50 protein-coding genes, 2 pseudogenes and 2 riboswitches (1 of these 54 running past the window's edge) are annotated in these 57,671 nt (G+C 65.4%); of the genes and pseudogenes, 35 read left to right on the top strand and 17 right to left on the bottom strand.

Annotation, left to right across the window (positions count from 1 at the left end; all coding sequences use genetic code 11):
• From J7355_RS15175 to J7355_RS15085, 19 genes are all read left to right on the top strand, one after another.
• Positions 1-428: the 3' end of a JDVT-CTERM domain-containing protein gene (locus J7355_RS15175; RefSeq protein ID WP_209064169.1), read on the top strand. Its footprint begins 859 nt before the window's first position; the window shows 428 of its 1,287 coding nt (coding positions 860-1,287); its start codon lies beyond the left edge, outside the window; it ends in the stop codon at positions 426-428.
• A 4-nt stretch (positions 429-432) separates the two neighbouring features.
• Positions 433-876: a JDVT-CTERM system glutamic-type intramembrane protease gene (mrtJ, locus tag J7355_RS15170; protein ID WP_209064166.1), complete on the top strand. Its 444-nt coding sequence runs from the start codon at positions 433-435 to the stop codon at positions 874-876.
• A gap of 43 nt (positions 877-919) precedes the next feature.
• A complete protein-coding gene (locus J7355_RS15165) occupies positions 920-1,465 on the top strand; it encodes a UPF0149 family protein (protein ID WP_209064163.1) in 546 nt (181 codons plus the stop codon).
• Between the two features lie 84 nt (positions 1,466-1,549).
• Positions 1,550-2,902, top strand: coding sequence for a Xaa-Pro aminopeptidase (gene pepP, locus J7355_RS15160; RefSeq protein ID WP_209064160.1), 1,353 nt, complete (start codon positions 1,550-1,552; stop codon positions 2,900-2,902).
• On the top strand, positions 2,899-4,143 hold the full coding sequence (ubiH, locus tag J7355_RS15155) for a 2-octaprenyl-6-methoxyphenyl hydroxylase (protein WP_209064158.1): 1,245 nt from the start codon (positions 2,899-2,901) through the stop codon (positions 4,141-4,143). The genes pepP and ubiH overlap by 4 nt, the downstream gene beginning before the upstream one ends.
• Entirely contained in the window at positions 4,140-5,345 is a 1,206-nt protein-coding gene (locus J7355_RS15150) for a UbiH/UbiF/VisC/COQ6 family ubiquinone biosynthesis hydroxylase (protein ID WP_209064156.1), read from the top strand. The genes ubiH and J7355_RS15150 overlap by 4 nt, the downstream gene beginning before the upstream one ends.
• Before the next feature lie 242 nt (positions 5,346-5,587).
• Positions 5,588-5,677, top strand: a riboswitch (glycine riboswitch).
• A gap of 19 nt (positions 5,678-5,696) precedes the next feature.
• Positions 5,697-5,779: riboswitch (glycine riboswitch) on the top strand.
• A 56-nt stretch (positions 5,780-5,835) separates the two neighbouring features.
• Complete coding sequence (gene gcvT, locus J7355_RS15145; protein WP_209064154.1) at positions 5,836-6,945, top strand: glycine cleavage system aminomethyltransferase GcvT; 1,110 nt, start codon at positions 5,836-5,838, stop codon at positions 6,943-6,945.
• Positions 6,946-7,017: 72 nt separating this feature from the next.
• Positions 7,018-7,413 (top strand): glycine cleavage system protein GcvH, encoded by a 396-nt coding sequence (gcvH, locus tag J7355_RS15140; protein ID WP_209064152.1) that lies wholly within the window; start codon positions 7,018-7,020, stop codon positions 7,411-7,413.
• Between the two features lie 68 nt (positions 7,414-7,481).
• Positions 7,482-8,861: an aminomethyl-transferring glycine dehydrogenase subunit GcvPA gene (gcvPA, locus tag J7355_RS15135; RefSeq protein WP_209064150.1), complete on the top strand. Its 1,380-nt coding sequence runs from the start codon at positions 7,482-7,484 to the stop codon at positions 8,859-8,861.
• Positions 8,862-8,905: 44 nt separating this feature from the next.
• Positions 8,906-9,412 carry a thiol peroxidase gene (gene tpx / locus J7355_RS15130; RefSeq protein WP_209064149.1) on the top strand — a complete coding sequence of 169 codons (507 nt, stop codon included), beginning with the start codon at positions 8,906-8,908 and terminating at the stop codon, positions 9,410-9,412.
• Between the two features lie 52 nt (positions 9,413-9,464).
• On the top strand, positions 9,465-10,949 hold the full coding sequence (gcvPB, locus tag J7355_RS15125; protein WP_209064147.1) for an aminomethyl-transferring glycine dehydrogenase subunit GcvPB: 1,485 nt from the start codon (positions 9,465-9,467) through the stop codon (positions 10,947-10,949).
• Between the two features lie 113 nt (positions 10,950-11,062).
• Positions 11,063-11,998, top strand: coding sequence for a carbohydrate kinase family protein (locus J7355_RS15120; RefSeq protein WP_209064145.1), 936 nt, complete (start codon positions 11,063-11,065; stop codon positions 11,996-11,998).
• Between the two features lie 43 nt (positions 11,999-12,041).
• Positions 12,042-12,572: a GNAT family N-acetyltransferase gene (locus J7355_RS15115; RefSeq protein ID WP_247740027.1), complete on the top strand. Its 531-nt coding sequence runs from the start codon at positions 12,042-12,044 to the stop codon at positions 12,570-12,572.
• Between the two features lie 57 nt (positions 12,573-12,629).
• Complete coding sequence (gene lgt / locus J7355_RS15110) at positions 12,630-13,421, top strand: prolipoprotein diacylglyceryl transferase (protein ID WP_209064141.1); 792 nt, start codon at positions 12,630-12,632, stop codon at positions 13,419-13,421.
• The gene (locus tag J7355_RS15105) at positions 13,418-14,239 is read left to right on the top strand and encodes a thymidylate synthase (protein ID WP_209064139.1); all 822 of its coding nucleotides are present in this window, start codon (positions 13,418-13,420) and stop codon (positions 14,237-14,239) included. Before lgt ends, J7355_RS15105 begins: the two co-directional genes overlap by 4 nt.
• Positions 14,240-14,511: 272 nt before the next feature.
• Positions 14,512-16,233, top strand: a complete 1,722-nt coding sequence (locus J7355_RS15100; RefSeq protein WP_209064137.1) for a GGDEF domain-containing response regulator — start codon at positions 14,512-14,514, stop codon at positions 16,231-16,233.
• Positions 16,234-16,286: 53 nt separating this feature from the next.
• The gene (locus tag J7355_RS15095; RefSeq protein WP_209064135.1) at positions 16,287-17,813 is read left to right on the top strand and encodes an ATP-binding protein; all 1,527 of its coding nucleotides are present in this window, start codon (positions 16,287-16,289) and stop codon (positions 17,811-17,813) included.
• A 41-nt stretch (positions 17,814-17,854) separates the two neighbouring features.
• A complete protein-coding gene (locus J7355_RS15090) occupies positions 17,855-18,382 on the top strand; it encodes a dihydrofolate reductase (RefSeq protein WP_247740025.1) in 528 nt (175 codons plus the stop codon).
• A gap of 40 nt (positions 18,383-18,422) precedes the next feature.
• Entirely contained in the window at positions 18,423-18,692 is a 270-nt protein-coding gene (locus J7355_RS15085; RefSeq protein ID WP_209064133.1) for an acyl-CoA-binding protein, read from the top strand.
• Here the strand turns inward: J7355_RS15085 and J7355_RS15080 are convergent.
• Positions 18,669-19,217, bottom strand: a complete 549-nt coding sequence (locus J7355_RS15080) for a hypothetical protein (RefSeq protein ID WP_209064131.1) — start codon at positions 19,215-19,217, stop codon at positions 18,669-18,671. The two genes, J7355_RS15085 and J7355_RS15080, sit on opposite strands and share 24 nt — an antisense overlap.
• A gap of 80 nt (positions 19,218-19,297) precedes the next feature.
• On the opposite strand from J7355_RS15080, the gene J7355_RS15075 reads away from it, so the two are divergent.
• From J7355_RS15075 to J7355_RS15060, 4 genes are all read left to right on the top strand, one after another.
• Positions 19,298-19,945, top strand: coding sequence for an HAD-IA family hydrolase (locus tag J7355_RS15075; RefSeq protein WP_209064129.1), 648 nt, complete (start codon positions 19,298-19,300; stop codon positions 19,943-19,945).
• On the top strand, positions 19,942-20,814 hold the full coding sequence (locus tag J7355_RS15070) for an NAD-dependent protein deacetylase (protein ID WP_247740024.1): 873 nt from the start codon (positions 19,942-19,944) through the stop codon (positions 20,812-20,814). The genes J7355_RS15075 and J7355_RS15070 overlap by 4 nt, the downstream gene beginning before the upstream one ends.
• 211 nt (positions 20,815-21,025) lie before the next feature.
• Positions 21,026-21,964 carry an ROK family protein gene (locus J7355_RS15065; protein ID WP_209064127.1) on the top strand — a complete coding sequence of 313 codons (939 nt, stop codon included), beginning with the start codon at positions 21,026-21,028 and terminating at the stop codon, positions 21,962-21,964.
• A gap of 227 nt (positions 21,965-22,191) precedes the next feature.
• Positions 22,192-23,418, top strand: coding sequence for a carboxylate--amine ligase (locus J7355_RS15060; protein ID WP_209064125.1), 1,227 nt, complete (start codon positions 22,192-22,194; stop codon positions 23,416-23,418).
• Between the two features lie 87 nt (positions 23,419-23,505).
• Here the strand turns inward: J7355_RS15060 and J7355_RS15055 are convergent, their stop codons facing one another.
• From J7355_RS15055 to J7355_RS15045, 3 genes are all read right to left on the bottom strand, one after another.
• The gene (locus J7355_RS15055; protein WP_209064123.1) at positions 23,506-25,494 is read right to left on the bottom strand and encodes a hypothetical protein; all 1,989 of its coding nucleotides are present in this window, start codon (positions 25,492-25,494) and stop codon (positions 23,506-23,508) included.
• 309 nt (positions 25,495-25,803) lie between these two features.
• Complete coding sequence (locus J7355_RS15050) at positions 25,804-26,289, bottom strand: hypothetical protein (RefSeq protein ID WP_209064121.1); 486 nt, start codon at positions 26,287-26,289, stop codon at positions 25,804-25,806.
• The gene (locus J7355_RS15045; protein WP_209064120.1) at positions 26,286-26,645 is read right to left on the bottom strand and encodes a hypothetical protein; all 360 of its coding nucleotides are present in this window, start codon (positions 26,643-26,645) and stop codon (positions 26,286-26,288) included. Before J7355_RS15045 ends, J7355_RS15050 begins: the two co-directional genes overlap by 4 nt.
• Before the next feature lie 110 nt (positions 26,646-26,755).
• On the opposite strand from J7355_RS15045, the gene maiA reads away from it, so the two are divergent.
• Positions 26,756-27,409 (top strand): maleylacetoacetate isomerase, encoded by a 654-nt coding sequence (gene maiA, locus J7355_RS15040; RefSeq protein ID WP_209064118.1) that lies wholly within the window; start codon positions 26,756-26,758, stop codon positions 27,407-27,409.
• Positions 27,410-27,902: 493 nt separating this feature from the next.
• Positions 27,903-32,693, top strand: a complete 4,791-nt coding sequence (locus J7355_RS15035) for an NAD-glutamate dehydrogenase (RefSeq protein WP_209064116.1) — start codon at positions 27,903-27,905, stop codon at positions 32,691-32,693.
• Between the two features lie 31 nt (positions 32,694-32,724).
• Here J7355_RS15035 and J7355_RS15030 read toward each other — a convergent pair whose 3' ends face one another.
• Positions 32,725-33,717 carry an AraC family transcriptional regulator gene (locus J7355_RS15030; RefSeq protein ID WP_209064114.1) on the bottom strand — a complete coding sequence of 331 codons (993 nt, stop codon included), beginning with the start codon at positions 33,715-33,717 and terminating at the stop codon, positions 32,725-32,727.
• Positions 33,718-33,841: 124 nt separating this feature from the next.
• Between J7355_RS15030 and J7355_RS15025 the strand changes: the two genes are divergently transcribed.
• From J7355_RS15025 to J7355_RS15015, 3 genes are all read left to right on the top strand, one after another.
• Positions 33,842-35,431, top strand: coding sequence for an FAD-binding oxidoreductase (locus J7355_RS15025; RefSeq protein WP_209064112.1), 1,590 nt, complete (start codon positions 33,842-33,844; stop codon positions 35,429-35,431).
• A 171-nt stretch (positions 35,432-35,602) separates the two neighbouring features.
• Positions 35,603-37,141, top strand: coding sequence for a glycerol-3-phosphate dehydrogenase/oxidase (locus tag J7355_RS15020; protein ID WP_209064111.1), 1,539 nt, complete (start codon positions 35,603-35,605; stop codon positions 37,139-37,141).
• On the top strand, positions 37,138-38,712 hold the full coding sequence (locus J7355_RS15015) for an FGGY-family carbohydrate kinase (RefSeq protein ID WP_209064109.1): 1,575 nt from the start codon (positions 37,138-37,140) through the stop codon (positions 38,710-38,712). Before J7355_RS15020 ends, J7355_RS15015 begins: the two co-directional genes overlap by 4 nt.
• On the opposite strand, the gene J7355_RS15010 is transcribed toward J7355_RS15015, so the two are convergent.
• Genes J7355_RS15010 through J7355_RS14990 form a run of 5 tightly spaced genes read right to left on the bottom strand, consistent with a single transcriptional unit; the run spans position 38,681 to position 44,718 of the window.
• Complete coding sequence (locus tag J7355_RS15010; protein WP_209064107.1) at positions 38,681-40,198, bottom strand: hypothetical protein; 1,518 nt, start codon at positions 40,196-40,198, stop codon at positions 38,681-38,683. The genes J7355_RS15015 and J7355_RS15010 overlap by 32 nt on opposite strands.
• On the bottom strand, positions 40,195-40,932 hold the full coding sequence (locus J7355_RS15005; protein WP_209064105.1) for an SDR family oxidoreductase: 738 nt from the start codon (positions 40,930-40,932) through the stop codon (positions 40,195-40,197). Before J7355_RS15005 ends, J7355_RS15010 begins: the two co-directional genes overlap by 4 nt.
• Positions 40,929-42,248: an FAD-binding oxidoreductase gene (locus tag J7355_RS15000; RefSeq protein ID WP_209064103.1), complete on the bottom strand. Its 1,320-nt coding sequence runs from the start codon at positions 42,246-42,248 to the stop codon at positions 40,929-40,931. Before J7355_RS15000 ends, J7355_RS15005 begins: the two co-directional genes overlap by 4 nt.
• Positions 42,249-42,280: 32 nt before the next feature.
• Positions 42,281-43,747, bottom strand: coding sequence for a UbiA family prenyltransferase (locus J7355_RS14995; protein ID WP_209064101.1), 1,467 nt, complete (start codon positions 43,745-43,747; stop codon positions 42,281-42,283).
• Positions 43,744-44,718 (bottom strand): lysylphosphatidylglycerol synthase transmembrane domain-containing protein, encoded by a 975-nt coding sequence (locus tag J7355_RS14990; RefSeq protein ID WP_209064099.1) that lies wholly within the window; start codon positions 44,716-44,718, stop codon positions 43,744-43,746. Before J7355_RS14990 ends, J7355_RS14995 begins: the two co-directional genes overlap by 4 nt.
• Positions 44,719-45,178: 460 nt before the next feature.
• Here J7355_RS14990 and J7355_RS14985 point away from each other — a divergent pair, with 460 nt between their 5' ends.
• The 7 genes and pseudogenes from J7355_RS14985 to J7355_RS14955 all read left to right on the top strand — a co-directional run bounded on the left by J7355_RS14985 (position 45,179) and on the right by J7355_RS14955 (position 52,078).
• Positions 45,179-46,927: an acyl-CoA dehydrogenase gene (locus tag J7355_RS14985; protein WP_209064097.1), complete on the top strand. Its 1,749-nt coding sequence runs from the start codon at positions 45,179-45,181 to the stop codon at positions 46,925-46,927.
• 107 nt (positions 46,928-47,034) lie between these two features.
• Positions 47,035-48,389: pseudogene (locus tag J7355_RS14970) on the top strand (MipA/OmpV family protein).
• Positions 48,355-48,936, top strand: coding sequence for a hypothetical protein (locus tag J7355_RS18075; RefSeq protein ID WP_348523044.1), 582 nt, complete (start codon positions 48,355-48,357; stop codon positions 48,934-48,936). The pseudogene J7355_RS14970 and the gene J7355_RS18075 overlap by 35 nt, the downstream one beginning before the upstream one ends.
• Positions 48,828-49,445, top strand: coding sequence for an efflux RND transporter permease subunit (locus J7355_RS14965; RefSeq protein ID WP_348523045.1), 618 nt, complete (start codon positions 48,828-48,830; stop codon positions 49,443-49,445). Before J7355_RS18075 ends, J7355_RS14965 begins: the two co-directional genes overlap by 109 nt.
• Positions 49,418-49,552: a hypothetical protein gene (locus J7355_RS17925; protein WP_280637631.1), complete on the top strand. Its 135-nt coding sequence runs from the start codon at positions 49,418-49,420 to the stop codon at positions 49,550-49,552. The genes J7355_RS14965 and J7355_RS17925 overlap by 28 nt, the downstream gene beginning before the upstream one ends.
• A 38-nt stretch (positions 49,553-49,590) precedes the next feature.
• A complete protein-coding gene (locus J7355_RS14960) occupies positions 49,591-49,887 on the top strand; it encodes an STAS/SEC14 domain-containing protein (RefSeq protein ID WP_209064089.1) in 297 nt (98 codons plus the stop codon).
• Between the two features lie 325 nt (positions 49,888-50,212).
• Entirely contained in the window at positions 50,213-52,078 is a 1,866-nt protein-coding gene (locus J7355_RS14955) for a CocE/NonD family hydrolase (protein WP_209064088.1), read from the top strand.
• Between the two features lie 124 nt (positions 52,079-52,202).
• Here J7355_RS14955 and J7355_RS14950 read toward each other — a convergent pair whose 3' ends face one another.
• The 7 genes and pseudogenes from J7355_RS14950 to J7355_RS17780 form a co-directional block, all read right to left on the bottom strand.
• Positions 52,203-53,003 (bottom strand): SDR family NAD(P)-dependent oxidoreductase, encoded by an 801-nt coding sequence (locus J7355_RS14950; protein WP_209064085.1) that lies wholly within the window; start codon positions 53,001-53,003, stop codon positions 52,203-52,205.
• Positions 53,004-53,014: 11 nt separating this feature from the next.
• Positions 53,015-53,773: an SDR family NAD(P)-dependent oxidoreductase gene (locus J7355_RS14945; RefSeq protein ID WP_209064083.1), complete on the bottom strand. Its 759-nt coding sequence runs from the start codon at positions 53,771-53,773 to the stop codon at positions 53,015-53,017.
• 52 nt (positions 53,774-53,825) lie between these two features.
• Complete coding sequence (locus tag J7355_RS14940; protein ID WP_209064081.1) at positions 53,826-54,617, bottom strand: enoyl-CoA hydratase-related protein; 792 nt, start codon at positions 54,615-54,617, stop codon at positions 53,826-53,828.
• Positions 54,618-54,630: 13 nt separating this feature from the next.
• Complete coding sequence (locus J7355_RS14935; protein WP_209064080.1) at positions 54,631-55,509, bottom strand: haloalkane dehalogenase; 879 nt, start codon at positions 55,507-55,509, stop codon at positions 54,631-54,633.
• 1 nt (position 55,510) lies between these two features.
• Positions 55,511-56,119, bottom strand: coding sequence for a TetR/AcrR family transcriptional regulator (locus J7355_RS14930; protein ID WP_209064078.1), 609 nt, complete (start codon positions 56,117-56,119; stop codon positions 55,511-55,513).
• A gap of 440 nt (positions 56,120-56,559) precedes the next feature.
• Positions 56,560-57,210 carry an IS1595 family transposase gene (locus J7355_RS14925; protein ID WP_209064076.1) on the bottom strand — a complete coding sequence of 217 codons (651 nt, stop codon included), beginning with the start codon at positions 57,208-57,210 and terminating at the stop codon, positions 56,560-56,562.
• A 168-nt stretch (positions 57,211-57,378) separates the two neighbouring features.
• Positions 57,379-57,543, bottom strand: a pseudogene (locus J7355_RS17780) (IS1595 family transposase); the annotation flags it as partial.
• Between the last annotated feature and the right edge of the window lie 128 nt (positions 57,544-57,671).

The raw sequence follows: 57,671 nt of genomic DNA, 5'->3' as shown, positions 1-57,671 counted from the left end.
ACCAGGGTCGCGTGCGTCTGTACACGCCCCGCACGCTCAGCCGCGCGAGTTCGATCGCGCACTGGGATACATCATTGCGCCCAGATCAGCTAATGGAGCCAATCGCTATCGTCGATGCGTCGCTTTCTGGGGGGATCGGCCTATCGTCATGCGTGCTGCAGGACTTGGGATGGGTGTTGGCTACTGACGTTGAATGCCCGGACGACAGCAGCGACGCGATTCTCGGCGGCGCGACCGAAGACGATGTCACCGTCGAAGAACCCATGGAGATGACCGCTGCCGGCGGCGAGAGTGCGTCGCGCAATGACGACGACGATGGCGGAGGCGGCGGTTGCACCCTGGCCGATAGCGCCCGTTTCGACCCGCTCTGGATGCTCCTGCTCGTCGGGGCCGCGGGCGCGGCGCTGCGCAGGCGCCGTACGGCCTGAGGCCGTGCCGGTAGCGCCGCCCTGGCGCGACCGCGGCTATGGCTTGGCGCTGGCCGCGGCCCTGCCGGCGGTCGCGCTGCTGGCGGCTTGCACGCCGCTTTCGCTGACCCTGCGGTGGCCGGGTACGCCGGCTCTCTTGATGGCCGTGGGCGTGCTGCCGCTGCTCGAGGAAATCGTATTCCGTCTCGGCGTGCACGACGCGCTGGCGACGCGCCTGCCCGGACGTGTCGGCGCGCTGACCCGTGCCAATCTGCTCACGGCCGCCTGTTTCGCGCTTGCACACCTGTTGCAGCATCCGCCGGGGTGGGCGCTGGCCACGTTCGTGCCGGCGCTCGTGTACGGCGCCTTGTGGGAGCGCCATCGTCGCCTGTTCGTGCCGGTGAGCGTGCACGCCTTCTACAACCTCGCGTATCTGTGTCTGCTCGGCGCGCCGCCGGGCGTGTCTTGAGTGCGTGCTTTGCTACCATGCGGCATTGCAATAGAGAAGCGCGATGAGTCAGGACAACATCTTCGAAGCCCTTCAGGTGGGGCTCACACAGGCGAAATCTGTACAGACGCCGGGCGAGGTGCACGGCATCCTCACTGGCATGCTGTGTATCGACAACGAAATCAGCGGCGCGCGTGCGGTCGAGGACGTGCAGTCCGACACGCTCGACAGCGCGCTCGATGCGCTGCGCGAGATGACGCTGGAAGGGTTGTTCGATCCGGATCTGGGCTTCAAGCCGCTGCTGCCGGATGACGAAGTCGAGCTGGCGCAGCGCGTACGCGCGCTCGGGCGCTGGTGCGACGGCTTTCTGTATGGCCTGAGCAACAGCGGTCAGTTCGAGCTCGATCGTCTCTCGCCGGAGATTCGCGAGGTGGTCAGCGACCTTACCGAGCTGTCCCGGGTCGGCCTGAGCGACGACGAGGCGCAGTCCGAAACCGCCGAGGCGGATTACGCCGAGCTGGTCGAATATGTCCGCGTGGGCGTTCAGATGATCTTTCTCGAACTCCAGCCCAAGCGCGAAGGCCCGACGAGCCGCGAGTCGCTGCACTAGTCTGGCGGTCGGCGTCGTTTTGCGCGTATCCGCCATTTGCACCCGGGCTCTTTCGGCGAGTGCCCTTGTCTTAGGAAGGATTGAATGAGGGATCAGTCGCATCTGCGTCATCAGGATCGTCAGACCGATCACGCCGCCCGGCGGCGTCGTCTCGCCCAGGTCGTCGGCGAGAACGGGGTCGCGCTGATCGCGGCCACGCCGGAGCGCAACCGCAACAACGACGTCGACTATCCCTACCGGCCGAACAGCGACTTTCGCTATCTGACCGGTTTCACCGAGCCCGAGGCGATCGCCGTGATCGCGCCGGGCTTCGAGGCCGGCGATTATCTGCTGTTCTGTCGCGAGCGCGATGTGGAACAGGAGATATGGGTCGGTCGCCGTGCCGGCCCCGAAGGCGCGATGGCCTGGTACGGGGCCGACAGTGCCTACGATATCGACGACTTCGACGACTGGCTCGCCAAGCTGCTCGACGGCCGGCAGCGGCTTTACATCACCCTGGGCACACACAAGGAATTCGAGCACGACGTGCTGCGCCGCATGGAAAAGCTGCGCAGCCAGGGCCGCCGGGCCACGCCGCCCAATGAAATCGTGTCGCTCGACCGCATCCTTCACGAGATGCGTCTGCGCAAGTCCGCGGCCGAAGTGGATCTCATGCGCGAAGCCGCGGCGACCTCGGCGCGCGCCCATGCCGCCGCGATGCGTGCAGTGCGGCCGGGCATGCACGAGTACCAGCTCGCGGCGGTGCTGCACTACGAATTCGAGATGGACGGCATGAGCTGGGCCTATCCCAGCATTGTCGGCGCGGGCGAGAACGCGTGCGTGCTCCATTACATCGAGAACGCCGCGCCGATGAAGGACGGCGATCTGGTGCTCATCGATGCCGGCGCCGAGTACCGCGGCTACGCCGGCGACATCACCCGGACCTTCCCGGTCAACGGCCGGTTCACCACCGCGCAGCGCGAACTCTACGACGTGGTGCTGGCCGCCAACCGTGCCGCCATCGATGCCGCTCGGCCCGGCGAGCCGGTCAATGCGGTGCACCAGGCGGCGCTGCACGTGCTCGTCGAGGGGCTAGTGCGGCTCGGGCTGCTGGAGGGCGATGTCGAGGACGTTATCGAGACCGAGCGATATCGCAGCTTCTTCATGCACGGCACCAGCCACTGGATCGGCATGGATGTGCACGACGTCGGCGATTACAAGAGCGGCGACGAATGGCGGCTGCTCGAGCCGGGCATGGCGCTGACCGTGGAGCCGGGCCTGTATGTGCAGGCCGGCAGCGAAACCGCGCCGCGGCGCTTCTGGAGTACCGGCATCCGTGTCGAGGACGACATCGTGATTACGGACGACGGCTGCGACGTGCTGACCTCGGACGTACCCAAGGATGCCGACGAAATAGAGGCGTTGATGGCACAGGGTCAGTCCGGAGGCGGCGCGTGAGTCGCGACTACGACATCGCCGTGGTCGGCGGCGGGCTGGCCGGCGCGAGCCTGGCCTGTGCGCTGGCCGATACCGGGCTGTCGATTGCGCTGGTCGAGGCGGTGCCGTTCGATACGCCGGCCGATGCCAACATGCAGGCGCGCACGACCGCGCTGGCCTGGGGCACACGCGCGCTGTTCGAGCAGCTCGGGCTGTGGGGCGACATGGCGCGCGACGCCGCGCCGATAAAGCGCCTGCACGTGTCCCAGCAAGGTCGGTTCGGCACCGTGCGCGTGAACGCGGCCGACTATGATCTGCCCGCGCTTGGTTACGTACTGCCCAATCTCACCATGATCGAGGCGTTGCGCGCGCGGCTTGCCGCAATGCCGCAGGTCGACGTCGTCGCACCGGCGCGCTTCGAGTCGCTCGTGCGCGACGAGACGAACGGCCACATCGAGATCCGCTGCACGCGCGAGACCGGGGCGAGCGAGACATTGCGAACCCGCCTGCTGGTCGGCGCCGACGGCGCGCGCTCGTCGGTGCGCGGTGCGCTCGGCATCGGGGCGCGCACGGATGATTACCACCAGCGCGCGATCATCACCATCGTCGAACCGGAACGCGCCCACGGCGGTTGTGCCTATGAACGCTTCACCCCGGATGGGCCGATCGCGCTGCTGCCGCGTACGCGCGCAAGCTGTGCCGCGGTCTGGACGCTGCCCAGCGAATGCGCCGAGCAACTGTGTGCCGCCAGCGACGACGATTTCATCGCCGAAATGCAGGCGGTCTTCGGCGAGCGGCTCGGCGCGCTCGCGCTGGCGGGCCCGCGCGGCAGCTATCCGCTGGCGCGCGTGCTGTGTGAGCGTGCCGCGGTCGAGCGCGCGGTGTTGATCGGCAACGCCGGACACGCGCTGCATCCGGCCGCAGCGCAGGGGTTCAACCTGGCGATTCGCGATGCGCTGGTGCTCGCGGCCATGCTGCGCGAACGTCTGGCGACCGATTCCGAATTCGACCCGGGCAGCGCCGATCTGCTCAACGGCTGGGCCGAGGCGCGCCGGCCGGATCAGCATCGCGTTGCCAACTTCACCGACGCCATCGTGCGTTTGTTTTCCAACCGCATTCCCGGGCTCGATCACGCACGCGGCGCGGGCCTGTTCGGGCTGTCGCTGTTGCCGGCGCTGCGTGACGACATGGCCCGGCGCAGCATGGGCCTTGCCGTGGCGCCGGCCGGCCCATCATCGAACGCGCACGAGGGGTCGACATGAGCACACGCACACCCCGTTACGATGTCGCCATTGTGGGCGGCGGCATGGTGGGCGCCGTGCTGGCCGTGGCCCTGAGCCGGGCCGATTTCTCCGTCGCGCTGGTCGAGGCGAAACGCCCGAAGCGTTTCGACACGAACGACGACTACGACCTGCGCCTGTCCGCGATCGCACCGGGACCCCGGCGCGTGCTCGACAACCTCGGGCTCTGGGATGCGGTCGAGCGGCGTCGTTGCTGTGCGTTCACGGGGATGAAGGTCTGGGATGCCGGCAGCGCGGCCGAGCTGTTTCTGGAACATACGGCGGTGGGCCTGCCCGAGCTGGGGCATATCGTCGAGAACGATCTCGTCGTCGACAGCGCCTGGCAGGCGCTGACCGAAGTCGATATCTACTGTCCGGCGATGCTGGAAAGCCTGGCCGTCGAGGCCGATGCCGCACGGCTGCAGCTTGACGACGGCAGCACGGTGAGCGCCGCGCTGGTGGTGGGCGCAGAAGGCGCGAATTCGCCGGTGCGCGCGGCGGCCGGTATCGAGACCACCGGCTGGGCCTACGGTCAGCGTTGCACGGTCGGCGCGGTCACGCCCGAGCGTCATCATCGGCATATCGCCTGGCAGCGCTTCACCGAAACCGGGCCCGTGGCGTTCCTGCCGCTGTCCGATGGGCGCTGCTCACTGGCCTGGCACGCCGACGACGCGCTCGCCGCCGAGCTGGCCGAACTGGATCACGACGCGTTCTGCGCGCGCCTGACCGAGGCCAGCGCCGGCGTGCTCGGGCGTATCGAGCGCATGGACACGCGCGCGGCGTTTGCGCTCAAGCTGTTGCACGCTCGAGAGTATTGCCGCCCGCGCGTTGCGCTGGCCGGCGATGCGGCGCACGTGCTGCACCCGATGGCCGGGCAGGGGGTGAATCTCGGGCTGCTCGATGTGGCCGAACTGGTGGCTGCGCTCGAGGCCGGGCGGGCAGCGAACCGGGATGCCGGCGACATGACCTACCTGCGCCGCTACCAGCGCGCGCGCATGGCCGAGAACCTGATGATGATGGGGGCCACCGATGCGCTCAAGCGCGTCTACGGCAGCGCCAATCCGCTGCTGCGCAGTCTGCGTCAGCAGGCGATCGGCATCGCTTCGAATCTCGCACCGATACGCCAGATCATGATCCACCATGCGGTCGGCCTGGCCGCCGACGGACCGCGATTGTTGCGATAGGTTTTTACTCGCTGCGTGGGCGATCGGCCGATCGCGGCGCGTCGGAAACCGCCAGGAAGCCGGCCTGACGCTAAGGCGCCAAGACAGGCTGCGCCTTGGCGAGTCGTTACCTCCCATTGTTGGCGTCTTCGCGCCTTGGCGTGAGACACGCGCCGTGTGTTCAAGATCGGCCGGCCGGCTGTCGTCACGCCCGTCTTGCTTGGACTGTGTCGGTCGCGCCGGTATAGTTGGTGACACGGTCATTGAACCGCGTGGGAGAGAACGGGCTGCGGCCCGTCACCGAAGGCGCACACCGCCCGGAAACGCTCAGGTACCCGAACCACGCGGCCGCTGGCGTCATGACGCGCCGGCCTGATCGACTCTGGAGAGCAGTCGTGGCGACCACGACTCACCGAAGGGGCAAATCTCTCAGGTGCCAGGACAGAGGGGCGGCAGGACGAAGTCTCGACTTTGCTCGTGTCCGTTTCACGCTGTTCAACCTGGGAATCCGATGGCCAAACGCACCCCGCTTTACGACGCCCACGTCGCGGATGACGCCAAGCTGGTGGATTTCGCCGGCTGGGACATGCCGATCGACTACGGTTCGCAGATCGCCGAGCACAAGGCGGTGCGCGAAAGCGCCGGCATGTTCGATGTGTCGCACATGGCGGTGGTGGACATCACCGGCAGCGAATCGCGCGCCTTTCTGCGTCGGCTGCTCGCCAACGATGTCGCCAAGATCGACGAGGACGGACGGGCGCTCTACACCTGCATGCTCAACACCCGCGGCGGCGTGATCGACGACCTGATCGTCTATCACCTTGCGGGCGAGCACTACCGCATCGTCGTCAACGCGGCGACCACCGAAAAGGATCTTGCCTGGCTCGACAGCCAGGCCCGTGATTTCCAGGTCGATATCCAGCACCGGCAGGATCTCGCGATTATCGCGGTACAGGGCCCGCGCGGGCGCGATCTGGCCGCCTCGGTACTGGACGAGGACTTTGCAGCGGCGGCCATGCAGCTCAAGCCGTTTCGCTGCGCCAGCGACGGTGATCGTTCGGTCGGCCGTACGGGCTACACCGGCGAGGACGGCTTCGAGCTGGTGCTGCCGGCCGACGAGGCGGTCAGCGCCTGGAAAAAGCTGCGCGATACCGGCGTAGCACCCGTGGGCCTCGGCGCGCGCGACACGCTGCGCCTGGAAGCCGGGCTCAATCTCTATGGCCAGGACATGGACGAGGACCGTACGCCGCTGGAATCGGGGCTGGCGTGGACGGTGGCTTTCAAACCGGCCGAGCGCGAGTTCGTGGGCCGCGACGCGCTCGAACACATGCGCGAGCAGGGCGTCGGCGAGAAGCTTGTCGGCCTCGTGCTCGAAGGCCGGGGCGTGATGCGCAGCCACAGCGCGGTGCGCGCCGCCGACAGCAGCGTCGAGGAAAAGCAGGCCGAGGGCGAAGTGACCAGCGGCAGTTATGCGCCGACTCTGTCGCGCTCGATCGCGCTCGCGCGCGTGCCGGCGGACTGGCAGGCGCGCGTCGAAGTCTGCCTGCGGGGCAAATGGCAGCCGGCACGCATCGTGGCCTATCCCTTCGTGCGCAACGGCAAGAGCCGTATCGACGACTGAGGCGCTTTCTGAGTAGCCTCGACCCACCATCCGTTCATGCGCATTGCGCGTATCAGCTGCAAGGGGAGCCCCATGAGTGAAATTCCGAAGGATCTGTCGTACACCAAGACCCACGAATGGATCGACTACGACGGCGACGGCACGTGCACGGTCGGCATCACCGACTATGCCCAGTCGTCGCTCGGCGATCTGGTGTTCGTCGAACTGCCGGAAACCGGCACCAAGGTCGGCGCGGGTGATGCCGTGGCCGTGGTGGAGTCGGTGAAGGCCGCTTCCGACATCTATGCGCCGCTCGACGGCGAGATTGCCGAGATCAACGAGCAGCTCGAGGACTCGCCGGAACTGGTCAACGAAGACCCGTTCGGCGAGGGCTGGCTGTTCAAGATCAACGTCTCCGACCCGGACGCGGTCGAGAACCTGCTCGATGCCGACACTTATGAAGGCATCGTCGAGGACGAGGAAGACTAGCGCGCCAGCGCGCCGTCGGCGCAGCGATGCCGGCGGCGCCGACGGCGCTCGACGACCAGCGAGGACCCATGCCTTTCATTCCGCATACCGAAGACGATATCCGGTCGATGCTTGACGCCATTGGCGTGGACGCCATCGACGATCTGTTCGACGAGATCGACGACAGCCTGCGCGACGTCAGCCTCGACTCGATTCCGACCCGGGCCAGCGAACAGGCGGTGTCGCGGTTGATGGGCGAGCGCGCCGCGGCCGACGCCGGCGGGCTGTGCTTCATCGGCGCCGGTGCCTATGAGCACCATATTCCGGCCGCGGTATGGGAGCTGACCACCCGAGGCGAGTTCTACAGCGCCTACACGCCGTATCAGCCCGAGGCCAGTCAGGGCACGCTGCAGGTCGTCTATGAATACCAGACGATGATGACCGGGCTCACCGGCATGGATGTGGCCAATGCCTCGCTCTACGACGGCGCCTCGGCGCTGGCCGAAGCGGTGCTCATGGCCGTGCGCGCCAATCGCAAGTCCAAGGCCTCGCGGATTCTCATGCCGGCGAGCGTGCATCCGTTCTATCGCCAGGTGGCGCACAATATCTGCGCGAATCAGGGCATCACCTTCGAGGCGATCGATTTCGATAGCCGCCAAGGCACGGTCGATGTCGATGCGCTCGAGCGCTGGGCCGGCGAGGACGTCACCGCGCTGGTGATCCCGCAGCCCAATTTCTTCGGCGCCCTCGAAGACGTCGACGCGCTCACCGACTGGGCGCACACCAACGGCGCGCTCGCCATTGGCGTGGTCAACCCGCTGTCGCTGGCCGTACTCAAGGAGCCGGGGCGCTGGGGCGCTGGCGAGGGTGCGGACATCGTGGTTGGCGAAGGCCAGCCGCTGGGCGCGCCGCTGGCCTCGGGCGGGCCGTATTTCGGCATCCTGTGTTGCCGCAAGAAGCATGTGCGCCAGATGCCGGGCCGCGTGGTCGGCCGCACGCAGGACATCGACGGCCGCGATGGCTATGTGCTGACGCTGCAACCGCGCGAACAGCATATCCGTCGCTCCAAGGCGACCTCGAACATCTGCACCAATCAGGGGCTGCTGGTCACGGCAGCGACCATCCACATGAGCCTGCTCGGCGCGCAGGGGGTGGAGAATGTCGCGGCGACGTCGATCGCCAACACGCGGCGCCTGGTGAGCAAGCTCACGGCCATCGATGGCGTGGAGCGCGTGTTCGATGCGCCTTGCTTTCACGAAACCGCGTTGCGCCTGCCGGGCGACGCATCGGCCGTACTCGAAGCGCTGGCCGACCGCGGCGTGTTCGGCGGTCTCGCCTTGGCGGATTTCTATCCCGGGCTCGAGAACACCGTGCTGGTATGCGCCACCGAGACCAAGACCGAGGCCGATCTCGACGTCTATGCCGATGCGTTGCAGGCGGTGCTCGTCGAGCAGGCACAGGCTGCCTGAACAGACCGCGGCCGCGATTTTTCCAGACACAAGCAAGGACCGACATGACGCAACAGATCACGCTCAAGGGCAATCCCGCACAGGTGACCGGGCAGCTGCCGGCCGCCGGCGACCGCCTGGTCGACTTCAACCTGACCGGCACCAATCTGCGTGACATGAGCCTCGAGTCGTTCTCGGGCAAGCGCAAGATCTTCAATATCTTTCCGAGCATGGACACGCCGACCTGCGCGCTGTCGGTCAAGCGCTTCAACGCCGAGGCGCATGCGCTGGACAACGTCGCACTGCTGCAGATCTCGGCCGACCTGCCGTTCGCGCATGCGCGCTTCTGCACGGCCGAGGGCCTGGAGAACGGCACCACGCTGTCGATGATGCGCGACAAACGCTTCGCCGAGGATTACGGCGTGCTCATTGCCGACGGCCCCATGGCCGGACTGTGCGCGCGGGCCGTGATCGTGGCCGATGAGAACGACACCGTTCTCCACAGTGAACTGGTCGCCGAGATCGGCGACGAGCCGAACTACGACGATGCGCTCGCCGCGCTCAAGGTCTGAACTCAAACCGCAAGCAAGCAGCCCGGTGTGAAAGCGCGGGGCTGAATACGCCATGACCGAAAAGCTGATCTTCGAACACAGCCGCCCGGGCCGTCTTGCACTCGCGCAGGCCCCGGCCGAGGCGCCCGCCATCGACGACATTCCGGCCGCATTGCGGCGCGAGTCGGGCGTGGGGCTGCCGGAAGCCTCCGAGATGGACGTGGTGCGCCATTACACACGGCTGTCGCAGCTCAACTTCTCGATCGACACCCATTTCTATCCGCTCGGTTCGTGCACGATGAAGCACAACCCGCGGGCCTGTAACACCTTGGCCTCGCTGCCCGGTTTTCTGAACCGGCATCCGCTGGCGCCGGCCAGCCACGGGCAGGGCATGCTCGCCTGCCTGTACGAGCTGCAGGAAATGCTGACCACCGTGACCGGCATGGACGCGGTCTCGCTCACGCCGATGGCGGGTGCGCAGGGCGAGTTCACCGGCGTGGCGATGATCAAGGCCTATCACGAGTCGCGTGGCGACACGGCACGCGACGAGATTCTGGTGCCGGATGCCGCGCACGGCACGAACCCGGCCACGGCGGTGATGTGTGGCTGCAAGGTGGTCGAGATTCCGACCGATTCGGACGGCGACGTGGATATCGCGGCCCTGCGCGAGGCGGTCTCCGAGCGCACCGCCGGCATCATGCTCACCAACCCGTCAACGCTGGGCGTGTTCGAGCAGGACATCCTCGAGATCGCCGAAATCGTGCACGGCGCGGGCGGGCTGCTGTATTACGACGGCGCCAATCTCAACGCCATTCTCGGCAAGGTTCGCCCGGGTGACATGGGCTTCGACGTCATCCACATGAACCTGCACAAGACCTTCTCGACGCCCCATGGCGGCGGCGGGCCGGGTTCTGGCGCGGTCGGCGTGGGCAAGCGCCTGCGTGATTTCATGCCCATTCCGGTCGTCGGCAAGGACGGCGAGGGCGATGCCGCGACCTATCGCTGGCTTACCGAGAAAGACGTGCCGCATACCATCGGCCGGCTCTCGGCATTCATGGGCAACGCGGGTGTGCTGCTGCGCGCCTATGTCTATGCACGGCTTCTGGGGCGCGAGGGCATGACCCGCGTGGCCGAATTCGCCACGCTCAATTCGAACTACCTGATGACGCGCCTGCGTGAACGGGGTTTCGATCTGGCCTTCGCGGACCGGCGTGCCAGCCATGAGTTCATCGTCACGCTCAAGCGTCAGAAACAGCAGCTCGACGTCACCGCGACCGATTTCGCCAAGCGTCTGCTCGACTACGGCTTCCACGCGCCGACGATCTACTTCCCGCTGCTGGTGCCGGAATGCTTTCTCATCGAGCCGACCGAAAGCGAGTCGAAGGAAACGCTCGATGCCTTCGTCGCGGCCATGGTCGCGATCTGGGACGAGGCCAAGGCCGATGCCACGACCCTGAAAGACGCGCCGGTCAAACTGCCGGTACGCCGGCTGGATGAAGTCGCGGCGGCCAAGAACCTCGATCTCAAGCACGAGTCGGCCACGGCCGCCGACGCCTGATCGCCTGTTGCGATCAGCCGGCCGCGCTGTCCGGCTGTGGCATGATGCGCGGCTGATCTTGCAGCGCCGCGCGCTCCGGCGCGCGCTGAGTTTCTCAAGAGAAAGGACAATCTATGTCAGCTTTGATCTGCGGATCCTTCGCCTACGACACGATCATGGTCTACACGGGCCACTTCAAGAACGAGATCCTGCCGGATCGCGTGCACATGCTGAACGTGTCGTTTCTGGTGCCCGAGATGCGCCGCGAGTTCGGCGGCTGCGCCGGCAACATCGCCTACAGCCTGAAACTGCTGGGCGGCGAAGGCGCGCCGATGGGCACCGTGGGCAGCGATTTCGACGACTATGCTGACTGGATGGACAAGCACGGCATCAGCCGCGAATATCTTAAGCAGGTCGATACTGCCTATACCGCGCAGGCCTATATCACCACCGATCTGGACGACAACCAGATCACCGCCTTTCATCCGGGCGCGATGGGCCATGCCCACGAGCAGACCGTACCTACCGATGGCAGCGTGACGCTGGGCATCGTCTCGCCGGACGGCAAGGACGGCATGGTCCAGCACGCCGCACAGTTCGCCGAGGCCGGCATCGATTTCATCTTCGATCCGGGTCAGGGCCTGCCGATGTTCAACGGCGAGGAGCTCAAGCGCTTCATCGACCAGGCTGCCTATGTGACCGTCAACGACTACGAGTCGCAGCTGATGCTCGATCGCACCGGCCTGTCGCTCGAGGAAATGGCCGGCCAGCTCAAGGCTCTGATCGTGACCAAGGGCGGCGAAGGCTCGGTGATCTATGCCGGCGGCGAGCGCATCGACATTCCGGCCGGTTCGCCGACCGCGCTGGCCGACCCGACCGGCTGCGGCGATGCCTTCCGTGCCGGCCTGATCTACGGCCTGCAGCAGGGCATGGACTGGGAAACCACGGGCCGCGTGGCTTCGCTGATGGGCACGATCAAGATCGAGCGTCCGGGCACCCAGAACCATCGCTTTTCGATGGAAGACTTCGCTGCGCGCTACAAGCAGGAGTTCGAGCGGGACCTGTTCTAAGCGCGCGCTCCTTCGTACCGGACCGGCGTCGGCCGTGATCAGCATGCCGTACACGCTGGCCACGCCGCGGCTCGTTTTGCGCGAGCCGCGGCCGGCCGACGCCGAGGCCGTGTTCGAATTCGCGAGCGATCCGGTCGTGTCGCGCTACATGACCTGGGCGCGGCATCTGGATATCGAGGACAGCCACGAATTTCTGGAAGACGTCGCCACCGGCTGGGCTTCCGGCGAGGAATTCTGCTGGATGATCGAACACGAGGCCCGTGGCGCGATCGGCACCGTCGCATGCGTGTTCAGCGAGCAGGGCGCCGAAATCGGCTATGTGCTCGCCCGTTCGGCCTGGGGGCAGGGCTTCGGTTTCGAAGCCGCGCGTGCGGTTTTCGACATCGCTCGCGGCCTGGACGAGCTCTACCGGATCTGGGCCACCTGCGACCCGGACAACCAGGCCTCCATGCGGATTCTCGAGGCGCTGGGCATGCGCTGCGAGGGCCGACTGCGGCGCTGGTCGGAGCGCCCGAACCACGAAGACTACGACGGCGCACCGCGTGACGTGTTCATGTATGCGTGGACGCGCTGATCTTCCGGGCACCGCCGACCACTTGATGTCATTGCCTTCCTGCTAGAATCCGTCGCCATGTTCGTGCATCCCGATATCGACCCCGTCGCCATTGCCATAGGCCCGCTCGCCGTGCACTGGTACGGGCTGATGTATCTGCTGAGTTTTCTCGTGGGCTGGGGCCTGGGGATCGTGCGCACCAAGCAGGCGCATATCCACTGGCAACGCGAGGAGGTCGGCGATTTCCTCTTCTATGTCGTGCTCGGCGTGGTGATTGGCGGGCGCGTCGGCTACATGCTGTTCTATCAGCCGGGCATGCTCATCGATAACCCGCTGCAGCTGTTCTATATCTGGCAGGGCGGCATGTCGTTTCATGGCGGCATGCTGGGTGTGTTCGCCGCGGCGGGCTGGTTCGCGCGCAGTACGCAGCGCGCGTTCTTCGACATCACCGATTTCGTCGCGCCGATCGTGCCGGTGGGTCTGTTCTTCGGCCGCATCGCGAACTTCATCAACGGCGAGCTCATCGGCCGCGTGACCGATGTGCCCTGGGCGATGGTCTATCCACGCATCGACATGGCGCCACGCCATCCATCGGAACTCTATGAGGCCGCTCTCGAGGGCCTGGTGCTGTTCGCGCTGCTCTGGTGGTTCGCGGCGAAGCCACGGCCGCGCATGGCGGTATCCGGGCTGTTTCTGCTTGGCTATGGCTGTCTGCGTTTCTTCGCCGAGTTCTTCCGCCAGCCGGATGCCTTCCTCGGCTTCGTGGCCTTCGACTGGATGACCATGGGACAGGTGCTCTGCACGCCGATGATCCTCGGCGGTATTCTGCTGCTGGTGCTGGCCTATCGCCGCGACACGGTGACGTCATGAGCGCGCCCGAAGTCACGCCGCTCGAGCAGCCCTATCTCGATCTGATGCGCGAGGTGCGCGATCAGGGCACCCGCAAGGCCGATCGGACCGGCACCGGCACGGTGTCCGTGTTCGGCCGGCAGATGCGCTTCGACCTGTCGCGCGGGTTTCCGGCGCTTACCACCAAGAAACTGCATCTGCGCTCGATCATTCACGAGCTGCTGTGGTTTATCGCTGGTGACACCAACATCGGCTATCTCAAGGACAACAAGGTGCGGATCTGGGACGAGTGGGCCGACGAGAACGGCGATCTCGGCCCGGTCTATGGTTATCAGTGGCGCAGCTGGCCCGCGCCCAACGGCGACTCGGTGGATCAGCTGGCGCGGGTGGTCGACTCGATCAAGCACAGCCCGGACTCGCGCCGCCATGTCGTGACCGCCTGGAACCCGGCCCAGGTCGACGACATGGCGCTGCCGCCGTGCCATCTGCTGTTCCAGTTCTACGTGGCCGACGGCAGGCTGTCGTGTCAGCTCTACCAGCGCAGCGCGGATATCTTCCTCGGCGTACCGTTTAATATCGCGTCGTACGCGCTGCTCACGCACATGGTCGCGCAGGTCTGCAATCTCGAGGTGGGCGACTTCGTGCACACGCTCGGGGACGCGCATCTCTACCTGAATCATCTCGAACAGGCCGACACGCAGCTCGCGCGGGCGCCGCTGGCGGCCCCGCAGCTATGGTTGAACCCGGCGGTCGACGACCTGTTCGCGTTTCGCTTCGACGATATTCGTCTCGAGGGCTATCGCAGCCACGCCCGTATCAGCGCGCCGGTCGCTGTCTGAAGCAGGGCGGTGGATCGCGTCGCGAGGCTTCGTCTTTAGTCGGAAACGAGCGCTTTTTCGCGCAGCGAATCGCGCGCGAGGCCCGATGAAGACCGCGCCGACAGGCACGCCTGCCAGATCAGAAACATAGATAGCGACGGTTCGCACAAGGTTTGCGGCAATCGGCCGATAGATGCCGGACAAACGCTACGCGATCGCGGCTCAGCAGCCAGTCACGGCGGCATATTCTGCGCTAGACTTGCCTGAACCTCGGCTGACTGGGCACGGGAGATATGGCGCCACCCCGAACGGTACGTGTACTTATCGTGGACAACGATCCGGAGGATCGTTCGCTGCTCGCGGATCTTCTGCGTTCCGGTCCGCGTTGTCGTTACGACCTCACCATGGCCGGTTCCTATGCGGACGGGTTGGCAGCGCTGCGGCGTGGTGAGTTCGATATCTGCCTGCTGGATTACGAACTCGACGGCCATACCGGTCTGGAGTTGATCCGCAGCCCGGCCGCGGTCGCTCTCGGTGCGCCGATCGTGGTTCTGACCGCCCACGACGACTACGACATCGACCTGGCGGTGATGGAAGCCGGCGCGGCCGAGTTTCTGCCCAAGGGCGAACTCAGCGCCACGCTGCTCGAACGCACGATCCGCTATTCCATCCAGCACTACGAAAGCCAGCGCAAGTTCACCTACCTCGCGCGCCACGACCAGGTGACGGGCCTGTTCAACCGAACCGTGCTGCTCGAGCGGCTGCAATACATGCTCGAACGGCCCCGGCGTGAGCGCCATCCCTTCGCCGTGCTTTATTTCGACCTCGATGGCTTCAAGTCGATCAACGACAGTCTCGGTCATGGCGTGGGCGACGAGGCGCTGTCCACGTCGGCCAGCCGGCTCAAGGAACAGTGTGGCGGTCATCCGTTGCTGGCCCGCCTCGGTGGCGACGAGTTCGTTGCCGTGGTGGATACCGACGACAAGGACGTGGTGCGCGAGCTGGTGGACGGCGTGCTCGAGTCGTTTCGCAAGCCGATCGTGATCGATGAGCACAAGATCTTCGTGACCATCTCGATCGGTGTCGCGACGTATCCCGAAAACGGCACGGCCGCGAACACCCTAATCAACAATGCCGACGCCGCCATGTATCTCGCCAAGCAGGGCGGGCGCGATACCGCACACTGGTTCGACCGCGAGCACGACGGACGGCCGGAATCGCGTATCGGTCTCGAGAACGAGCTGCGCGCCGCCATCGAGGCGAACGAGCTGCATCTGGTCTATCAGCCGCAGTTTGATCTGGACAGCGGCCGTGTCGTCGGGCTCGAGGCGCTGGCGCGCTGGAATCATCCGCGGCTGGGGCCGATCCCGCCCGAGGAATTCGTGCCGCTCGCCGAAGCCCGGGGTTGTATTAGGGCGCTGACGCGCTGGGCGCTGACCCATGCGTGCCAGCAGTATCTGAGCTGGCGTGACGCCGGTGTGCTCGACGACGACGTGGTGCTTGCGGTCAATGTGTCCTCGCAGCACGCCCGCGACGAGGATTTCCTGCCCATGGTGCGCGAGCTCATCGAGCGGCTGGCTATGCCCGCGCGCCTGCTCGAACTGGAATTCACAGAAAACGCACTCATGCTGGGCCCGGACGACACCAATCCACTGGTCGAGCAACTCAAGGATCTGGGCGTGCAGGTGGTGATCGACGATTTTGGCAAGGGCTATTCGTCGCTGAGCTACCTCACGCGCCTGCCCGTGGACTCGCTGAAGATCGATTTGAGCTTTCTTCAGGGCGTCACCGACAATAATCGCGATCGCGCCATGGCGCGGGCGATCATCGCCCTCGGTGCGAGCCTCGGTCTGCGGGTGGTCGCGGAAGGCGTCGAAACCAACGACCAGCGGCAATTTCTGGTCGATAACAAGTGCGCGTTCGGGCAGGGCTTTTTCTATGCGCCCGGTCTGCCCGTCGCGGACTGCACACGTCTGCTCCAGGACAGCGCGCCGATGAGCGCGCTCTTTCACTAGGCGCGGTCGCTCATTCTTTCAGCGGGTAGGGGACAAGCAGCAGCGTGAGCACCATGTTCCGCGAAGAACCGGAAACGCGCGCCCAGTCCCTGGGCGCGGCCGCCCTCGGCCTGCTGCTCGAGCAGATGCCGGATGCCGCCCTGTGCCTGCTTGATACGGCCGGTGTGATCGAAGAATGGCATCCGAGCGCGGAAGCGTTGCTCGGCCATATTGCGTCCCAGGTTCAGGGCCAGCGGCTGGAAACGTTGCTGCCGGAGGAGCGCCGCTTCGAAGCCGAGCTGCCGCGTGCCCTGTTCGAGGCCAGCGCCCAGGGGCGCGGACGTATGGAAGGCGCGCTGATGACCCGCACCGGTCAGCGCCGTGTCTGCGTCATGGATCTGTCGCCGCGTCTCGACGGCGAGGACGACATCGCCGGCTTCATCGTGCTCGTTCGTGCCACCGGCCCGCGCCGCGCGGTCGACACCGTGGCGGCCAACGAGAACCTTGCGGCGGCCCATCGACTTAATCTGACCCGCGCCACCGACGACCCGGCGTGGGTGGGTATCGATCTCACCGGCCGGGTCAGCGGCATGGGCGAGGGCGCGGCCAGCTGGCTCGGCTGCGACGTGGAGGACACCCTCGGCCGGGCGATCGAGGTTTGTATCCAGCTGCGCGACGCGGCGAGCTGGCCGATCGCGCTGCATCGTTCGGTGCGCTCGCGGCGGCCGATCAGCGTGAACGTCGCGCCCATCGACGGCGGTGAGGCGCCGTTGCGTACGGCGCGGTTGCTGCCGTTACGCACGCCGGAAGGCCGCCTCAACGGGTTCACGCTGCTTGTGGAGTCGGCCGATGTGGCCAGCGCGCCGATCGAACCGCCGGCCACCTCCAGTCAGCGCACGCCGCTGGACCGCGCGAGCGACCGGGCGGGCGTGCTGGCAGCTGCCCACGACCTGCGCGAGCCGCTGCGCAAGATGCAGCACAATGCCCGCCAGCTGCAGGCCGCCGAGGCGCCGCGTTTGACCGACCAGGGCCGGCGCCAACTGGAAAGCCTGCAGGCGGCAGCCGATCGCATGCAGGGCATGATCGGCGGCATGCTGCGCCTGGCGCGTATCGATACCGGCAGCGTGGAAGTCGAGCCGCTCGAACTGGATACGCTCATCGACGATGTGCGCGCCGATCTCGCCGTGCTCATCGAAGAACATGGCGCCACTTTCGATATCTCGACGCTCGGGCGCCTGACCGGCGACGCCGCCCAGTTGCGGGCGCTGTTCCAGAACCTGATCGACAACAGCATTCGCTATCGCCGCGCCGGTACGCCGCCGCGCATTCGTATCGCAGCAGAATCGAGCGACGACGCACCAGCCGGCGTGCGGATCAGCTATGCGGACAATGCGCGCGGCCTGGGATCGCCCGAGCTGGCATTCCAGCCGTTTCGAAAAAACGGCTCGCCGGATCACGGTACCGGCATCGGCTTGTCGCTGTGTCGTCGTATCTGCCGCCGTCATGGCGGTGATCTCACCGTGGCCGAAACCGGCCAGACCGGCACGACATTCACGATCGAACTCAACGATATCGAGGACGAGGCCGCGCTCGACGCCTGAGTCGTCGCGTGGGCGCATGCGACCTCGACAAGGAGTCCCGCTTGCCAACCGAATCGCCAACGAACGCTACGGGCGTTGCCCTGACGTTGATCGCTGCGATGGATCAAAACGGCGTGATCGGCGCCGATGGCGGCATGCCATGGCATATCCCGGGCGATTTGCGCTGGTTCAAGCAGCAGACCCTGAACAAGCCGATTCTGATGGGCCGACGCACCTTCGAGTCGATCGGCCGCGCGCTGCCCAAGCGGCGCAATCTCGTGCTGACTCGCGACGCGGCGTTTGTCGCCGACGGGGTCCAGCGCGTCGGCGGTATCGACACCGCAATCGGCATCGCGGCACGGGATGGTGCCGCGGAGCTGATGGTGATCGGCGGCGCGCAGGTCTATGCGCTCGCCCTCGAACGCGCGAGCCGGCTGCAGCTCACGCGTATCGAAAGCGCCTACGAGGGCGACACGTGGTTCCCCGAAATCGACTGGTCGGCCTGGGAACTGGTCGACGAGACAGCGGTTGCCGCCAGCGGTGATACGCCGGCGCATCGGTTCATGACATGGCAGCGGCGGCGCGCTTAGACTGGGCGTTCACCATCACTGCATTTTCCAGGAGACGGATATGGCAGAAGACCTTCAGGCCCGCTTCGAACAGGCGCAGAAAGATGTGGAAACGCTGTCGTCGCGCCCGAGCAACGACGATCTGCTCGCCCTATACGCCCATTTCAAGCAGGCCACCGTTGGCGATGTCGAGGGCAAGCGGCCCGGCATGACCGATTTCAAGGGTCGTGCGAAGTACGATGCCTGGGCCAAGCTCAAGGGCACCAGTGCCGACGACGCGATGGAAGGCTACATCAACAAGGTCAATTCACTGCTCGACGCCGACAGCTGACGCCGGCTGCAGCGACAGCACGTCGCCGACCACGGACCGGGCCTCGGCCAGCGTCATGTAGCGGCCGAGCCCGGCTTCCTGCAACACCGTGCAGGTGAAGGCCCGGATGTCGTCGGCGCCGGACAGCGACATTTCGCTCTCGTACGCGCGGTAACGCCGCTCGAATCCCGTATTGGCGAGCGCGCCTATCGATGCGATTCGTATCTCGCGCGCCGCGGTTCGGTCGAGCCGTCGCCGGGCGCTGGTGACGATGAACACACCCGGCGCGATATGCTGGGCCGTCGGCTTGGGGCCATGCACCTTGAGTTCGCAATAGCCACGCGATTCGTCGATGGTCGCAAGGCGTTGCGGCTTGCTGTCCTGCAGATAGACACTCCAGCGTCGCTCGGGCACCACGAGCGCGGTATGCAGCCGAACAGTGCTGCCGACGCCCAGCATCGGCTGGCCGGCCTCGCGTATGCCGGCGCAACCGGTGCACAGACCCAATACGATGCCGAATGCGGCCGCCTGCAGGATTCGGTTCATTGATCACACCGTCGTATCGTCCGTACCGGGCATGAATCGTGACGCATCGGTGTCACGCCGACGCACGTAAACTGTCGCGCATGAACCATCCCGTCTCCTGGCTAGTATTCGATCTCGGCGGCGTGCTCGTCGACGTGGCGCCCGCGGAGGTCACGCTGGCCGCGCTGGCACGCCGCAGTGAAACGTCCGAAGCCCTACTCGAGCCGCTGTTGCGCGAGCGCTTCGTCGAGACCCCGTACTCGCTGGCCGAGCGTTTCCAGATCGGCACGCTCGACGAAGCCGGTTTCCATGCCGCCTTGAACGACAGTCTCGACCGTCCGCTCGACTACAGCGTCCTGATCGCGGAAATCGAAGCCATGCTGCTTGGCGAGAAACGGGACACCGTCGCATTGCTGGCTCGCCTGGCCGCGGCCCATCGTATTGCCTGCTACAGCAACACCAACGCGACGCACTGGCGATACATGCTGCGACAGTTCGGTTTCTTTGCGTATATCGAGCGTGCATTCGCCTCCCAGGAGCTGGGTGTCGCCAAGCCGGACCCGCGTGGTTTCGCCCATATCGCGGCCGCGCTGGATGTTGCGCCCGCCGGCTGCCTGCTGATCGACGACCGTCAAATCAATGTCGACGGTGCGCGCACCGCCGGCTGGCAGGCAATACAGTTCACCGATGTCGCCACGCTCGAGCGCGACCTCGCCACGCGCGGCATCAACGTGGGAGCATCGGCTTGAGTCTGTCGGACGCCGTTCACTCCGATGCCGGTGTCGCTGCGCCGCGGGCCGATCATGTCGACCGGCTCAGGGAATTTCTCGATGCGCATCGGCAGCTGTTCGTGCTCACCGGCGCCGGCATCAGCACGCTGTCCGGCATACCGGATTACCGCGACCGGGACGGCGGCTGGAAAGGCGCCACGCCGATCCAGCATCAGGCGTTCGTCAGCCAGCAGGCCAAGCGCAAACGCTACTGGGCACGCAGCATGGCAGGCTGGCCGGCGGTGGCGCGGGCACGCCCGAACGCCGCCCATCACGCGCTCCACCGCCTCGGCAAGGCCGGCGCCACCTCGCTGCTCGTCACCCAGAACGTGGATGGCCTGCACCAGGCGGCGGGCAGTCGAGCGGTCGTGGACTTGCATGGACGCCTCGATCGGGTGATCTGTCTGGACTGCAACACGCGGCTTTCGCGTCACCGGGTCCAGGAGATGCTCGTCGCCGCGAATGCGGGGTGGCTGCACGACAGCGATGCGATTCGACCGGACGGCGACATCGAGCTCGGCGACGTGGATTACGCGGCGTTCGTGGTGCCCGACTGCCCGGTCTGTCGCGGCATTCTCAAGCCGGACGTGGTCTTTTTTGGTGGCGCCGTGCCGCGACGCACGGTCAACCGTGCCTGGAACGGGCTGGCACGCTCGGACGCCGTGCTCGTGGTCGGGTCGTCCCTGATGGTCTGGTCGGGGTTTCGTTTCGTGCGTGAAGCGGCGCGCAACGGGCTGCCGATCATGGCGATCAATCGCGGCCGCACGCGCGCGGACGACCTGATCACCCACAAACTGGATGATGACTGCGGCGCGCTGCTGGACGCGGCAATCGCGCCCACGCCCTGATGGTTGAGAAATCGCCGGAGCGCCGGGGTTAGACCTCCGACGCGGCGCCGTCCACCCGGCCGAAGGGAACGGCGCCCACGACCAGCCGTGTCGCGATAATATAGCCGAGAAATCGGAGTTTCTTGCGAATCATGAGTCTGCCCTCGAATGTCCGCGTTGTCTTTGCTGTCGTTCCCGGAATACTGGCGCCGCGCCATGACAGGAGCGTGACATGAGCGGCGTATCCAACCCGGATCGCGGCCTGCGTATCGGTGTGGATCTCGGCGGCACCAAGATCGCCGGCATCGTGCTCGACGGCGACGCCGCGGTATGCGCCGAACGTCGGATCGACACGCCGAACGGCGGCTATCGCGAGACCGTGGAAGCCATCGTGGATCTGGTCCATGCGCTGGAACAGGACGTGGACCAGGCCGGTCTCCCGCTGGGCGTGGGCACGCCGGGCAGTGTGCTGGCCTCGACCGGGCGCCTGCGCAACGCCAACTCGCAATGTCTGAACGGCAAGCCGTTGGGCGCCGACCTGGCGTCTGCATTGTCGCGCGACGTGCGGCTGGCCAACGACGCCGACTGCCTGGCGCTGTCGGAAGCCCGCGACGGCGCCGGTGCCGGCCACGGCAACGTCTTTGGCGTGATTCTGGGAACCGGGGTCGGGGGTGGTGTCGTGATCGACCGGCAACTGATCACTGGACGCAACGGCTTGGCCGGGGAATGGGGGCATACCTGCCTGCCGTGGCAGACGTCGGCCGAGGCGCGCCAGCCACCGCGGTGCTGGTGTGGTCTGGATAGCTGTCTGGAAGCGTGGCTTTCCGGGCCGGGCATGACGGCCGACCACGTGCGTCGCGGCGGCTACAACCTGCCTGCGCACGAGATCGTGCAGCGTGCAGAAGCCGGTGAGCGGTTGGCCGGGGCGACGCTCAAGGTATGGCTGCAGCGCGTCGCGCGCTCGATGGCCATGGTCGTCAACATCGTCGACCCGGACGTCATCGTGGTGGGCGGTGGCCTGTCCCAGATTCGCTGGCTTTATAGCGAAGTACCCAAGATCTGGGCACAGCATGCCTTTGCCGAGTCGATCGACACGCCGCTGTTGCCGGCGGCCCACGGCGATGCGTCCGGCGTGCGCGGCGCAGCGCGGCTCTGGCCGTTGTCCGAATAGCGGTTCGGGCGGCCGCGCCGGTGGCAATTTTCAACAATCGTTAGCCGGCCGCCATTCCGCCGCGAACGCCCGTGAGGAGCGGCTGTCCAACGGTATTGCACGCATCTCGGCCGCGGCGTACAAGAGGTGGTCGCTGTATGGATCCCAGTCGTCGATCATGGACGCGCTGACCATCAGCCGCACGGCGTTTGTGCTACGGTCTAAGAGAATCCGACTTTGAGGCAAATATGACAGAAAAGAATCCGGAAAAGGGTTATGTCGCACTGCTGGGCTGGTCGCTCGGTGCGATCGAGGCTGCCGATCGTTTTGATCGGCGCTATGTGGTCGTCGCCCCGGATTGGGCTGAAGACTACTGCAAGCAGCATGATATCCCTTACATTCCATGGAATTTCGAGCGTCTGAACGACCGCTCCATGGAAATTGCGGAAAAGCTCAAGGAAGAGGGTGTTGACGTTGCCATTCCGCTGTTCGAGGAGACGGTGGAATGGGCCGGTGCTATCAACTCCGTGCTCATGGACAACCCGCGCCTGCACGGCCAGGCGGTGCTCTTCCGTGACAAGGCGCTGATGAAGCGTCGCGCGCAGCTCGGCGGCATCCGTGTGGGTATTTTCGAAGAAGCCCACGAGATGGACGATGTCTATCGCTTCTTCAAGCGCGTGAACCAGACGCTGCTCAAGCTCGACGGCGACCCCCAGGATCCGATCCACCTGAAGGCGTTCGACAAGGCCGGTTGCCTGGGCCACCGGATGATCCGCACGGTCGAGGAGATCGATGCGATTCCGGAAAGCGAATACCCGCTGCTCATGGAAAGCCACCTCGACGGCTGGGAATTCGCGGTGGAAGCCTGGATCTGGGACGGCAAGATCCAGTTCCTGAACATCTCCGAGTACGTGACGCTCGGCTACTCCGTGTTCGTGCCGGCCACGCCGGAGCTCGAGAGCTGGCGTAATGCGATTACCGAACAGATCGAGAAGCTCATCAAAACCTTCGACATCAAGTTCGGTCAGATTCATCCCGAGTACTTCGTGACCTCCGACGGCACCATGTACTTCGGTGAAGTCGCCTACCGTCCGCCGGGTTTCAAAGCCTTCGAGCTGATCGAGCGTGCCTATGGCTTCAACGCCTATCAGGCCACGATTCTGGTCATGGATCCGAAGACCACGCAGGAGGAGATCGACAACTTCTTCCCCGAGCCGGTCAAGGATGCCAAGGGCTATGCGGGCTGCTTCGGCGTCTATCCGCGTCGACGCGTGGTCAGCAAGCTCGAGATCCCCAAGGAAACCGAAGAGCATCCGTACTTCGATTTCCACGAGCTCACTGCCCCGCTGCAGGACACCGTCACCAAGCGTACGGCGTTCGGCACCCACTGGGGTCTGGTGTTTTTCTTTGGCGACAATCCGCACCAGCTGCGTGATCTGCTCAGGCACCAGGAAGAGCTCGACTTCTACGTCTAGACAGGACGTACAAGCCGAAACGAAAAAGGCCGCGCCGGCTTTCCCGGCGCGGCCTTTTTAATGCCTGTCGTTGTCGCGTAAGGGGTATCAGCCGTCGTTCCAGGGCAGCTGCGCAGCCCAGCTTTCCGCAATCAACGCGCGTATACGCGCTACGGCCTCGTCCGGCACGATGCTGGCGTCGCCGATCTCGCGGCTCTTGTAGTGAAAGACATAGACGCGGGCGATGAACTGTTCGAATGGCAGCGACGACTCGCCTTCGAGTTCACCGTGGCTGTGGGTCGAGGTGATGATGTCCTGACCCCAGTTCTGACCCTTGTCGCGGTTCGGGTTGAAGAAGTAGACACGCCATTCGCCGGCCGGGTCATAGGCAACGCGCTGGATGGAGATTGCGTGCCAGCCGACAAGCGCACCGCTGTAGTCGGTGGTCGCGATTCCGCAGGGCTGGGCGTAGACCAGGTCGCGCCCCCCGTTGTAGAGCGGGTGATACGACGCATAGAACGCGCGGATGAAATCGTCGCAGCGGTGGACGCCGCCGGTGGCTGTATCCAGTAGCTCGCCGAAGCCGCGGTGTACCCACCAGCCGTGCAGTTCCGGGTTGACCCATCGATGGCCGTCGCCGGATCGGCCGATCGTTTGCCGGCTCATTTCCATGTAGATGCGGTCGAGATGCGGGGTGAGCAGCAGCGAAACGGGGTCGAGCTCGGTATGCAGCGTCGTTGCCAGCCCGAACGACAGTTCGCTTGAGCGGATCGTCTGGCCCTCGAAGTGCATGGTCAGCTCGTTTTCGCGGGCCGCGAAAGCGATCAGCTCCAGCAGATAACCGACATCGTTCTGTGCCCACAGGCTGATCGCGCGTGCGGCCTGGCAGGTGGGGTTGTGGCCCTGATCGACGCCGCGTGGCTGGCCGAGCACCGACAGCGTGCCCGCCAGAAGCAGCACGTTCGCGTCGGGCGGGTCCTGCCATTCGCTGGCGTTGCGCAGCTGTTCGCCCACGCTCGGATGTATTGCCAGCACCATCAGCCGGCGCAGGCCCGGCAGTACCGGGCGTATGAAGGTCATGCCCTGTTCGAGCAGCTTCGACAGCCCGTAGATGGAACGCGCGGTCTCGCGCCAGATCGCAAAGCGGATGAGATCGGAGATTAGCGTCTGATGGGCGCCGAGGCTCACCTTGCCCACCGCGTTGAGCGCTAGAGCCGGGCCGACCAGCTCTGGGGCGTTGTCGACCAGATGGCGCAACAGATCCGCATGGTGCGGCGACACCAGGCCGGTGCGCGCCATCGCCTGGCCGAAATTGTGGGCTTCCTCGGCAAGCGCGTTGATATCCAGCTGGGTGAGCGCGGCGGCGTAGTCGTCGCGCGTACCGGCACGCGACAGGGGTGTCGGGCCGTTGAGCGCGTTCATCCACTCGCGTGCGCGCGCGACGGACGGGTCGTCGTCGGGCAGCTCGTGCGTCGCGCGATCGGCGGCGCGCAACAGCGCTTCGACACGCTGGACCATGATCGGGCGCTGCAGCAGCACGCGTTCGGCTTCCTGAATAAGGGCGTCGAGAATGGCGGCCGTACCCAGGTGTTCGAGAATGAAATCGAACAGGTTCTTGACCCGTTCTGCGGCGGCCGGGTCGGCCTCGCGGGTTTCCTCGGTCGCCACCGGAAACAGCAGATCGAGATTGCTCGCCAGTATCTGCTGCAGAAAGCGGCGGGCGTCGTTCGGCGGCATGCCGGTGTGATCGCTGTGGCCTTCGGCGATCGCGAGCATGCGCAACTCGCTCAGGCATTCGAGCGTTGCGTTGATGCCGCCGCCGCGCAGGGTGCCACTGACCAGCGCCGGCACCAGCATCTCCGGCTTTTCCCAGTCACCGCCGGCGAATACGCCGCCGGCATCGAAACGCGGCGCGTAGGCATACAGATGGCGAATGCCTTCCGGGCTGCGCAGCAGCTTTTGTGCGCGGGCCATGAGCTGTTGCTGCTGCATGGCCTTGCCGAAGGTGCGCGCGGCCTCGAGTCGTTCGAGTACTTGTTCGAAATCTTCGGCGAGGCGCGCCGGATCGCTCAGGCCGCTGCTTGTGACTTGGGCCATGAATCGCCCTCCAGTGATCTGGATGGCCGGCACGGCCATCGTGTTCGGAACCCGATGCCGGTCACGTTCACGGTATGCGAGCTTGCTCGAGCCGCGCGCCGTGGGGCGATGAATCGCCGTGATCCACCCGGCATCCTGTTCAAATGAAAGAATGGACGTTAACACAAGGCCAAGGCGCCTCATGACGCGCATACAGCGTGTTATCGGCGCCCGCAGCGCAACTCTGCAGGCCCGTCGGTCCGTACTCGACCCACGGGCGTTTTGACTGGATGTGTCGCGTGGAGCGGGTCGCCGGCCCGAATCAAACGTTCAGGCCGCGCGCCGGTCCGCCCAGCGCAGCCACCGGCGTACCAGCCGGATGCTCAGCCAGAGGGTGACCAGAATCCAGCCCGCGGTTGCGATGAACAGCGCCAGCATGAGCGTGCCGATGCCCAGTTCCGGCCAGGCGGCGGCCAGGGTCTCGACCGGATGCGGCGCGTACGCCAGCGTGTTGAGCACGGTAAGCGCGCTGTTGTAGAGCGTGGGCAGTGCCGCCAGCGGCGCGAACAGCACGAGCAGCAGGGCCAGCACCGAGATCGCATGGTGCCGGCCGAGCCAGCGATGGTGCGACGCGACCAGCGGTGTCTGCGCCGCCGCGGCCCACCAGTGCACGAGCGCGACCACGGCCATCACCGGAATGAGCAGAATGCCCACCCCGAGCCAGAGTGCGGCGGCGATCGTGCCCGCGCCGATATAACCGAAGGTGACGCCGAAGTTGCTCGTCTCTACGGCCGGCGATGATTCCTGCACGCTCACGATGTGGGCCCGGGCAGGGCGCGGTGCTCGGCGAAGGCGAGTACACCGCGGATGAAGCGATACAGGCCCCATAGCCAGAGAATCACGTAGCCGATGAAGCCGATCATCACGGTGGTGAGCACCAGGCAGACCAGCGACCAGAGCACCGTGAACCAGAAGGTGCGCATCAGCCAGCGGTGGTGGCTGTAGGCCACGGGGTCGCGACAGTCGCGCAGCTTGACGTGGTTGATGATCACGCCGGCCACGGCGGTGATGATCGAAAAGAAGCCCAGGCCGTAGAGAACATAGGTCACGAGCAGGACATTGCGCTCGATCTCGCTGCGGGTGACGGGCGTGGAATCGATTTCCTGGCTCATGCGAAACAAGGGTCGGTAGAAGGGGGACGCGGGCACGCTTTCGAGGTTTTCGGCGGCCCGCATTTGCTAGAATCGGGGCATCACAAGACGTTCACAAGCCGGGTTGCGGCATGCTTCAACTATTCACGCATCATCGCAGTGTGTCCGCGCATCGCGTGCGTATCGCTCTCAACTACAAGGGTGTGTCGTACAAGTCCATCTTCACGGATATGGACCATACCCGCGGCGATCGGCTGAGCTATCTCAACGTCAATCCGCAGGGCCTCATTCCCGCGCTCTGGGCCGAGGACGATCTGGTCATATCCCAGTCATCGGCCATTCTAGAATACCTGGAGGAGCGCTATCCTGAACGGCCGCTGCTGCACGGCGACATCGCTGAGCGCGCACGGATCCGTTCCTTTGCCCAGATCGCGATCGCCGATACCCACCCGCTGAACAACCTGCGCGTGCTGCGCTACCTGCGCGACGGCATGAACGTGGCTTACGAAAAACGCCGGGAATGGTTCGAGCACTGGATCCACAAGGCCTTTGCGCCGATGGAATCCATTCTCGCCAACCAGGCCCGCGAGAACGACGAGAACAGCTATTGTTTTACCGCGCGCCCGAGCCTGGCCGATGTGTGCCTGGTGCCGCAGGTCTCCATGGCCGAGCGCTATGACGTCGATCTGAGCGGGTATCCCACCATCCGTCGTGTGCATCGCGCCTGCATGACACTAGCTGCCTTCCAGGCCGCTGATCCGGACAACCAGCCGGATACCAAATAACCCGTCGCCCGCCCGAAACCGCGTCCCGCGCGGCTTATCGGGATCGACACGGTGGTCGTCGGCGCGGCGGCTTTGACCCCGCGCAGACCGGCGAAGCCGACAAGTCGCGTTTTCCCGCTCAGCGCCCGCCTCGACAGCGCTTGTTAATGCCATACACCTGGGTCTAGGGCCTGTGGCCGTTTTATCCGCGTCCGCGCCAAGCGCTGCCTAAAAAATTTACTAGGGGCGGCAAGACGAGGCGTAGCGCGCGCCGCGCAGTCATTCTGCGCAAGCGGGCTAGAACGCTGGATTGCCGGAAAACGGCTCTTGTCCCGAAGGGTTGGGCCGCAAATCATGCTCTGCGGCGTTGCGAGTCTTGATCGTGGCACGCCACGAGGCGGCGACTCGCGCCTTGCAGAACACGATTTGCGGTCTCCAACGCGGGCTCGCATAAAACGGCCATAGGCCCTAGGGTGGCGGCATCGGACAACGCGTATCCAAAGGGCGGCGGGTGATGAGCACGATAGCCACGATAGTTGCAGACGTCCGTGCCCGGGCGGGCACCTACGAGCCGGCAAGCCAGCGCGACCTCATGCTGCGCTTTGTCGATGCCTGGTTCGAAGGCATCACGCTCGACGCCATCGCGGCGCGTTCGGTCGATGCCCTCTATGCTGCGGTCTGTGACCAGTTCGAGCTGATCTGTGAGCCGCGCCGCCTCGGCGAACCGCATATCCGTGTTCACGAGCTCGACGGCCGCGAAGGGCATTGCGATACCGCGCTCATCGCTGTCGCGGACGACATGGCGTTTCTCGTCGACACCATCAGCATGGCGGTGCGTGAGACCGGGGCCGATATCGACTGGATGATGCACCCCATCATGCGCGTCGCCCGCGACGAGTCCGGCGTGCCGTGCGACATCCGCTCGGCAGCGGAAAGCACGAACCACGGCGACGAGGAGTCGCTGGTACGGCTCGAGTTCGCGGCGCCCACGGGTCTTGAAAGCGATGCGCTGGTCGAGCGCGTGGCGCACAATCTCGGCGACTTGCAGGCCGTGGTCGGCGACTGGCAGGCCATGCGGCGCCAGCTGCAGAAGGTCGTCGCCGAGCTGGATACCGTGCCCAGCGGCGTCGATATCGACGAATGCGAGCAGACCCAGGCGTTCCTGCGCTGGCTCGCGGACGATCACTTCACCCTGCTCGGCTATCGCCAGCGCGAGGTGCAAAGCGGCGACGACGACGCCGAGGTCATGGTCGACACGCCCGGCACCAGTCTCGGTCTGCTGCGCGAGGACCGCGCCGGCCTCGACCCGGACGGCTATGTCGCGCCGGCGGCCGCGCTCGACAAGTACACCCAGTCCGCGCGCATTCTCGTCGTGGCCAAGGCCAACCGACGGTCCTGGATCCATCACGCCGAAACCATGGACGTGATCGCGATCAAGCGCATGGACGACACCGGCAACGTGATCGGCGCCCATCGCTTTCTGGGTCTGTTCTCGGGCGAGGCCTATGCGATGAGCCCGCGCCAGATTCCGCTGCTGCGCCAGAAAGTGCGCGACGTGGTGGCCCGCGCCGCCCTGCGCCCGCGCTCGCACAGCGCCAAGAGCCTGCGCTACATCCTCGAGACCTTCCCGCGCGACGAGCTGTTCCAGTCCTCGGAGGACGAGCTCTACAACACGGTCATGGGCGTGCTCGGCATGCGCGAAACCGAGCGCCTGCGCCTGTTCATGCGCCGGGATCGCTATGCGCGTTTCTTCTCGTGCCTTGTCTACATGCCGCGCGAACGCTATACGCTGGAACTGCGCGAACAGATCGAAGGCGAGCTGGCGCGCTGTCTCGACGGCCGTGCCCAGGAGTCCGACGCCCAGTTCCTGCGCGGCGCCCTGGTGCGTATTCATTACCAGATCGCGATCGAGGGCGACGGCGAGGGCGATTTCGATACCCGTGAGCTCGAAGCCCATCTCATGGCCGCCACGCGTGCCTGGCCGGATCGCTTCGCGGCGGCCGCGCAGCACGCCGGTTCGCTCATGCCGGCGTATGCCCGCGCTTTCGACGCCGGCTATCGCGAGCGTTTCTCGGCGGAGGCCGCCGTCGACGATGCGCGCGTGCTCGCCGGCATCGACGACGGCGATACGCCCGTGCTTCAGGTCATCGGCGTCGCCGACGGCGATGTTCAGCTCAAGCTCTACGGCAGCGGCGCGGAGATGCTGCTGTCCACGACCATGCCGGTGCTGGAGAACTTCGGGTTGTCCGTGCATACCCAGCGGCCATACCTCATCCAGCGCCCCGGCCACACGCCGCAGTGGATACACGAATACGAAGCCGATCACCCGCAGGCCGATGCGTTGCGTGATGCCAGCCGCGGCAAAAGCATCGCGCAGGCTTTCGCGGCGGTGATCGCCGGTACCGCCGAGAACGACGGCCTCAACCGGCTGATCATCAGCGCCGGATTCACCCCGCGTCAGGTCGTGCTGGTGCGCACCATCACCCGCTACCTGCTGCAGACCGAACTGCCGTTTTCGCCGGACTACATTCAGGAACAGCTGGCCGGACACGCCGATCTGGTCGCGCGCTTCGTGGCGCTGTTCGAGTCCCGTTTCGACCCGGATCGAGCGGCCGACGATGGCGCCGCGCCCGATCAGGACGAAATCGCGGCCATGCTCGACGCGGTGGCCAGTCTGGACGCCGATCGCGTGCTGCGCGCCTTTCACGGCGTGATCAACGCGACCCTGCGCACGAACTATTTCCAGCCCGACGCACACGGGCAGGCCAAGCCGTATGTGAGCATCAAGCTGGATCCGGGCGACATGCCCGAACTGCCGCGGCCGCTGCCCATGTTCGAGACCTTCGTCTACGCGCCGGAGGTCGAGGGCGTGCATCTGCGCGGCGGCAAGGTGGCCCGCGGCGGCCTGCGCTGGTCGGACCGGCGCGAGGATTTCCGTACCGAGGTGCTGGGGCTGATGAAGGCCCAGATGGTCAAGAACGCGGTGATCGTGCCGGTCGGCGCCAAGGGCGGTTTCGTGGTCAAGAACGCGCCGGCCGACGAATCCCGCGAGGCGCGCCAGGCCCGCGGCATCGCCTGCTACAAGACCTTCATACGCGGTTTGCTCGACATCACCGACAATCGCGTCGGCGACGCGGTGGCGCCGCCCGAGCGCGTGGTGCGGCGTGACCCGGACGACCCCTATCTCGTGGTTGCCGCCGACAAGGGTACGGCCACGTTCTCCGACATCGCCAACGGGCTGTCGCAGGAATACGGTTTCTGGCTCGACGATGCCTTCGCGTCCGGCGGCTCCGCCGGTTACGACCACAAGGCCATGGGCATCACCGCCCGCGGCGCCTGGGAGGGGGTCAAGCGGCATTTCCGCGAACTCGATCACGACATTCAGACCGAGCCGTTCACGGTGGTCGGTATCGGCGACATGGGCGGCGACGTGTTCGGCAACGGCATGTTGCTGTCGGAACAGATCAAGCTGGTGGCGGCCTTCAACCACCTGCATATCTTCATCGACCCGAATCCCGATCCGGCGACGAGCTTCGCCGAGCGCAAGCGCCTGTTCGAGATGCCGCGTTCGGCGTGGAGCGACTACGACGAATCGCTGATCTCGGCCGGCGGCGGCGTGTTCGATCGCAGCGCGAAGACCATCGAACTCTCGGACGAGGCGCGCGCCGCACTCGGCATCGAGGAACGACGCCTTGCACCGATCGCGCTGATGAACCAGATCATCAAGGCGCCGGTGGACCTGCTCTGGAACGGCGGCATCGGCACCTACGTGAAGGCGCGTTCGGAATCGCACGCCCAGGTCGGCGATCGCGCGAACGACGGTTTGCGCGTCGATGGCCGCGATCTGCGCTGCAAGGCGGTGGGCGAGGGCGGCAACCTCGGCCTCACCCAGGCCGGACGGATCGAATACGCGCTCGCCGGCGGACGGCTCAATACCGACGCCATCGACAACTCCGGCGGCGTGGATTCGTCGGATCTCGAGGTCAATATCAAGATCGCGCTGGGCACGGTGGAAGCGGCCGGTGCCGTTGACCGCGAGGATCGCAATGCGCTGCTCGCACAGATGACGCCGGACGTGATCGATCTCGTGCTGTCGACAAATTATCTGCAGACGCAACAGATCAGTCTCATGGAGGCGGAAGGACTCACGCGCTTCGACGAGCAGATCAGCTTCATGCGGGCGCTCGAACGCGACGGCCGGCTCGATCGCCGCCTCGAACGGCTGCCGGACGATGAGACCATTGAAGAGCGGGCGCGCAACCGGCAGGGGCTGACGCGGCCGGAACTGGCGGTGCTCATCTCCTACAGCAAGATCGCGCTTGCCGATGCGGTGCTCGCCGGTGACCTGCCGGATGATCCCTGGTTCGAATATCTGCTTGCTTCGGGGTTCCCGCATGCGCTGGTCGAACGGTACCCGCAGGCGGTGTTCGATCATCGCCTCAAGCGGGAGCTGATCACCACGCTGGTCACCAATCAGATGGTCGACCGGCTCGGCATAGCGACGGCACACCGGCTGCCGGCGGGTTTCGGTGCGCGCATGGATGCCGCGGTCCGGGCTTACGTGCTTGCCGATGCCTGGCTCGACGGCGAGGCGCTGTTCAGCGAAATCGAGTCCTGGGACAACCGCCTGGCCACCGCGCACCAGTACGCGCTGCACAAGATCGTGATCGGCCTGCTCAAGCACGCCATGAGCTGGCTGCTGGGTACGCCGGGCATCGAGGGCGATCTGTCCTCGCTGGTGTCGCGCTATCAGGCCGGCGCCCGCCGGTTGCTCGAACAGCTGCCGGATTTTCTGGTGGGAGGCTATGCCCGCCGCTGGCAGGCCGATCGTGCCGAATGGACCGAAGCGGGTCTCGACGACGCTTTCGCCTGCCGCATCGCAAGCGCCGACGCCGGCGGCGGCATCATGGATATCGTCTCGCTGGCCGAGGATCGCGGGCGTGACATCGACGAAGTCGCACGGCTGTATTTCGCCCTCGGCGACGAACTCTCCGTGGACTGGCTGCAGCATGCGATCCACGGGTTGCCGGCGAATGGCCGCTGGGCGGCGCTGGCGCGTACCAGTCTGCGCAGCGACAGCTATCGCATTCACCAGCAGATCGTCGCCCAGGTGCTCGATTTCGACGGCGCCGAACCGCTGGCGCAATGGCGCGCCGCGAACGAGCGCACGCTCGCCTTCGTCGGGGCGCGCATGGGTGAGCTGCAGGCGATCGATCAACCCGGCCATGCGCACCTCACCGTTGCGGTGCGGGACATGGCGCGCCTGGCGACCGCCGGGCCGACCAGCCTGGGTGGCGCAGCATAGCCGGCGCGGGCATCTCGCCTGGCGCCGTCGACTAGCGTTGGCGGCGCCAGGCCAACGGGGTCTGGCCCTGCCAGCGCCGGAACGCTCTCTGGAACGCGCTCTGTTCTGAAAAACCGAGTCGATGGCTGATGTCGCCGACGGACAGGCCGCTGTCGCGCAGATAGGTGAGCGCGAGTTCGTGACGCGCCGCCGCCACGCAGCGGCTGAAGGTCGTCCCGCTGGCCTGCAGACGCTTTTGAAGGGCGCGTTCACCGAGATCGAGCGCCAGCGACGCGCGAGCGAGGTCGGGGGTGGCGTGGCCGATGGTTTCCTTCAGCCAGGCCATGAGCCGTGCTTGCACATCGCGTGCATCGGCGGCGCGGGCGCGCGCCGCCACCCGGTCGCTCAAGTGCGCGGCGAGCGCGGCGTCGGGCGTACGCAGGCCGACCTCGAGCAGCGCGGGGTCGAAACACAGCCGGCATGCGGGCGCCGAAAACACGACGGGGCAGGCGAAGAAGGCCTCGTAGAGCGCCGGATCCCCCTGGGCCCGGTGGCTGAACTCGACGCGAGTCGGCGATTCGTCGCGCGCGCTGGCCCAGCGCGCGAAGCGCACCCAGGCGCCGAAGGCTTCCTCCACGAGTGCCGGCATGCGCGAACCCGCGCTGTGCCATTCGAGCGCCACGTGATCGTCATGCGCGACGAACCGGCCCTCGCCAACGGCATTCACCAGGTGCGCGAAACGAGCCTGGTAGGCGAGCACCTCGCCCAGCGTCGCGCAGTGGCGCAGCAGAAACCCCAGCGTGCCCCAGCGATCCGGCTGGGCGGCCATGCCGAATTCAAGGCCGAGCAGCGGATTGTGCAGCGCCGCGATCCCGGCCTGCATGAGGCGTTCGTAGTGCGCCGCGTCGACCGCGCGCTCGGGGTGCGCCAGCGCCTCGCGATCGAGCCCGGCGGCCTGCGCCAGGGGCGCGGGTTCGAGCCCCTGGGCGCCGAGATAGGCGAGCAGGGCACGAAGCATGGAAACGGCGACGGTGGCCTGGGGCATGGGTCGTGGCGGTCGGAGCTGTCGCTACATTGCCAGTGAATATGCGCGTAAAGTCAATTTTTTTGACCTGGCGATCGTATAGCCTCGATCGCGTTCTTCGATAAAACACCACGGGCACGACACGATGCGGCGATGGAACGGCTGGGGCGACGACACTTTCGACAAGCCGCTACCGGATAGCGCGCGCGCGTTTCTGGAATCGCGTCTCGGGCGCGGCGAGATCGTCGCCGACGCGAGCCTCGACAGTGCCTGTGCCCAGGTGCCCGAATCCCGACTCGACTTGACCCACGGCTTCGATGCCACGCCCGAAGCCCGCCTGCGCCACGCCCACGGCCAGAGCTTCGCCGACTGGGCCGCACTGCGCCATGGGCATGTCGGCCCGTTTCCGGACGCGGTCGCCTCGCCGGCGACCCACGACGAAACACAGGCCGCGATCGATGCGGCCCGTGCCGCGGGCGCGGTGGTGATCCCCTACGGCGGCGGCACCAGCGTGGTCGGCCATCTCAAGGTTGTCGACGATGGCCGACCGGTGGTCAGCGTCGACACGAGCCGCAATGCGCGGCTGCTCGAACTCGACGGCCACAACCGCATCGCGCGTCTGGGCGCAGGGGCGGCCGGGCCGGTGGTGGAAGCCCAGTTGCGCGCCCAGGGATTCGTGCTCGGCCACTACCCGCAGTCGTTCGACTACTCCACGCTCGGCGGCTGGGTAGTGACCCGCTCCGCCGGTCAGCAGTCGCGCCGCTACGGTCGTATCGAACAGCTTTTTCACGGCGCGCGGCTGGCCTGTCCGGCCGGCGATTTCGACGTCGGCGGCGCCGTGGCGTCGTCGGCCGGGCCGGATCTGCGCGAGCTCGTGCTCGGCAGCGAGGGACGTCTGGGCATCGTCACCGAAGCATCGGTTCACGTCACGCCCGTGGCTGCGCGCGAATCCTTCCACGCCGTGTTCTTCGCGGACTGGAACGCGGCCCTCGAAGCGGCGCGCGCGATCACCCACGCTGAAGTGCCGGTGTCGATGCTGCGGGTGTCCAACGAGGTCGAGACGGATACCCAGCTGCGCATCGCCGGTCACGAATCCGCGATTGCCTGGCTGCGCCGCTATCTCGGCGTGCGGGGGCTGGGCGATCGGCCGGCGATGATGATGTTCGGCGCGACCGGCAGCCGGAAACAGGCCCAGCGTATCAAGGCGGATACGCTCGCGATCACGCGCCGTGCCGGTGGTGTGCACGTGGGCGCCGCGATGGGCCGCATCTGGGCGAAGAACCGCTTTGCCGGCGCCTATCTGCGCAACAGCCTGTGGGACGCCGGCTTTGCGGTCGACACCATGGAAACCGCTGTGCCCTGGTCGCGGGCGACCGCCACCATGACCGCCATGCAGCAGGCCGCGCATCTCGCGCTCGAGCCCTTTGACGAGCGCGCTCTGGCGTTCGCCCATCTGTCGCATGTCTACGATGCCGGCTGCAGCGTGTACATGACCGTGATCTGGCGCCGCGGCGCCGATCACGCCACCGATACCGGTCGCTGGCGCGCGCTCAAGCAGGCGGTCAGCGAAGCGATCGTCGCCCATGGCGGCACCATCAGCCACCAGCACGGCGTGGGCGCCGACCATGCGCCGTATCTCGCCGCCGAGAAACGCGAAACCGGTATCGGCCTGATCCGTGCCGCGCTCGCCGAACTCGACCCGGACGCCATGATGAATCCATACAAGTTATGTTGAATCGCATATTCATGCGCCGCAAAGCCAGGCTTCATGCCAAGCCGCAAAGACGCAAAGGGTCAAGAATGAATGCCTTTTTTCTCTTCTTCGCGTCTTTGCGCCTTTGCGTGAGTCGTTCTTGTGGGGCATGGCTCGTACCGACAGACGCGATGACCGGCGCGCGATTAAAGGATGGCTATGTGGACTGAAGGCTGGCGGTCGCGTTTTCAGGCGGCGGCCGAAACCCGTTTCGACGTGCTCATCATCGGCGGTGGCATCACGGGCGCCGGCATCGCGCTCGAAGCCGCGCGCGCCGGGCTGCGGGTCGCCCTGGTCGAGCAGAACGACTTTGCCTCGGGGACGTCGAGCTGGTCGTCCAAGCTCGTGCACGGCGGCCTGCGGTATCTGGCCAGCGGCGATTGGCGCCTGACCCGCGAATCCGTGCACGAACGTCAGCGGCTGATGCGGGATCTGCCCGGCCTGGTCGAGCCGCTGGACTTCATGCTGCCGGTCTATGCCCACGACAAGCCCGGCCGGGCCGCACTCGGCGCCGCGCTGGGCCTGTATGACCTCATGGCCGGCAAGCGCTACTCGCACTACATGACGCCAGCGACGTTCGGCATGCACATGCCGTATCTCGATCGCACCGATCTCAAGGGCGGCTTCGTCTATCGCGATGCGGTAACCGACGATGTGGGCCTGACCCTGCGCGTGCTTATCGAAGCCGCGGCCCATGGCGCGCTGGCAGCAAACTATTTGCGTGCCGACGAGCTGATCTTCGACCACGACACGGTTGCCGGCGCGCGCGTCACCGACCGCGAAACCGGCGCTGCTTTCGATATCCGCGCAGCCAGCGTGATCAACGCGACCGGGCCCTGGAGCGACGCGCTGCGCGAACGCGTCGACGGCCGGCCGCAGCTGCGCCCGCTGCGCGGCTCGCACTTCGTGTTCCCGTTTTACGCGTTGCCGGTGGCGCGCGCGGTCACCTTGTTTCACCCGGACGATCGCCGGCCGCTGTTCGCCATTCCATGGCAGGGCGCGACCGTGTTCGGAACCACCGACCTCGACCACGAACAGCCGATGGACGAGCCGCCGCGCATGAGCGCGGATGAGTCGGACTATCTGATCGCCGCGGCGCGGCATTATTTCCCGTCGCGCGACCTGTGCGCGGCGGACGCGTTTTCGGCGTTCGCGGGGGTCCGGCCGGTGGTGCGCGGCGAGCCGGGTGCGTCGGCGTCCGAGGAATCGCGCGAGTCCGCGATCGATGTCGAAAAGGGGCTGATCACGGTCACCGGCGGCAAGCTCACGACGTTCCGTGTCACCGCCCACGACGTGCTCGAACGCGTCGGCCAGGCGCTCGGCCGTCGATTCACCCGCAATACGGCCGCGCCGATCATCCATGCCGGCACGACGGCGGCCGGCCGCGGCGTGCGCCACGGGCCGGCCTATGCCGCGATGCCGGCTGTTGCCGACGATGCCACGCGTCTGGGCACCACCGACTATTGCCTGCGTGAACTGCGCTTCGCGCTCGTGCACGAGGCCGTGGCCCATCTGGACGATCTCATGCTGCGCCGCACGCGCGCGGGTCTGCTGCTGTGCAAGGGCGGGCTGCAGCAACTGCCGCAGATCGAGCCGCTGGTACGCGACGCGCTGGGATGGGACAGCGCGCGGTGGGATCGCGAGGTCGAGCGTTATCTCGCCCATTGGCAGGCCGTACACGCACCGGCATGAGCACCGCCGATCGACTGCTCGCTATCGATGTGGGCACCCAGAGCGTGCGCGCACTGGTGTTCGACGACATGGGCACGCTCTGTGCGCGCGCCCAGGTGCCGATCGCGCCGCCGTATCATGCGCCCCAGCCCGGCCATGCCGAACAGGACCCGGCGGTTTTCTGGGCGGCCGCGGGTGCGGCCTGCCGCCAGCTCTGGGAAACGCAGCCGGAGCTCGCGGCGCGTATCGCCGGAGTGGCCCTGACCACCCAGCGGGCGACCAGCGTGTTCGTGGACGACGCCGGCGAGCCGATCGGCCCCGCAATCTCCTGGCTCGATCAGCGCCGCGCCGCGCGCGTGCCCCGATTGCCGGCATGGTGGCGCGCTATCTTCGGCGCGCTCGGCCTGGCATCCACCATCGATACGTTCCAGCGCCTGTCGCCGGCCAACTGGCGTGCGGCTCATGCACCGGAGCAGCACCGGCGTACGCGCTACGCGCTGCTGCTTTCCGGCTATCTCGTGCAGCGCCTGACCGGCGCCTGGCGCGACAGCGTGAGCGCCCAGGTCGGCTATCTGCCGTTCGACTACAAGCGCCGGCAATGGGCAGGAAAGCGCGACTGGAAATGGCGGGCGATCGAGATCGCGCCCGAGCAACTGCCGGAACTCGTCGAGCCCGGTCAGCCGCTTGGCACGCTCGATGCCGCCGCCGCCACATCGCTGGGCCTGCGCGACGGCCTGCCGCTGTTCAGCGCCGGCGCCGACAAGGCCTGCGAAGTGCTCGGCTCCGGTGCGGTCACGCCCGATACGGCCTGTGTGTCGCTGGGCACCACGGCGACCATCAACACCTGCCGCGACGCGTATCGCGAGGTCACCCGCTTCGTGCCGGCCTACCCGGCAGCGATGCCGGGCGCGTTTACCGACGAAATCCAGATCTATCGCGGGTTCTGGCTGGTGTCCTGGTTCAAGCAGGAATTCGCTGTCGACACGGTCGATGCCGCGGCGCGCGAACAGCGAGCGGCCGAAGCCCTGCTCGACGAGCGTATCGCACCGATCGCGCCGGGCAGCGACGGGCTGCTGGTGCTGCCGACCTGGTCGCCCGGGGTGCGTATCCCGGGCCCGGAAGCCCGCGGTGCGATGGTGGGTTTCACCGATACCCACAGCCGGGCGCATGTCTATCGCGCAATTCTGGAAGGCCTGGCCTACGCGCTGCGCGAGGGGCGCGAGCGCATCGAAAAACGCACGAAGACGCCGATCACCCGGCTGCGCGTGTCCGGCGGCGGCTCACAGTCCGATCAGGCCATGCAGATACTCGCCGACGTGTTCGATCTGCCCGCCGAGCGCAGCCATACCCACGAGACCAGCGGCCTGGGCGCCGCGATCAACGCCGCGGTGGGGCTGGGCTGGCATGCCGATCACCGTGCGGCCGCGCGCGCCATGGTCCATGCCGGTACGCGCTTCGAACCCCGGCCCGAGGCCGTGGCCACCTATGAACGCTTCTATACCGAGGTGTTCGCCACGCTCTACGGTGAACTCAAGCCTGCCTTCGAGCGCATCCAGTCGATCACCGATCCGGACGCGGGCGCTCGGACATAGGCCGCGCGTCGAGCGCGCGTTCGCCGCGCCTTGCCCAGCCCAGCAGGCGCCAGGCCATCACCGCGAGCGTGGCGGCGATGAACGGGTTCACCGAAAAGCGAAAGCGCTGATTCTCGTCCACTTCGAAGGCGTTGCCGATCACGCTCACGTACATGATGTTCAACCACAGGAAGATCAGCGTCGCGTCGGTGGCGCTGACCTCGCGGCGGATCGCGAAACGCAGCAGCAGGAATAGGCCATAGAGCACGGCCAGCGTGTAACCGATGGCGACCAGCACGCCGATCTGGCCCATCTCGAGATCGAAGCCGGGCTTGTCCGGATAGGCCGGCTGGCCGGCCAGCGCCAGCGAGAAGGCGCGGCTGTAGGGCTCGATCGCTTGGCGGTTCTCGTGCAGGAAGGGGTAGTCGCTGGCCGGGCGCAGAAACATCAGCCAGGCGGTGCCCATGGACTGCAGATACACCGTGGGGTGGATCCGTACCGCCGCAATCGCATCCGCGAGCGCCTGCTCCGAGACATCCGCATAGGCGAGATGGTTGTAGTTCACGTGGCCGGTGGACTTGCGCTTCTGGTCGAGCACGGTGATGCCGGTGGGCTCGACCGCGTCGAAGAAGTCCGCATATTCCTCGGGCGTGTTGAAGGGAAAATCCATCAGCGACATGTCGGAGATCAACCCGCTGTCGGCCATGCGCTGGCGCTCGTCCTTGTCGATGGCCAGCGTGGTCAGCTTGGACAGGCTCATGCCCATCCAGTCCGAGGTGGCGAAATGGCCGGTGACCATCAGGTTCTTGCCGTAAAGCGCGAACACGATCGCCAGCGGCACGAGGGCCGCGCCGAGCACCGCCTTGCGATAGCCCGGCAACACCAGCGCGCAGAACATGGCCAGCACCACGAACCACTGCCACTGAAACATGGAGCGCGTATAGATCAGCGCGGCCATGGCGACGAACATCGCGAACGCGCGGCCGAAGGTGAAGCGCTCCATGCACAGATGAAAGAGCCAGGCGATCACGCCCAGCAGCGCCAGGATCATCAACGTGTAATAGGGAATCGCTTCGTAGAGTACGAGCGCCGGGGTGAGCATGAACACCAGCGCCACGCCGAAGGCGAGCCAGAGACTGCCCGTGAGTTTGCGCACGAGGCTGTAGAGCAGCAGCACGCTGGCGATGGCCAGGGCGCTATAGATGCCGCGAAACAGGATCGACAGAACAAGCGGGTCTTCACTGATCTTGAGCACCGCGCCGAGCACCAGGTTGTACAACGGCGGCTGACCGGGCATGTAGAAGACGCTTTCCAGCAGGTTCTCACGCAGCAGCACGGGGTCCAGAATCTGCCAGGAGGTATCGATCGGCGCCAGATCGAAGCGCACGCCGGCAGCAAAGAAGCACAGCCGGGACAGGATATAGAAACCGACCAGCCAGAGCGCCGGGCGCGGCTCGGGATAGATGAGCTTGTCCTGGTCGACTTTCTGGCGCGTGAAGCGGTTCAAAGCCCGGTCCGGTGAAAGATCGCCCGCGGCAGGGCGGTGATGATGGTCATGATCAGGCGCCAAAAACCGGGCGTGTAGCACACGGCCGTGCCTTTCTCGATCGCTTTGTGAATATCCGCGCCCACCTTTTCCGGGCTGGCGAACAGCGGGCCCTTGTCGAAGTCGGCGGTCATCGGTGTATCGACCATGCCGGGGCGGATGGTCACCACCTGCACGCCGGCGGCGAACAGGCGGTGGCGTAGCCCGTCCATGAACGCGTTCAGCCCTGCCTTGGCGCTGCCATAGACATAGTTGCTTGCACGCCCGCGGTCGCCGGCAACCGACGAGATCGCGGCGATCGTGCCAGAGCCCTGGCGCTCGAAGCGGTTGGCGATATCGGTGAGCAGGGCGATCACGCTCACGGCGTTGGTATGCCAGGCCGCCACCGCGGCGGCCGGGTCGGCCGCGCAGGCGGCTTGATCGGGCAGGGTGCCGTAGGCGACGAGCACGGTGTCCAGTCCGCCGAGGGCGGCTTTAGCGGCGTCGATCATGGCCGCGTGGGCCGAGAGGTCGTCGGCATCCATCACGCGCGCGGCGACCGTGGGCGCGCCACGGACCTGCAGATCGTCCGTGATCGCGGCCAGGCGCTCTTCATTACGGCCGGTCAGAAACAGCGCGTCGCCGGCGGCGGCGAAATGTCGGGCGGCCTGTTCGGCGATGGTCGACGTGGCGCCGACGATCAGAACCTTTCTCATGAATCCTCTCCTGTCACCCGCCGCCAGAAATCCGACGAAAAGGCGGGATCGACGAATGCCTTGAAGCGTTCGGTGGCCGGGAAATACTGCTTGAACGCGGTGCTGCTCATGCGCGCGTCCTTGGCGGGGTAAACCGCGCCGCCGGCTGCCTGCACCACCTCATCGAGTCGATCGAGCAGCGCAAAGGTCTCGGGGCCGCGATTGGGGAAATCCAGCGCCAGCGTCACGCCGGGGCGCGGAAACGACATCAGCCCCGGTGATTCGACATTGCCGAAAACCTTGAGCACCGACAGGAAAGAGCCGGCGCCCGCCGCCGCAATACGTTCGAGCAGTTCGGCGATCGCCGCGCGCGCATCGGCATGCGGCACCACGCACTGGTACTGCAGAAACCCGTTCGGCCCATAGGCACGGTTCCAGTGTCTGATGCCGTCCAGCGGGTAGAAATAGGGCTGAAAATGCTGGGTGTCGCGGCTGCGCGGTTTGCGCTTGCGATGAAAGTACAGCGTGTTCAGCGGCCGCAGGGTAGCGCCATTGATCATCGAGACGGGCGTGACGAAGGGAAACGTCGGCCCGCCGCGCCGGCGTGGATCGGGCTGCTGGCCCAGGGCGGGCTTGTGGTTGGCGCGCATGAACCAGCCGCGGCCGAGCTTGTTGCCGCGCGCCGTGCAGTCCACCCAGGCGACGGTGTATTCGTAGTCGGCGTCGGACGCCGCGGAAATGTCGAAGAACGCGTCCAGATTGGAAAAGCGCAGGGTGTCCACGTCCATGTACGGGCCTTCGATCCGCTTGAGCGCGATCGTGGCGCGGGTGACCAGTCCGGTCAGCCCCAGGCCGCCGACGGTCGCCGCGAACCAGTCGGCGTTGTCGTTCGGGGAACAGGTCAGCGCAGTCCCATCGGAACGCAACAGGCCCAGCGAACGCACATGCCGGCCGAAGGTGCCGGCGACGTGATGATTCTTGCCGTGCACGTCGTTGGCGATCGCGCCGCCCACCGATACGAACTGGGTGCCGGGCGTGACCGGCAGGAACCAGCCCTGCGGCACCACCAGTTCGAGAATATCGGCGAGCAGCACGCCGGCTTCGCATTCGAGAATGCCGGTCGCCGCATCGAAGGCGATGAAACGATCCAGGCCGCCCATGTCGATGAGCAGCCCGTCGTTGTTCAGGCAGCTGTCGCCGTAGCTGCGCCCGTTGCCGTAGGCCAGCATCGACGTATCGGCTGCGGGCAGCGCCGTCGGCCGCGCGGCAAGACGCCGCACGTCGGCCGGGCGACTGTCCGGGTAGCGGCCCCAGGAGGCGTAGTTCGATGCACTCATGACAGGAGTCTAACGATCGCGGGCAAGGCGGATCAGATCGCCATGAACATGATCAGCGCGCCCAGCAGCACGCAGACGCGGCTGCCGTTGTCCTTGGCCGCGAACACGATCGGGTCGTCGTGCATCTGCCCGCGCAGCGTCTTCAGCCAGATCCGGCTGATCCAGTACAGCACCACCGGGCAGAGCACCCAGATGCGCGCCGGATGCTCGTACTGGTTGGTGATGTCGGGGCTGTTGATATACAGCGCCAGGATCACGACCGCGGTATAGCCGGCCGCGGTACCCAAGCTGCGCAGCGGCGGCAGGTCCGAGGCGATATAGCCGCGGCCCAGGGGCGCGTCGCCGCTGTGCTCCTCCATCACCAGCAGCTCGGTACAGCGCTTGGCCATGGCCAGGCTGAGGAAGATCGACATCGACAGCGCGAGCAGCCAGAACGACAGCGGAATGCCGGTGGCCGCGCCGCCGGCGATGATGCGCAGCGTGTACAGCGCGGCGAGCGTGAGCACGTCGATGAGCGCGATCTGCTTGAGGCCCAGCGAATAGGCCAGGGTGAGCGCGTAATAGCTCGCCAGCACGGCCCAGAAGAACGGCGGCAGAAAGGCCGCGATCACCACCGCGGCGCCCAGCAGTATGGGGATGGCGATCACGCCCTGCAGGATCGGTATGCGCCCCGAGGCAAACGGGCGCTCGCACTTGCGCGGGTGCTGGCGATCGTCGCCGAGATCGACGAGATCGTTGAGGATATAGACGCTCGAGGCCAGCAGGCTGTAGGCCACGAACGCCAGCACCGCGGCCATGATCATGCCGAAGTCGGCGTATTGATGGGCCGCAAGCAGCGGCACGAAGATCAGCGCGTTCTTGGCCCACTGATGCACGCGCAGGGCCTTGGTCCAGATACGCCAGTCGCGTTTTTCCGGCGGAAAGCTGGCGCCGACGTCGTAATTGTCGTGGGCGCTGCGTTCCAGCTTGTCGCTGGCGTTGACCAGCACCGCCTTGCGCGCGTGGCGCCAGATGGCGTTGTCCACTTCGTGATCGGCGGCGTAATCGAAGGGCGCGTCGCCCACCTCGCGACGAATCGCGGCGAGCTTGCGGTCGCCGGCGAGGTTGGTCTGGCGGTCGCTGGCGAGCACCGTATCGAACAGCTGCAGGTGCTCGGCGACCTGGCGGGCGTATTTCTCGTTCGCCGCGGTCGCCAGGATCAGCCGACGGCCCTTGGCCTTTTCCTCGTGCAGATATTCGATCAGCGGCCGGTTGTACGGCAGCTGCTCGATGCCCAGCTCCGCGCGCTGGGCGATCTCGGCCTTGAGCGTGGCCTTGCCGGCGCGCAGCCAGCCGGGCAGTTTGATCAGGCTCTGCGGCGAAGTCTTGGCCAGTACGAAGGCGGATTCGACCAGCAGATCGGAATGCACCAGCGTGCCGTCGATATCGACCACCAGCGGCACGGCGGCGATGTCGCGGGTCGAAGGCGTCTGGGCTGAAGGCGTAGCCTGGGAACTCATCCGGGATTCCTGTTCGAAACGTTGCGATTGGTAGCCGAGACCGCGCGACGGCGATCGAGTTCGATCGCGGCCAGCGAGACCAGCCCGAGTACGACGGCGAACCAGAGCGTGGCCACGCGCGCGATCAGCGTGACGGCCAGCGCGGTGGTCGCGTCCACGCCCGACAGCTTGAGCAGTAGCACCATCACCGCCTCGGTGCTGCCCAGGCCGCCGGGGATGAACGACAGCGCGCCGACCAGCATGCTCACGGCATAGATGCCGATGGCCGTCGTGAGCGCGAGTTCGATATCCAGCCCATGGGCAATCACATACAGCGACACGCCCTCCGCGGCCCAGGCCACGAGGCCGATCGCCAGCCCGGCATACAGCGGCCGGCGTCCGAGCAGGGCAAAAGCCTGATCCCAGGCCGAGACCAGCCCGTGCAGCAGGTTCTGGAGCCTGCCTTCGGGATTCGCCGTGCGCCGCTGCATGTGCTCGAGCAGGCGCCGTTGACGAACCGCGATCAACAGGCCCGCGAGGGCGGCCAGCGGCGCGACGACCCACCAGACATAGTTCGAAAACGCGATCAGCACCAGCATCGACAGCAGCGCGATCGCCAGCAGGTCGATGAAGCGTTCGGCAAAGAAGGCCGCGAGACTGTGCGGGTAGGGCACGCCGTGGCGTGCGAGATAGACCGAGCGCATGCCTTCGCCGGCCTTGCCGGGCGTGGTGGTCAGCGCGAACCCGGCGATATAAATCAACCCGTCGCGCCAGAGCCCGACGCGGTCACCGAGCCAGCGCAGGTAGCCATGCCAGCGTGCAAAGCGCAGCCCGTAGTTGAACAGCGAAAGCGCCAGAATCGCCAGCCACCAGCGCATGTCCAGCTGGCGCATGGCGGCCAGCGTGCGTTCGGCGTCTATGCCGGCCACCAGGGTGGCGTAGAGCAGCAGCGCGAGGGCTAGGGAAAAGACGATCGTTCGTATGCGCGGCAAGACACGGCCTCATTGCTATGACGCCGAAAAGGCGGCAGTCGTGGTGATTCGTTTCCGACAGACCGCGGCCGCATTCCGGCCCACGGTCGAGGCACGCGCCGCGTGCGCGTGCCCGTACAAGAACCCCCAGTCGTCGTGCCCCGAACGAAGTGTCCGAATACGTTCAGCTTAGCGCAAACGCAACGGCATGAATCAAGTCTTGTGCGCTGCGCCATGATCAAGAATACGCGACACGGCACCCGGGCGCGCCCGCTCGCCGGCAACGCCGGTTACCGTATCCGCCGCGCATGGCCGCACCCGTGCCGATGCGTCTAATCGCCGAGCTGCAGCGAACCGCGCGTTCAAGCCTGCCGGCGTTTGGACAGCGCGGGCTGTCAGTAATGGCGCTTTCCCATACCATGAGCCGCGTATCCGGCGGCCCGGCGTGCCGCTTCGTTCGTTTCAATAGAAGAGAACAAACATGGCCGAATATCGAGCGCCCACCCGCGACATGCTGTTCATGCTCAACGAAGTACTGGACGCGGACCGCATCCGCAGCCTGCCGGGCTATGACGACTACGATCCCGATACCGTCTCGGCGGTGCTCGACGAGGCGGCCCGGTTCGCCGGTGAGGTGCTGTCGCCGCTCAATCGCAGTGGCGACACCGAAGGCGTGAAGTGGTCGGCCGACGGTGTGACGCCGGCAGCCGGGTTCGGCGCGGCATACCAGCAGTACGTCGAGGGCGGCTGGAACGGGCTGACCGGCTCGGCCGATCACGGCGGCATGGGCATGCCGCGCGTGCTCGGTGCGGCCGCAACCGAAATGTGGAACGCCGCGAACATGTCGTTCGCGCTCTGTCCGCTGCTGACCGCCAGTGCCGTCGAAGCGCTGGAGAACCATGGCAGCGACGCGCTCAAGCAGACCTATCTCGACAAGCTCGTCACCGGTGAATGGACCGGCTGCATGGATCTCACCGAGCCGCAGGCGGGCTCCGATCTCGCCCAGGTGCGCAGCCGGGCGGAGCCGGACGGCGACGCCTATCGCCTGTTCGGTCAGAAGATCTATATCACCTGGGGCGAGCACGACATGGCGGACAACATCATCCACTTCGTGCTCGCCCGCCTGCCCGACGCGCCGGCCGGCGTGAAGGGCATTTCGCTGTTTCTGGTGCCGAAATTCATTCTCGACGCCGACGGCAATCCCGGCGAGCGCAACGACATGCGCTGCGCCTCGATCGAGCACAAGCTCGGCATTCACGCCTGCCCGACCTGCACCATGAGCTTTGGCGAGGATGGCCAGGGCGCGCTCGGTTATCTCGTCGGCGAGGAGAACAAGGGCCTCGCCCACATGTTCACGATGATGAACGCGGCGCGGCATGCCATGGGTCTGCAGGGACTCGGCGTCGCCGACCGCGCCTATCAGCACGCGCTCGAGTACGCCCGCGAGCGCCAGCAGGGTGGGCGAGCCATCGTCGAGCACGCGGACGTCAAGCGCATGCTGTTGACGATGCGCAGCCAGACCGACGTACTGCGGGCGCTGTGTCTCGACTCGGCGGCGGCCATGGATGTAGCCGAACGCAGCGACAACGACGACGAGCGCGCCGCGGCGCAGGCGCGCGCCGATGTGCTCATTCCCGTGGTCAAGGCCTGGGGCACGGAGCTGGGCGTGGATATCGCCAATACCGGCATTCAGATCCACGGCGGCATGGGCTTCGTTGAGGAAACCGGCGCAGCGCAGTATCTGCGCGACGCGCGTATCGCGCCGATCTACGAAGGCACCAACGGGATCCAGGCGATCGACCTGGTTGGCCGCAAGCTGATCCGCGACGAAGGGCGCGGCATGCGCGCTCTGATCGCGGATATCCGCGCCACCGCCGAAGGGCGTGCCGAGGGCGCGAACGAACACCCGGCGCTGTCCAAGGCGCTGGATCTGCTCGAACAGGCCACCGATACGCTGCTCGAGGCCGGCCGCGATGCCGCCATGGCCAACGCCTTCAACTACCTCATGCTCTGCGGCACCGTGTTCGGTGGCTGGTATGCCGCGCGCATTGCCGATGTCGCCAAGGCCGCGCTCGACGACAATACCGACGAAGCCGACTTCTACGAGGCGCGTCAGGCCTGTGCGCGTTTCTATGTCCGCCAGATCCTGCCCAAGGCGCAGGGCTATGCGGCGATGGTCGCCAGCGGTCCCGAGGCCGTCGATTCGGTGGATGCCGCGCGTCATTTATAGGTGCTCGATATTCACTTTCCTCGATTTAAGGCGATGAGCGGGCACGGCCGTCGGTAAATACTGTGGGCCACGTTTCTTCTCGGTGCGCGCGATGAATCGCTCGGTAAGTGGACCCGGGCAAGTCCACATCACTTAATGCCTTGTCCGAATCCTGGGGTCCAGATCAGACCGGGCAATTGCAATCGGGCGCGAGCGGTGATGAATGGGCGTTTCGCCTGCGCGGTGGGGTGGCGGTCGCGCCGGACTATCGAGGCTCGGATGACTATGAATTCAAGCCCGTACCGCTCGTCGACGCACGCTATGGCGACTGGTTTTTCATCGGTTTCCCAGCGGCATCGGGGTCAACGTGATCCGTGAGGACCAGTTCACCCCGGGTGTCGCGCTCGGCTATGGCGGCGGGCGCGATGACGACGGCGATCTGTCGGCCATCGACGAGGTCGACGCGAGGCTGCTTGCCAACGCCTTTGCCAGCTACAAGGTGGGCCTGCTGACGTTCAAGGGCTTTGTCTCGCAGGCGCTGACCGGGGACAACGAGGGGCAATAGGCGTCGCTGAGCGCGAAGTTCGGGGCCCCATTGACCCAACGTCTGCTGTTGTCTTTGGGGCCGAATATCAAGTGGTCGAGCGACGACCGGAACGATGCGCTCTACGGTTTGTGCGCCGACGAGGCAGCACGCCTCGGTGTCTCGTCCTACGGGGCCGCTGGCGGCCTGAGTAGCGTCGGCCTCGATGCGAGCCTGACGTATCTCGTGACCGAGCAGTGGTCGGTCACCACCCCCGCCGGCATGAGTCAACTGCTGGGCGATGCTGCAGACAGTCCGATCGTCGATGATCTCGGCAGCGCCACCCAAGCGTCCTTCGCGGTGCCGCTTGGTTATCAATTCTGCAGCACGATATATCTTGACGTCTTCCAGCGTTGCTACGGCCGCGCAGGTTGCGCGTTCGCGCGGGGTGAATCCTGCTGGTTTCGCGTGCTCGGCCTGATGGCGGTTCTGGTCGTCGCCGGCGGTGCCGGGACGCCCGCGCGCCAAGCGCTGTCCGAACTCTACGTTCCCGTGCCCAACGATTGGGTCGTGCCGGCGTCGGATGCGGCAGTCGAGCGGCGCTGGTGGGCCGAGCTCGGCGGCCCGCAACTCGACGCCGTGGTCAGCGAAGCGCTGGCCAATAATCGTGACCTGCGCGCCGCGGCCGCGCGGAAGCCCGCGTGGCCGGCGCCGAGCTGTATCCCCAGCTCGACGCCAGCCCTAGTCGCTAGAATATTGTCGCGGGCAGTGCCGGCGTGCCTGGTGCCGGTGGTGCAGGAGGCGCTGCGGGCGGGCCCGATCGCCGTGCGCAGCGACAGCTATGGCCTGTCGCTCAATCTCAGCTGGGAGATTGATCTCTGGGGGCCGGATCCGTTCGAACACGTCGGCTGTCTATGCCGACCCGTTGCGCCACGAACTCGGCTCGGTGATGGAGAATAACCACGCAGGCGCGAGCCTCGTGTTGCTGGCCGAAACCGGCCAGCCGACTACTGGCGATGCGATAGAAATCGATATCGTCGGCGAGGATCTGGCCAAGCTGCGCGAGCTGTCCGAAAGCGTGCAGCAGACGCTGCGCCAGACCGTGGGCGCGGTTGATGTGCGCGACAATCTGGGCGCACTCAAGCCCGAGATCGCGTTGTATCCCGATCGCGGCGCGATCGAGTTCTATGATCTGACGCCGCAAAAACTTGCGGCTCAGGTGCGCTACGGCATGTCCACGGGCGAGATCGGCAAGTTCGCGGTGTCCGGCCCCAGGACGATCTCGACATCATGCTCGGCCTGGACCGGCCCAGCTGACAGGGCGGTGGTGTCGGTCCGACCGAAGCCGAAGCACTGTCCCTGCTGCGGGCGTTCACGCCGCACGGCCACACCGTCGCGATTTCGGCGCTGCTGGTGCCGCGCCTGGACAATGCGCCGGTATCGATCGTGCACAAGGAGGCCCGCCGCGCGATCGTCGTCCTGGCCAAGAAAGAGAACCGGGCGGTGACCGATATCGTCGCCGAACTGCGGCCCAATCTCGACCGGATGCAGGCGGACTGGACGGAAGGCTATAGCCATACGGTGGCCGGCGAGGCACAGGAGACTGCGGAGACCTTCGGTTCGGCCGGCACCGCGTTAATGGTCGCCATCATCATGATCTTCGGCACGCTGGTGCTGTTGTTCGGCAGTTATCGCCAGGCCGTCGTATTGCTGGCGACCCTGCCGCTGGCCCTGATCGGCACCTTCCTCGGCTTTTTCATCTTCGGCATGGAGATGTCGTTTTTCGCTGTCATCGGCGTAATCACGCTCATGGGCATCGTCGCCAACGACGCGATCGTGATGATCGACACCATGAATCTGCACCTGAAAGAGGGTGTGCGGGTCGCTGAATGTGCCCCCCGTGATGCGACCGAACGTCTGCTTCCGATCATCAGCACTAGCGGGACCACCATCGCCGGCTTGGTGCCGCTGGCCATCGGTAACCCGATGTGGCGGCCACTGTGCTATCGCTGCTGATCGTGCCCTGCATGTATCTGTTGCTCACGCCCGAGGACGCCAAGGAAGAGATCAGCCTCGATTCGATTGATGCTACTCCCGGCGCCGAATCCGGTACACGCCGGTGATTTGTTCTACCGGAATCATCAAAACCAAGGAGCGACCCATGAACGTCGAATACAAGGAAAACGCTGAACAGAAGACCGTCGGAATCGTCGTCGACGGCAAGATTACGCAAGCGGATTTCGATAGCCTGGTGCCGAAAATGGAGGCCTTCATCGAGACCCGCGGTAGTGTGAAGATTCTGGAAATCATCAGGAATTTGGATTGTTTTGAGCCGTCCGTGCTGATCGATGGCGCCAAGTTCGACATGAAACACATCAAGCATTTCAGCCACTGCGCCGTGGTGTCCGACAAAGGCCGGATCGGGCCGCTTGCCCGCCTTGCTTCCGCGGTCTCGTAGATAGAACGCCGCGTGTTCAAGCTCGAGGAAGAACAGCAGGCGCGTGATTGGATTGCGCAGGGCTGAAGTGGTTTAAGTTCTGTGTATCGGGATCCGGCCCGTTGGCCGGTTCACCCTGTTGGAAACAGGCCCATCTGAGCGCGGACCGGCCGTCAACAGGGATTTGCTTGCCTGTGCAAGCGCTAATAACGTACTACATGATATAGATAGCTATAAGTGACCGATATTGATCAAGGCGACGTCTGACCCACTGTAATTTTCGTCTGGTGGCATGACGGGCCAGAAAAGTCTCCACTCATAAAAGAAACATAACGAGGGGCCATCCATGAATCGATCGACTACACATACCGGGTTGGCGTGTCTCGCCCTGGTGCTGGCTGTTTTGTTGTTACCGGGCTGTAGCGACGACGGCAACGTGACCCTGGCCGATCGCTCCGGCGCCCAGAGCGGGGTCGGCGACGCAGATGGTGGCGACGATGGCGAACCGACACCGCCGGGCATGGCGCCGATGCTCTGCGCCGAAGACGCGCCGGCTCTACAGGCGGGCAGCGCCGACGTGGTGACGCAGTCCACCGACCTCGACGGCGATACCATCGACGTCGCGATGACGGTCTTCACGCCCGATCTGGCCGAAGGCGAATGCGCGCCGCTGATCGTGCACAGCCACGGCTTCGGCGGCAGTCGGCTGACCAGCCTCGAGGACGTTGCGGACGATGCCAATGCGTCCGACCTGGCCACCCGCAACGCCTGGCGGGCGGGTTATTTCGTGATCAGCTTCGATCAGCGCGGCTTCGGCGAAACTGGCGGCAGAGTGATGGTCGAGAATCCCGATTTCGAGGGCCGCGATATCCGCGCCGTACTTGACTATGCCGAGGCCAATCTGGGGGATCACCTGGCCTATCGCCAAGGCGATCCGGTGGTTGGCGCACTGGGATTGTCGTATGGCGGTGGTTTCCAACTCGTGGGCGCCGGCGTGGACCCACGTTTCGACGCTCTCGTACCGGCCGCGACCTGGTACGCACTGCCTTACAGTCTGGCGCCGAACGAGGTGCCCAAGACCGTCTGGCTCGATCTGCTGATTCTGCTCGGCGTGACCGGCTCCCAGGGCGCTCTCGATCCGTTCCTCTACGAAGGCTTACTCCAGGCTCAGTTGGGCAACATTTCCGACGACGTGATCGATGAAGTGCGCGGCAATGGTCTCAATGCCTTCTGCGAGAATATGCGTGCCGCCGAAGGCGTACCCCGGGTGGATGCGTTCCTGGTTCAGGGCGTCAACGACACGCTGTTCAATCTCAACGAGGCCGTGCGCAACGCGCAGTGCCTGCGCGCAGCCGGCAACGACGTGCGATTGCTCGCCCAGCGTACCGGCCATATCCTGCCGTTGTTCCAGGCCGTGCAGGATGCCTTCGGCTTCGATCTCGACCCGGAAGTCACCTGCGGCGAAACCACCTACGCGACCTCCGAGCGCATGATCACCTTCCTCGACGAGAAGCTGCGCGCCATGCCGGCTGAGCCACCCATCGACCAGAACTGCTTCGTACAGGACGATACCCACGGCATCGTCACCGACGAGATCCCGATAGGTGGCGACGCCTATACAATTACGCCGACCTCCATGACGACCGGGCCGGTGGTCGAAACGGTCGTGCAGGTGTTGCAGGGGCTGGGTGACGGACTGCTGCAGACGGTCGTCCGTGCACTGGGCATGACCGTCGAGAATCTGCTCTCGATACTCAGCAATCTGCTCACCAATCCGGCCGATATCGCCAATATTCTCACCAACGACGTGCTGCAGGTTCTGCCGCCGGAGTTATTGGCGGAACTCACTGCGCCAGCACGCGAAATTCAGCTGTTCACGGTGTCGGAGCCGATGACGCTGGCCGGGATTCCAACTGCGGAGCTGCTGGTCGACTCCGCGGCGCCCGACCCTATTCTGTTCGTGGGCTTGGGCGTGCGACGGGCCGGTGCGTCGCAAACACAGCTGATCAACGAACAGATCGCGCCGCTACGCGGCAACGACGACGGCGTCTATGAACAGGAACTGGTGGGTGTTTCGACCCGTCTCGAAACCGGCGATACTGTTTATCTCATGGCATACGGTTTTCACAATCAGTACTTCCTGAGTTTCAACAAAATTCCGGCCTCGGTCGAACTGTCGGGCAGCGTCGCGCTGCCGCTGATGGCGGACTGAGTCCGGAACGAAACTCGTCGATCGGGTTGCGGGCGACGCTCCCGCGTGCGTGCCGGTATCCGGTGGTGTGAGCATGGGACAGGCCGCTCCCCACGGCGTTGACTTCCGCCGTGGGGAGCCGGATTCACCAGGCCTCGTCGTGCGGCCGCAAGTCGAGTTCGTGAGTCCAGGCACTGCGCTGCTGTTGATAGAGCATCCAGTAATTTTCGGCGATAGCCGCCGGGTCGAGCGCACCGTTTTCGCCGCGTGATTCCAGCCATTGCGGCGCAAGCGTGCGCAGGCGATCGCCGTCGACCAGGCCGTCGATGACGACATGCGCCACATGAATGCCCGTGGGGCCAAACTCTCGCGCCAGTGCTTGGGCGAGACTGCGCAGGCCGGCCTTGGCCGATGCGAAGGCGGCGAAATTGGCCTTGCCACGAAGCGAGGCCGAGGCGCCGGTGAAGATCAGCGTGCCGCGGCCACGAGGCTTCATCCGTTGCAACGCCTGTTGGGCGATAAAGAAACCGGAGAGGCAGTCGTTGCGCCAGCGCTCCTCGAGTGTGTGCGCGGTGGTCTTGAGAAAGGCTTGCGGCCGGTTCGTGCCGACATTGTGTACCACCAGATCGACGGCATGGCCGTCGGCCGCCACCCGCTCGAAGGCAGCCGTGATCGCGTGCTCGTCTGCCGCATCTACGGTCAGGCCGATGACGTCGCCGCCGATGTCGCCCAGCGTGGTGGCGGTCGCCTTGATCTTTTCAGCGTTGCGGCCGGTTACATAGACGCGCATGCCGTGGGCGGCTATACGTTGCGCGACGGCGCCGCCCACCCCGGATGGTGCGCCGGCGCCGAATACGATCGCGGCGAGCGGGCGGTCGTCTTCGGGCATGGGCCGGAACGCGTCGATACGGTCCCGAACCAGCCGTTTGGCAATCGTGGTGAACATCAGGGCCTGTCCTAGAAGGATTCCCGGTATGGGCGAAGATCGAGTTCGTGTGTCCAAGCCGAAGGCGGTTGCCGGTGCACGGCCCAGAAGCTGCGTGCCACTTCATCGGGCAACAGCGCGCCGTCGCTGCCTTTCTGGCGCAGGATGAGTTTGCCGAGGGTGCCGATGCTGCGAACCAGCGCGCCGTCGACGACGCCATCGATCACTATGTGGCCGACATGGATACCCTCGGGGCCGAACTCGCGCGCCATGGATTGCGCCAGCGCGCGTAATGCCGCCTTGGCCGAGGCAAAGCCTGCGAACAGCGGCTTGCCGCGCAGCGACGCACTGGCGCCGGTATACAGAATCGTGCCCCTGCAGCGATTGCTGTCGGGATTCTGATCGAGCATGGCGCGAACTGCTGCCTGGCCGGCGAGGAACCCGCCGAGCGTGCAGTGCCGCCAATGGTCTTCCACCAGTCGGCGCGTGGTGTCCAGGAAGGGCGCCGGCAGGTTGCGGCCGACGTTGTAGACGACGAGACGGAGCGGCTGGCCGGTGTCGACCGCGCAAGCGAACAGGTGCTCGATATCACCGGGCTGTGTGCTATCGGTAATGACGGCTGTGACGCGACCGCCTTCTTTTTCGATCAGCGCCACGATCCGATCGAGCTTTGCGCGGGTCCGGCCTGCGACGAAGACATGCATGCCTTCGGCCGCGGCTTTGATCGCCACTGCCGCACCGAGTCCCTGGCGTTCGCCCACGCCGATGATCACCGCGGTTTCGTTGCTCATCTATATTTCCGCGCGTGGTCGTTGCCGAGCGTCAAGGCCGTTGGCATGCATGTCATCGATCAAAGGCCGGTTTTCTCTTGTCCAGAAAGGCACGCACGCCTTCGCTGAAGTCATCCTCGCTGGCGCTGGCTGCAAAGTTTGTCGCTTCGTCCGCCAGCTGTTGTTCGAGCGTGGTGTTCAATGACTGGGCGAGCAGCGCCTTGGTTCGGCCAAGCGCTGCGCCCGGTGCCTCGACGAGCCGCTTCGTGATCGCGGCGGTCTCGGTGTTCAGCGTGTTGGCATCGACCACCCAGTTGATCAGTCCCAGTTCCAGCGCGCGATCGGCCTTGAAACGGCCGCCAAGAAAGGCGATCTCTGCAGCTCGCTTGGCGCCCACGGTACGGGGCAGGGCGTAGGTGGAGCCGCCGTCGGGGCTGGTGCCGAGATTGATATAGGCCAGCGTGAACATGGTTTCGTGAGTGGCGATCGCCAGATCGCAGGCCAGCATCAGGCTGAGGCCGAAGCCGGCGACCGCGCCGGTCGTGCAGGCGAGCACCGGCTTGGGCAACTGCCGGATGCCGGTGATGATCTGGTGTGCTCCGCCGATGAACCTCTCGAAGTGCTCGCGTTTCGACTCGGGCGTTTCGTCCAGCAGGCTGGAGAACTCGGCGATATCGCCGCCGGCCATGAAGTGCTTGTCGCCACGGATCACCACGCAGCACACATTGTCGTCGTCCGTCGCCTGGGCGATCGCATCTCGCAGGCCGATGGCGAGATCTTGATTCAGCGCGTTGAGCGCCTTCGGGCGATTGAGCGTGACCGTTAATACGCCGTCTTCGAGATTGGTCAACACACTGTCGGTCATTGGATGCTCCGGTTTAGCGAACGCGGGTCAGAAAATCGGCGATGGCGTGGCCTATCTCGTCCGGGCTGTCTTCCTGGATGAAATGCGAACCGGCGACGGTGATCTCCTCCTGGTTAGGCCAGCTGCGGCAATAGTCGCGCTGTGGACCGGTGAGAATCGACCCCGGCTCGGCATTGATGAACAGTTTGGGCACGTCGCTACCCTCCAGCCAGCGGTCGTAGGCGGACACGATTTCGACCATCGGTGCGGGCGTGCCGTCGATCGGGATCTCGCGCGGCCAGGTCAAGGTCGGCCGACGGGATTCGCCGGGTTCCGTGTAGGGCGCGCGATAGCGTTCGAGTTCGGCGTTGCTGAGCTCGCGCAACACGGACGAGGGCAGGACACGTTCGACGAAGAAGTTGCGTTCCAGGATGAGATCTTCGCCCTTGTCGGAGCGAAACGCCTGGAAGATGCCGCGCGCGTCGTCCGGCCAGTCGTCCCAGCTCACCGGGCAGACGATGGTTTCCATATAGACGATCGCGCGCACGCGCTCGGCATGGCGCCGCGCCCAGTCGAAGCCTAGCCCGCCGCCCCAGTCGTGCAGTACCAGTGTGACGTCCTCGTCCGGCAGTACGGCATCGAACCAGGCATCGAGATAGCGGGCATGATCCGCGAACCCGTATCGGCCTTCGGTGCTGGCGCCGCTTTCGCCCATGCCGATGAGGTCTGGCGCCAGGCAGCGACCCTGCTCGAGCACCGGCGGGATCACGTTGCGCCAGAGATAGGACGAGGTCGGGTTGCCGTGCAGAAACACGACCGGCGCGCCGCTGCCGACATCGACATAACGCACGTGTGAATCGAGCACGTCCGTCGTTTGGCGTGGATGTGGGTCGTTGGCAGCGGGTGTGCTCATGTCAATCTCCGGTTCCGGCATGGTTGGTCGCGTGAGGCGTCGCGGGCGCGGCGAACGCGCGGGCGGCGTCGAGAATGGCGTCGGCTTCTGCATCGTCGTCGAAGGCGCGGGCCAGTTGCATTGCACCGACGAACAGGGCCAGCAGCGATCGCGCCCTGGCATCGGCCGACATGCCGTTTGGCGCGTCACCTAAGCCTTCCTGCATGCGATCGAAAGTGTGGCGTAACTCGACCTGCAGCGATTCGCGCAACGCGCCGCCGGCGCGGCTGGTCTCGGCCAGTGCTTCTGGGTAGGGGCAGCCTGCGCCCGGCTGCCGTCGATGGGTCGTGCTCAGATAGCGTCGGGCAATGCCTGCGACCCAGTCGGCTTCGTTCGTCGCGCCGGCTATGTTCAGCCAATGTTCGCGATATGCGGTTGCGCTAGCCAGAGCTTCGGCCAATAGCGCTTCGCGGCTGCCAAAATGGGCATAGAAGCCACCGTGCGTCAGCCCGGTTGCCCACATGACATCGGCAACGCGAACCGCCGCAGGGCCGCGTTCCCGAATCAGCCGCGCCGCAGCCGCAACGATCTGTCGGCGTGTTTTCTGCTTTTGAGCGTCGCGCTGGGGCAAAGTGAAACTCGTATGATGTTCATCATATGAGTACCCGCGCTCCTTGAGACTGTCAAACTATTGGCCGCTTTAGTGCGGTTCGGCGGGAAAGCTTGGCGATTTCCTCTATGGCCGCACTATAGGTTGGCGCAGAGCCGTTTTCGGGTAGCCGCTGAGGGATAATGAGTTGATCGGGTACCGCTCTTTTGACGGCGTGCATCAGGTGCAGCGGTTCGGGACAGAGGAAAGTACGGTCGCCGGGCCCTTTCAAAATAGAGTTCAAATCCAAGAATACCCGGCCTTCATGGCTGCAAGCCCCTGGTTCGAAAGACACCGAATTAAGCGTGTTATGCGGTGCGGTACCTGCCATGGGCTCTTTAGGCCGTCTGCACGCGCGCTTGCCACTCCGGTACGGTAGGTGTGCGCTTTTATGCGAAAAATCTTGGGGCTGTCCTAGATAACTAGTTCAAGTTTTTCCTAACCCATTGTTTTAGTTGTTTGAGCTGAAGCCTTGGGTCCGGGTTGTTGAAACGCCATTCGCATTCCTTGAGAAACAGCGGGAAGTGCTCGGCGGGTATCCCATTGAATTTGCGCAGATGCCGCTTGGCCTGGTTCCAGAAGTTCTCAATACCGTTGATATGATTCTGCCGGTCGACAAAGCGATCCGAATGGTTGATGCGGTAGTGGCGAAACGCCGATACATCCAGCACGTCGTAGCTCGATAGGCTGTCGGTGTAGACAATACTGTCTGGCTGCACTCGAGCCTCAATGATTGGCATCAGTGTGCGCGTCTGGGCGTTGGGGATGATCTGCGCGTAGACCTTGCCACCACGCTTTAGCAAGCCGAACACCGGCACCTTGCCGGCTGCACCACGGCCCCGTTTGCCTTTGCGCTTGCCGCCGAAATAACTCTCGTCGATTTCCACCTCGCCGGCAAAGGGTGCCGCATCAAGCAAGGTGGCCATGATCAACTGGCGAAGCCGTTGGACATAGTAAGCTGCTGTATTCCGATTAACGCCGACAAGCGCCGCCGCGGTTCGCGCTGTCGTGCCCGCCACAAAGTGCTCGATCAGGCGCTCTTGTTTGTACCAGCTCAATCGACTTTTACGCATCGGACCCTCCTAGATAAGCGCGTTATCTAGGACAGCCCCAAAATCTTAGTGCGCCGATTGGAGTTGCCCCTATAAAACTGAAAATGCGCGTTCTCGTTTGCATGATCCTGTCAAAAATTCCGCGTTGAGCGCATTTTCATCGCCTTGTGCGGGTATGTGTTGTCTTGATTAGCCCCGAAACTCAGCAGCTCGCAGCCGCGATTCCGGCCAGCGCTTGCTGCGACTGGCGTGTTGGATGAGTTGGCCCAGCATGCGCCTCAGGTCGTATCGGTGGTTGAACCGATATTGGAAGTCGGCCAGATATCGATGGGCGTATTTAGCGAACTTGAACGCGGGGAGTGCACCATTCGTTCTGTAAATTGGCCTGAGCCGGAAAGGTGACAGGCCACCCGCTATCCTTTCGTTGGAATTCATTAGCCGTGAATGACGAAAGGAGTAACGAATGGCCTGCCAACGACAGG

Source organism: Endozoicomonas sp. G2_2, from assembly GCF_017744135.1.
Taxonomy (GTDB): Bacteria; Pseudomonadota; Gammaproteobacteria; order Nevskiales; family Salinisphaeraceae; genus Salinisphaera.
This window is presented reverse-complemented; position numbering and strand designations above follow the sequence as displayed.

Bases quoted from the DNA above. Each gene is read 5' to 3' on its own strand.
- J7355_RS15095 (WP_209064135.1), top strand. From the start codon at position 16,287: ATGTTCCGCGAAGAACCGGAAACGCGCGCCCAGTCCCTGGGCGCGGCC.
- J7355_RS15085 (WP_209064133.1), top strand. From the start codon at position 18,423: ATGGCAGAAGACCTTCAGGCCCGCTTCGAACAGGCGCAGAAAGATGTG.
- J7355_RS14940 (WP_209064081.1), bottom strand. From the start codon at position 54,617: ATGACCGACAGTGTGTTGACCAATCTCGAAGACGGCGTATTAACGGTC.
- J7355_RS15065 (WP_209064127.1), top strand. From the start codon at position 21,026: ATGAGCGGCGTATCCAACCCGGATCGCGGCCTGCGTATCGGTGTGGAT.
- J7355_RS14960 (WP_209064089.1), top strand. From the start codon at position 49,591: ATGAACGTCGAATACAAGGAAAACGCTGAACAGAAGACCGTCGGAATC.
- J7355_RS15115 (WP_247740027.1), top strand. From the start codon at position 12,042: ATGCCGTACACGCTGGCCACGCCGCGGCTCGTTTTGCGCGAGCCGCGG.
- J7355_RS15060 (WP_209064125.1), top strand. From the start codon at position 22,192: ATGACAGAAAAGAATCCGGAAAAGGGTTATGTCGCACTGCTGGGCTGG.
- J7355_RS15105 (WP_209064139.1), top strand. From the start codon at position 13,418: ATGAGCGCGCCCGAAGTCACGCCGCTCGAGCAGCCCTATCTCGATCTG.
- J7355_RS15080 (WP_209064131.1), bottom strand. From the start codon at position 19,217: ATGAACCGAATCCTGCAGGCGGCCGCATTCGGCATCGTATTGGGTCTG.
- J7355_RS14935 (WP_209064080.1), bottom strand. From the start codon at position 55,509: ATGAGCACACCCGCTGCCAACGACCCACATCCACGCCAAACGACGGAC.
- gcvPB (WP_209064147.1), top strand. From the start codon at position 9,465: ATGACCGAAAAGCTGATCTTCGAACACAGCCGCCCGGGCCGTCTTGCA.
- J7355_RS15055 (WP_209064123.1), bottom strand. From the start codon at position 25,494: ATGGCCCAAGTCACAAGCAGCGGCCTGAGCGATCCGGCGCGCCTCGCC.
- J7355_RS15020 (WP_209064111.1), top strand. From the start codon at position 35,603: ATGGCTATGTGGACTGAAGGCTGGCGGTCGCGTTTTCAGGCGGCGGCC.
- J7355_RS14995 (WP_209064101.1), bottom strand. From the start codon at position 43,747: ATGAGTTCCCAGGCTACGCCTTCAGCCCAGACGCCTTCGACCCGCGAC.
- J7355_RS14985 (WP_209064097.1), top strand. From the start codon at position 45,179: ATGGCCGAATATCGAGCGCCCACCCGCGACATGCTGTTCATGCTCAAC.
- tpx (WP_209064149.1), top strand. From the start codon at position 8,906: ATGACGCAACAGATCACGCTCAAGGGCAATCCCGCACAGGTGACCGGG.
- gcvPA (WP_209064150.1), top strand. From the start codon at position 7,482: ATGCCTTTCATTCCGCATACCGAAGACGATATCCGGTCGATGCTTGAC.
- gcvT (WP_209064154.1), top strand. From the start codon at position 5,836: ATGGCCAAACGCACCCCGCTTTACGACGCCCACGTCGCGGATGACGCC.
- J7355_RS15035 (WP_209064116.1), top strand. From the start codon at position 27,903: ATGAGCACGATAGCCACGATAGTTGCAGACGTCCGTGCCCGGGCGGGC.
- J7355_RS15030 (WP_209064114.1), bottom strand. From the start codon at position 33,717: ATGCCCCAGGCCACCGTCGCCGTTTCCATGCTTCGTGCCCTGCTCGCC.
- J7355_RS15120 (WP_209064145.1), top strand. From the start codon at position 11,063: ATGTCAGCTTTGATCTGCGGATCCTTCGCCTACGACACGATCATGGTC.
- J7355_RS15045 (WP_209064120.1), bottom strand. From the start codon at position 26,645: ATGAGCCAGGAAATCGATTCCACGCCCGTCACCCGCAGCGAGATCGAG.
- J7355_RS14945 (WP_209064083.1), bottom strand. From the start codon at position 53,773: ATGAGCAACGAAACCGCGGTGATCATCGGCGTGGGCGAACGCCAGGGA.
- pepP (WP_209064160.1), top strand. From the start codon at position 1,550: ATGAGGGATCAGTCGCATCTGCGTCATCAGGATCGTCAGACCGATCAC.
- J7355_RS15100 (WP_209064137.1), top strand. From the start codon at position 14,512: ATGGCGCCACCCCGAACGGTACGTGTACTTATCGTGGACAACGATCCG.
- J7355_RS15005 (WP_209064105.1), bottom strand. From the start codon at position 40,932: ATGAGAAAGGTTCTGATCGTCGGCGCCACGTCGACCATCGCCGAACAG.
- J7355_RS14950 (WP_209064085.1), bottom strand. From the start codon at position 53,003: ATGTTCACCACGATTGCCAAACGGCTGGTTCGGGACCGTATCGACGCG.
- J7355_RS14925 (WP_209064076.1), bottom strand. From the start codon at position 57,210: ATGCGTAAAAGTCGATTGAGCTGGTACAAACAAGAGCGCCTGATCGAG.
- J7355_RS15015 (WP_209064109.1), top strand. From the start codon at position 37,138: ATGAGCACCGCCGATCGACTGCTCGCTATCGATGTGGGCACCCAGAGC.
- J7355_RS15075 (WP_209064129.1), top strand. From the start codon at position 19,298: ATGAACCATCCCGTCTCCTGGCTAGTATTCGATCTCGGCGGCGTGCTC.
- maiA (WP_209064118.1), top strand. From the start codon at position 26,756: ATGCTTCAACTATTCACGCATCATCGCAGTGTGTCCGCGCATCGCGTG.
- gcvH (WP_209064152.1), top strand. From the start codon at position 7,018: ATGAGTGAAATTCCGAAGGATCTGTCGTACACCAAGACCCACGAATGG.
- J7355_RS15000 (WP_209064103.1), bottom strand. From the start codon at position 42,248: ATGAGTGCATCGAACTACGCCTCCTGGGGCCGCTACCCGGACAGTCGC.
- lgt (WP_209064141.1), top strand. From the start codon at position 12,630: ATGTTCGTGCATCCCGATATCGACCCCGTCGCCATTGCCATAGGCCCG.
- J7355_RS15165 (WP_209064163.1), top strand. From the start codon at position 920: ATGAGTCAGGACAACATCTTCGAAGCCCTTCAGGTGGGGCTCACACAG.
- J7355_RS15025 (WP_209064112.1), top strand. From the start codon at position 33,842: ATGCGGCGATGGAACGGCTGGGGCGACGACACTTTCGACAAGCCGCTA.
- J7355_RS15150 (WP_209064156.1), top strand. From the start codon at position 4,140: ATGAGCACACGCACACCCCGTTACGATGTCGCCATTGTGGGCGGCGGC.
- J7355_RS14955 (WP_209064088.1), top strand. From the start codon at position 50,213: ATGAATCGATCGACTACACATACCGGGTTGGCGTGTCTCGCCCTGGTG.